The organism is Pseudomonas sp. CDFA 610 (genome assembly GCF_021147865.1).
Classification (GTDB): Bacteria; Pseudomonadota; Gammaproteobacteria; order Pseudomonadales; family Pseudomonadaceae; genus Aquipseudomonas; species Aquipseudomonas alliivorans.
On sequence record NZ_JAGTPM010000011.1, the window covers coordinates 1 to 57535 of the forward strand.

General features: G+C 60.5%; 49 protein-coding genes (1 of these 49 cut by a window edge). 27 read left to right on the forward strand and 22 right to left on the reverse strand.

Going from position 1 to position 57535, the window contains the following annotated elements:
* Positions 1-186 precede the first annotated feature (186 nt).
* From recC to KDX39_RS20235, 6 genes are all read left to right on the forward strand, one after another.
* The gene (recC, locus tag KDX39_RS20210) at positions 187-3663 is read left to right on the forward strand and encodes an exodeoxyribonuclease V subunit gamma (RefSeq protein ID WP_231661586.1); all 3477 of its coding nucleotides are present in this window, start codon (positions 187-189) and stop codon (positions 3661-3663) included.
* A complete protein-coding gene (gene recB / locus KDX39_RS20215; RefSeq protein WP_231661587.1) occupies positions 3660-7352 on the forward strand; it encodes an exodeoxyribonuclease V subunit beta in 3693 nt (1230 codons plus the stop codon). The genes recC and recB overlap by 4 nt, the downstream gene beginning before the upstream one ends.
* Entirely contained in the window at positions 7349-9442 is a 2094-nt protein-coding gene (recD, locus tag KDX39_RS20220; RefSeq protein ID WP_231661588.1) for an exodeoxyribonuclease V subunit alpha, read from the forward strand. Before recB ends, recD begins: the two co-directional genes overlap by 4 nt.
* 151 nt (positions 9443-9593) lie before the next feature.
* Complete coding sequence (locus tag KDX39_RS20225; RefSeq protein WP_231661722.1) at positions 9594-10232, forward strand: cysteine hydrolase family protein; 639 nt, start codon at positions 9594-9596, stop codon at positions 10230-10232.
* A 226-nt stretch (positions 10233-10458) separates the two neighbouring features.
* The gene (locus KDX39_RS20230) at positions 10459-11472 is read left to right on the forward strand and encodes an isopenicillin N synthase family dioxygenase (protein ID WP_231661589.1); all 1014 of its coding nucleotides are present in this window, start codon (positions 10459-10461) and stop codon (positions 11470-11472) included.
* A gap of 1 nt (position 11473) precedes the next feature.
* A complete protein-coding gene (locus tag KDX39_RS20235) occupies positions 11474-11860 on the forward strand; it encodes a VOC family protein (protein WP_231661590.1) in 387 nt (128 codons plus the stop codon).
* Positions 11861-11893: 33 nt separating this feature from the next.
* Here the strand turns inward: KDX39_RS20235 and KDX39_RS20240 are convergent, their stop codons facing one another.
* The 3 genes from KDX39_RS20240 to KDX39_RS20250 all read right to left on the reverse strand — a co-directional run bounded on the left by KDX39_RS20240 (position 11894) and on the right by KDX39_RS20250 (position 14615).
* Complete coding sequence (locus KDX39_RS20240) at positions 11894-12313, reverse strand: hypothetical protein (protein ID WP_231661591.1); 420 nt, start codon at positions 12311-12313, stop codon at positions 11894-11896.
* Entirely contained in the window at positions 12300-13460 is a 1161-nt protein-coding gene (locus KDX39_RS20245; protein WP_231661592.1) for a polymorphic toxin type 44 domain-containing protein, read from the reverse strand. Before KDX39_RS20245 ends, KDX39_RS20240 begins: the two co-directional genes overlap by 14 nt.
* Positions 13461-13643: 183 nt before the next feature.
* On the reverse strand, positions 13644-14615 hold the full coding sequence (locus KDX39_RS20250) for a LysR family transcriptional regulator (RefSeq protein WP_099226456.1): 972 nt from the start codon (positions 14613-14615) through the stop codon (positions 13644-13646).
* A gap of 159 nt (positions 14616-14774) precedes the next feature.
* On the opposite strand from KDX39_RS20250, the gene KDX39_RS20255 reads away from it, so the two are divergent.
* The 3 genes from KDX39_RS20255 to KDX39_RS20265 all read left to right on the forward strand — a co-directional run bounded on the left by KDX39_RS20255 (position 14775) and on the right by KDX39_RS20265 (position 19268).
* Positions 14775-16301, forward strand: a complete 1527-nt coding sequence (locus KDX39_RS20255) for a CoA-acylating methylmalonate-semialdehyde dehydrogenase (RefSeq protein WP_231661593.1) — start codon at positions 14775-14777, stop codon at positions 16299-16301.
* 30 nt (positions 16302-16331) lie between these two features.
* Positions 16332-17219, forward strand: a complete 888-nt coding sequence (mmsB, locus tag KDX39_RS20260; protein WP_231661594.1) for a 3-hydroxyisobutyrate dehydrogenase — start codon at positions 16332-16334, stop codon at positions 17217-17219.
* A gap of 81 nt (positions 17220-17300) precedes the next feature.
* Positions 17301-19268, forward strand: coding sequence for a TonB-dependent receptor domain-containing protein (locus tag KDX39_RS20265; protein WP_231661595.1), 1968 nt, complete (start codon positions 17301-17303; stop codon positions 19266-19268).
* Positions 19269-19456: 188 nt separating this feature from the next.
* On the opposite strand, the gene KDX39_RS20270 is transcribed toward KDX39_RS20265, so the two are convergent.
* Together KDX39_RS20270 and KDX39_RS20275 are read right to left on the reverse strand one after the other, a co-directional pair.
* Entirely contained in the window at positions 19457-20791 is a 1335-nt protein-coding gene (locus tag KDX39_RS20270) for a sensor histidine kinase (RefSeq protein ID WP_231661723.1), read from the reverse strand.
* A 29-nt stretch (positions 20792-20820) separates the two neighbouring features.
* Positions 20821-21585 (reverse strand): response regulator transcription factor, encoded by a 765-nt coding sequence (locus KDX39_RS20275; RefSeq protein WP_231661596.1) that lies wholly within the window; start codon positions 21583-21585, stop codon positions 20821-20823.
* 261 nt (positions 21586-21846) lie between these two features.
* On the opposite strand from KDX39_RS20275, the gene ggt reads away from it, so the two are divergent.
* A complete protein-coding gene (gene ggt, locus KDX39_RS20280; protein ID WP_099226451.1) occupies positions 21847-23574 on the forward strand; it encodes a gamma-glutamyltransferase in 1728 nt (575 codons plus the stop codon).
* A 99-nt stretch (positions 23575-23673) separates the two neighbouring features.
* Here ggt and phnE read toward each other — a convergent pair whose 3' ends face one another.
* Genes phnE through KDX39_RS20300 form a run of 4 tightly spaced genes read right to left on the reverse strand, consistent with a single transcriptional unit; the run spans position 23674 to position 26907 of the window.
* Complete coding sequence (gene phnE, locus KDX39_RS20285) at positions 23674-24441, reverse strand: phosphonate ABC transporter, permease protein PhnE (RefSeq protein ID WP_231661597.1); 768 nt, start codon at positions 24439-24441, stop codon at positions 23674-23676.
* Positions 24438-25265 (reverse strand): PhnE/PtxC family ABC transporter permease, encoded by an 828-nt coding sequence (locus KDX39_RS20290; protein ID WP_231661598.1) that lies wholly within the window; start codon positions 25263-25265, stop codon positions 24438-24440. Before KDX39_RS20290 ends, phnE begins: the two co-directional genes overlap by 4 nt.
* Positions 25259-26059 carry a phosphonate ABC transporter ATP-binding protein gene (locus KDX39_RS20295; protein ID WP_231661599.1) on the reverse strand — a complete coding sequence of 267 codons (801 nt, stop codon included), beginning with the start codon at positions 26057-26059 and terminating at the stop codon, positions 25259-25261. Before KDX39_RS20295 ends, KDX39_RS20290 begins: the two co-directional genes overlap by 7 nt.
* Positions 26056-26907 carry a putative selenate ABC transporter substrate-binding protein gene (locus KDX39_RS20300; RefSeq protein WP_043305147.1) on the reverse strand — a complete coding sequence of 284 codons (852 nt, stop codon included), beginning with the start codon at positions 26905-26907 and terminating at the stop codon, positions 26056-26058. Before KDX39_RS20300 ends, KDX39_RS20295 begins: the two co-directional genes overlap by 4 nt.
* 235 nt (positions 26908-27142) lie before the next feature.
* Between KDX39_RS20300 and selD the strand changes: the two genes are divergently transcribed.
* Positions 27143-28177, forward strand: coding sequence for a selenide, water dikinase SelD (gene selD / locus KDX39_RS20305; protein WP_231661600.1), 1035 nt, complete (start codon positions 27143-27145; stop codon positions 28175-28177).
* Positions 28177-29283 carry a tRNA 2-selenouridine(34) synthase MnmH gene (gene mnmH / locus KDX39_RS20310; protein ID WP_231661601.1) on the forward strand — a complete coding sequence of 369 codons (1107 nt, stop codon included), beginning with the start codon at positions 28177-28179 and terminating at the stop codon, positions 29281-29283. The genes selD and mnmH overlap by 1 nt, the downstream gene beginning before the upstream one ends.
* 40 nt (positions 29284-29323) lie before the next feature.
* Here mnmH and KDX39_RS20315 read toward each other — a convergent pair whose 3' ends face one another.
* A complete protein-coding gene (locus KDX39_RS20315; RefSeq protein WP_231661602.1) occupies positions 29324-30211 on the reverse strand; it encodes a LysR substrate-binding domain-containing protein in 888 nt (295 codons plus the stop codon).
* Positions 30212-30310: 99 nt separating this feature from the next.
* Here KDX39_RS20315 and KDX39_RS20320 point away from each other — a divergent pair, with 99 nt between their 5' ends.
* Complete coding sequence (locus tag KDX39_RS20320) at positions 30311-31075, forward strand: sulfite exporter TauE/SafE family protein (protein ID WP_231661603.1); 765 nt, start codon at positions 30311-30313, stop codon at positions 31073-31075.
* Here KDX39_RS20320 and KDX39_RS20325 read toward each other — a convergent pair.
* Positions 31029-31364 carry a putative quinol monooxygenase gene (locus KDX39_RS20325; RefSeq protein ID WP_231661604.1) on the reverse strand — a complete coding sequence of 112 codons (336 nt, stop codon included), beginning with the start codon at positions 31362-31364 and terminating at the stop codon, positions 31029-31031. The two genes, KDX39_RS20320 and KDX39_RS20325, sit on opposite strands and share 47 nt — an antisense overlap.
* A 190-nt stretch (positions 31365-31554) precedes the next feature.
* Here KDX39_RS20325 and KDX39_RS20330 point away from each other — a divergent pair, with 190 nt between their 5' ends.
* On the forward strand, positions 31555-32136 hold the full coding sequence (locus KDX39_RS20330) for an NAD(P)H-dependent oxidoreductase (protein ID WP_231661605.1): 582 nt from the start codon (positions 31555-31557) through the stop codon (positions 32134-32136).
* Positions 32137-32177: 41 nt separating this feature from the next.
* Entirely contained in the window at positions 32178-33074 is an 897-nt protein-coding gene (locus tag KDX39_RS20335; protein ID WP_231661606.1) for a LysR family transcriptional regulator, read from the forward strand.
* A 49-nt stretch (positions 33075-33123) separates the two neighbouring features.
* Here KDX39_RS20335 and KDX39_RS20340 read toward each other — a convergent pair whose 3' ends face one another.
* Both KDX39_RS20340 and KDX39_RS20345 read right to left on the reverse strand, forming a co-directional pair.
* Positions 33124-34365 (reverse strand): TIGR03862 family flavoprotein, encoded by a 1242-nt coding sequence (locus KDX39_RS20340; protein ID WP_231661607.1) that lies wholly within the window; start codon positions 34363-34365, stop codon positions 33124-33126.
* 63 nt (positions 34366-34428) lie between these two features.
* Complete coding sequence (locus KDX39_RS20345; RefSeq protein ID WP_231661608.1) at positions 34429-35346, reverse strand: histone deacetylase family protein; 918 nt, start codon at positions 35344-35346, stop codon at positions 34429-34431.
* Positions 35347-35464: 118 nt separating this feature from the next.
* On the opposite strand from KDX39_RS20345, the gene KDX39_RS20350 reads away from it, so the two are divergent.
* The 3 genes from KDX39_RS20350 to KDX39_RS20360 all read left to right on the forward strand — a co-directional run bounded on the left by KDX39_RS20350 (position 35465) and on the right by KDX39_RS20360 (position 37614).
* The gene (locus tag KDX39_RS20350; RefSeq protein WP_231661609.1) at positions 35465-36034 is read left to right on the forward strand and encodes a GNAT family N-acetyltransferase; all 570 of its coding nucleotides are present in this window, start codon (positions 35465-35467) and stop codon (positions 36032-36034) included.
* Positions 36035-36157: 123 nt separating this feature from the next.
* On the forward strand, positions 36158-37027 hold the full coding sequence (gene tesB / locus KDX39_RS20355) for an acyl-CoA thioesterase II (protein ID WP_099226438.1): 870 nt from the start codon (positions 36158-36160) through the stop codon (positions 37025-37027).
* On the forward strand, positions 37024-37614 hold the full coding sequence (locus KDX39_RS20360) for an HAD family hydrolase (RefSeq protein ID WP_231661610.1): 591 nt from the start codon (positions 37024-37026) through the stop codon (positions 37612-37614). The genes tesB and KDX39_RS20360 overlap by 4 nt, the downstream gene beginning before the upstream one ends.
* 175 nt (positions 37615-37789) lie before the next feature.
* On the opposite strand, the gene KDX39_RS20365 is transcribed toward KDX39_RS20360, so the two are convergent.
* The 5 genes from KDX39_RS20365 to KDX39_RS20385 all read right to left on the reverse strand — a co-directional run bounded on the left by KDX39_RS20365 (position 37790) and on the right by KDX39_RS20385 (position 43863).
* Positions 37790-38779: an alpha/beta hydrolase gene (locus tag KDX39_RS20365; RefSeq protein ID WP_184321389.1), complete on the reverse strand. Its 990-nt coding sequence runs from the start codon at positions 38777-38779 to the stop codon at positions 37790-37792.
* A gap of 4 nt (positions 38780-38783) precedes the next feature.
* The gene (gene ypfJ, locus KDX39_RS20370) at positions 38784-39674 is read right to left on the reverse strand and encodes a KPN_02809 family neutral zinc metallopeptidase (RefSeq protein WP_099226436.1); all 891 of its coding nucleotides are present in this window, start codon (positions 39672-39674) and stop codon (positions 38784-38786) included.
* 192 nt (positions 39675-39866) lie between these two features.
* On the reverse strand, positions 39867-41153 hold the full coding sequence (locus KDX39_RS20375; protein WP_231661611.1) for an MFS transporter: 1287 nt from the start codon (positions 41151-41153) through the stop codon (positions 39867-39869).
* A 332-nt stretch (positions 41154-41485) separates the two neighbouring features.
* Complete coding sequence (gene trmA, locus KDX39_RS20380; protein ID WP_231661612.1) at positions 41486-42571, reverse strand: tRNA (uridine(54)-C5)-methyltransferase TrmA; 1086 nt, start codon at positions 42569-42571, stop codon at positions 41486-41488.
* Entirely contained in the window at positions 42568-43863 is a 1296-nt protein-coding gene (locus KDX39_RS20385) for an NCS2 family permease (RefSeq protein WP_231661613.1), read from the reverse strand. The genes trmA and KDX39_RS20385 overlap by 4 nt, the downstream gene beginning before the upstream one ends.
* Before the next feature lie 276 nt (positions 43864-44139).
* Between KDX39_RS20385 and KDX39_RS20390 the strand changes: the two genes are divergently transcribed.
* From KDX39_RS20390 to KDX39_RS20415, 6 genes are all read left to right on the forward strand, one after another.
* Positions 44140-44682, forward strand: a complete 543-nt coding sequence (locus KDX39_RS20390) for a (2Fe-2S)-binding protein (protein ID WP_231661614.1) — start codon at positions 44140-44142, stop codon at positions 44680-44682.
* The gene (locus KDX39_RS20395) at positions 44679-45668 is read left to right on the forward strand and encodes an FAD binding domain-containing protein (protein WP_231661615.1); all 990 of its coding nucleotides are present in this window, start codon (positions 44679-44681) and stop codon (positions 45666-45668) included. The genes KDX39_RS20390 and KDX39_RS20395 overlap by 4 nt, the downstream gene beginning before the upstream one ends.
* Complete coding sequence (locus KDX39_RS20400; RefSeq protein WP_231661616.1) at positions 45665-47866, forward strand: xanthine dehydrogenase family protein molybdopterin-binding subunit; 2202 nt, start codon at positions 45665-45667, stop codon at positions 47864-47866. The genes KDX39_RS20395 and KDX39_RS20400 overlap by 4 nt, the downstream gene beginning before the upstream one ends.
* 368 nt (positions 47867-48234) lie before the next feature.
* Positions 48235-49674 carry a cytochrome ubiquinol oxidase subunit I gene (locus KDX39_RS20405; protein ID WP_099226429.1) on the forward strand — a complete coding sequence of 480 codons (1440 nt, stop codon included), beginning with the start codon at positions 48235-48237 and terminating at the stop codon, positions 49672-49674.
* A 3-nt stretch (positions 49675-49677) separates the two neighbouring features.
* Positions 49678-50685 carry a cytochrome d ubiquinol oxidase subunit II gene (gene cydB, locus KDX39_RS20410; RefSeq protein ID WP_231661617.1) on the forward strand — a complete coding sequence of 336 codons (1008 nt, stop codon included), beginning with the start codon at positions 49678-49680 and terminating at the stop codon, positions 50683-50685.
* Positions 50686-50706: 21 nt separating this feature from the next.
* Positions 50707-50874, forward strand: a complete 168-nt coding sequence (locus tag KDX39_RS20415; protein WP_073168748.1) for a DUF2474 domain-containing protein — start codon at positions 50707-50709, stop codon at positions 50872-50874.
* 95 nt (positions 50875-50969) lie between these two features.
* On the opposite strand, the gene KDX39_RS20420 is transcribed toward KDX39_RS20415, so the two are convergent.
* On the reverse strand, positions 50970-52094 hold the full coding sequence (locus KDX39_RS20420) for a methyltransferase (protein ID WP_231661618.1): 1125 nt from the start codon (positions 52092-52094) through the stop codon (positions 50970-50972).
* Between the two features lie 132 nt (positions 52095-52226).
* Entirely contained in the window at positions 52227-52460 is a 234-nt protein-coding gene (locus KDX39_RS20425; RefSeq protein WP_099226496.1) for a helix-turn-helix domain-containing protein, read from the reverse strand.
* A 341-nt stretch (positions 52461-52801) separates the two neighbouring features.
* On the opposite strand from KDX39_RS20425, the gene KDX39_RS20430 reads away from it, so the two are divergent.
* Positions 52802-53578, forward strand: coding sequence for a ferredoxin--NADP reductase (locus KDX39_RS20430; protein WP_231661619.1), 777 nt, complete (start codon positions 52802-52804; stop codon positions 53576-53578).
* A 188-nt stretch (positions 53579-53766) separates the two neighbouring features.
* Here the strand turns inward: KDX39_RS20430 and mscL are convergent, their stop codons facing one another.
* Positions 53767-54213 (reverse strand): large-conductance mechanosensitive channel protein MscL, encoded by a 447-nt coding sequence (gene mscL, locus KDX39_RS20435; protein WP_231661620.1) that lies wholly within the window; start codon positions 54211-54213, stop codon positions 53767-53769.
* 191 nt (positions 54214-54404) lie between these two features.
* On the opposite strand from mscL, the gene radA reads away from it, so the two are divergent.
* Positions 54405-55772, forward strand: a complete 1368-nt coding sequence (gene radA, locus KDX39_RS20440; protein ID WP_073168752.1) for a DNA repair protein RadA — start codon at positions 54405-54407, stop codon at positions 55770-55772.
* Between the two features lie 165 nt (positions 55773-55937).
* Here the strand turns inward: radA and KDX39_RS20445 are convergent, their stop codons facing one another.
* Positions 55938-56306 (reverse strand): PilZ domain-containing protein, encoded by a 369-nt coding sequence (locus tag KDX39_RS20445; protein ID WP_231661621.1) that lies wholly within the window; start codon positions 56304-56306, stop codon positions 55938-55940.
* Between the two features lie 282 nt (positions 56307-56588).
* Between KDX39_RS20445 and KDX39_RS20450 the strand changes: the two genes are divergently transcribed.
* Positions 56589-57535: the 5' portion of a carbon starvation CstA family protein gene (locus KDX39_RS20450; RefSeq protein ID WP_099226423.1), read on the forward strand. It continues 1129 nt past the right edge of the window; the window shows 947 of its 2076 coding nt (coding positions 1-947); the start codon lies at positions 56589-56591; the stop codon falls past the right edge of the window.

The window sequence follows — 57535 nt, forward strand, 5'->3', positions numbered from 1 at the left end:
CGCGATGAGGGGTTTTGTCTGTGTGGCGTCTACAAAAGCCCCCTAACTCTTGCCAGTGATCCAGCGTCCAACCTGCTTCCGGCGATCAGGTTGCATACCCTGCCTTCAACTTGTGAGTGGCAATCCCCGGCGCTTGCCCTTATGGTTTGGCCTCAGGTTTCACTCGTTAACGTCAAGGAAGCAAGCATGCCCGTTACAACCTCGCTGAGCGCTGGCTTCATGGTGGTTCATGGCAACCGCCCGGATGAGCTGCGCAGTCTGGTTGTTTCCTGGATGCGGCGTTATCCCTTGGCCCCGCTGGAGAACGAGATTGCGTTGGTGCAGAGCAATGGCATCGCCCAATGGCTGAAGCTGGCTCTGGCCGAGGATGCTCAGGATGAGGACCTTGGTGGATGCGGTATCGCTGCCGCCATCGACGTTCAGTTGCCCGGCAGTTTCATGTGGAAGCTCTACCGGACAGTCCTGGGTCGAGACGAAATCCCCGAAACCTCTCTGCTCGACAAAGGCCCGCTGACCTGGCGACTCATGCGTCTGTTACCGGAGCTCATCCACCAGCCTCATTTCGAACCGCTGCAACGTTTCCTCACGGCAGACACCGATCTGCGCAAGCGCTATCAATTGTCGGAGCGTCTGTCGGATCTGTTCGACCAATATCAGGTATACCGCGCTGACTGGCTGGAAGACTGGGCAGCCGGGCGTCATCAACTGCGTAACGTAAGAGGTGAGCCCAAGCCGCTGACCGCTTCCAACTGCTGGCAGGCAGAGCTATGGCGAGCGCTATTGCACGATGTCGGTGCCGAAGGTATGGCCCAGAGTCGTGCAGGCGTGCATCAGCGTTTCATCGAGCGCATCAGTATGCTGACTGAAGCGCCTGCCGGACTGCCTGCGCGTGTCATCGTATTCGGCATTTCATCACTGCCTGCGCAGGCGCTCGAAGCGCTCGCCGGGTTAGCCCGATTCAGTCAGGTTTTGCTCTGCGTCCATAATCCATGCCGTCATCACTGGGCCGACATCGTTGCCGACAAAGACTTGCTGCGCCATCAGTACAAGCGTCAGGCACGCAAGACCGGCATGCCACTGGTGCTCGACCCCGAGGCTCTGCACCAGCACGCGCATCCCTTGCTCGCTGCATGGGGCAAGCAGGGTCGTGACTACATCAATCTGCTCGACAGTCATGACGACCCGCGCAGCTATCGTGCTTCGTTCAAGGACGAGCGCATCGACCTGTTCAGCGAAAGCGAACCCAGGAACATTCTGAATCAACTGCAGGACGACATCCTTGAGCTGCGTCCTCTGGATGAAACGCGGGAGCTATGGCCAGCCGTAGACGCTCTCAAAGACCGCTCCATTCGCTTTCACGTTGCTCACAGCGCGCAACGGGAAGTCGAAGTGCTGCATGACCAGCTCTTGGCCCGTTTCAGTCGTGATCCCGAATTGCGTCCGCGTGATGTGATCGTCATGGTCCCGGACATCGACAGTTACGCGCCGCACATCCGCGCCGTTTTCGGCCAGATAGAACGCGATGATCGCCGCTTCATCCCTTTCACGCTGGCTGACCAGGGGCAGCGTGGCCGCGAGCCTTTGCTGATCGCCGTCGAGCACCTGCTGAAACTGCCCGACAGCCGCTTCCCGGTCAGCGAGATTCTCGACCTGCTCGACGTCCCCGCGCTACGCGTACGCTTCCGGATTCAGGAGCGTGACCTGCCGACCCTGCATCGCTGGATCGAAGGCGCAGGCATCCGTTGGGGCCTGAATGCACCTCAACGTGCGGGGCTGGGTTTGCCGGATGCACTGGAGCAGAACAGCTGGCACTTCGGCCTGCGCCGCATGCTGCTCGGCTATGCCGTCGGTGCCGGTGCTGCTTACGAAGGGATCGAACCCTATGATGAAATCGGTGGGCTGGACGCCGCGTTGATCGGCCCGCTGGTGGCCCTGATTGACGCGTTGGAGGCCGCTCATGGCGAACTTTCGAAACCGGCCACCCCGACGCAATGGGGCGCTCGTCTGCAAGCTGTCCTGCAACTCTTCTTCGCTGCCGACAGTGAGCACGACGATTACCTGCTCGCCCAGCTCGAAACCCTGCGCGAAAGCTGGCTGGAGACCTGCGAAACCGTCGGTCTCATTGATGAACTGCCGTTGACAGTCGTTCGTGAAGCCTGGCTGGCCGGACTGGATCAGGGGCGGCTGTCCCAGCGCTTTCTGGCAGGTTCGGTCAACTTCTGCACGCTGATGCCCATGCGGGCAATTCCCTTCAAAGTGGTCTGTCTGCTGGGCATGAACGACGGTGATTACCCACGTGCCCAACCGCCGCTGGACTTCGACCTGATGGGCAGTGACTACCGTCCCGGCGATCGTTCGCGACGTGAAGACGACCGCTATCTTCTGCTGGAAGCACTGCTATCCGCCCGGGACCAGCTTTACATCAGTTGGGTCGGCCGCAGCATTCGTGACAACAGTGATCGGCCTGCATCGGTGCTGATCGGTCAGTTGCGGGATCATCTGGCCAGCGGCTGGAAGCTGGCCGGTGAGGCAGATGCAACCGGCAAGCTCGATGAGGGAGAAAGGCTGCTGAAAGCGTTGACGCTGGAACATCCATTGCAGCCGTTCAGCGCCCATTATTTTCATGAAGGCACCGGCTATTTCAGTTTCGCCCGCGAATGGCGACTCCTGCATGAAACCGATGCCGTAGTGCCCGTTCAGGCTGTACTGCCAGCACACGAACAGGACGAGCCGCTGACCATCGCCCAATTGCAGGACTTTCTGCGCAACCCCGTTAAGCACTTTTTCAGCCAACGTCTGAAAATCTACTTTGAAGTTGCCGAAGCCCCGCTGGCCGATGAAGAACCCTTCGTGCTCGACGCGCTTGAGCGTTATGGCCTAAGCGACAGTCTGCTCAATGCCGCCATGGCCCAGCCGGACAATATCGATAGTGCGCTGCAGGCCCAGGCGCTCAAACTGCAGGCCAGCGGCCTGCTTCCGCTGGCAGGTTTCGGTACGTGTATGCAGCAGGAACTGATCAAGCCGCTGCCCGATGTGCTCAGGCGTTATCAGGACCTGTTGACGCTCTGGCCCGAGCCGCTGAGCAGCGCGCTGCCGATCAGTTTCAGCCATAACGGCGTGAGCATCGATGGCTGGCTGGGCGGTCTGCATCGCAACGGCCAAGGCGAGTTGCTGCTGATCACCGCGATTCCCAACAGCATTGGCTCGAAGAAGATCCGCAAGTGGCACAAGCTGATCCGGCCCTGGGTGAATCATCTGGTCGCCTGCGCCTGTGGATTGCCGCTGAGTACGGCGCTGGTGGCCAGTGATGAAACCCTGATGCTGGCTCCACTGGAAAAAGACGCCGCGGTCACGACTCTCAATCATTTGTTGATGGCCTGGCTGCGCGGCATGCAACAGCCTTTGCCGGTTGCCGTGAAAACCGCATTCGCCTGGCTGGGACAGCCTTTGGACAAAGCCGAAGCCGCCGCCCGCAAAGCCTATGAAGGCGACGGCCAGACCACTGACGGTGAGCGTCGGGAAAGCACGGCGCTGGCCCGCCAATACCCGGATTTTGACGCCCTGATGGACAGCGAAGAATTTGCCGGCTGGTGCGACACACTCTACAAGCCGATCTACGATGCGCCCTGGCAATCGCTTGCCAGCGCGGAGGCCGGTGCATGAACGACATGACGCTCCCATTGGCGCTGCGCTTTCCGTTGCGCGGCAGTCAGCTGATCGAAGCCAGCGCCGGTACCGGCAAAACCTTCACCATCTCGGCGCTGTATTTGCGCCTGGTGTTGGGGCACGGTGATGAATCATCAGGCTTCGGCCGCGAATTGCTGCCGCCACAAATACTGGTGGTGACCTTTACCGACGCCGCGACCAAAGAACTGCGCGACCGGATTCGTACCCGCCTCGCCGAGGCGGCGCGATTCTTTCGTGATGAAATCGATGCGCCCGATGACCTGATTGCCGAGTTACGCGAGCAATTCAGCGCCGAACTCTGGCCAAGCTGTGCCAATCGGCTGGACATCGCGGCGCAGTGGATGGACGAGGCTGCGGTGTCCACGATCCACAGTTGGTGTCAGCGCATGTTGCGCGAGCACGCCTTCGACAGTGGCAGTCTGTTCACCCAGACCCTGGAAACCGATCACAGCGATCTGCTGGGCGAAGTGCTGCGCGATTACTGGCGTCGATTCTGTTATCCCATGAGCGGCGATGCGCTGAACTGGGTACGTGAACACTGGAGCGGTCCAGCGGCCCTGTTACCCCGCGTGCGGGGGCTTTTCGGACGTGAGCGCACTCTCGGCACTCAAGAGCCCGCCGAGTTGATCGCCGCGTCCCTTTTGGAGCGTCGTAAGGCACTGGCCGCGCTGAAAGCACCCTGGACCGTCTGGACCGCTGAACTGCAAGCGATCTGCATGGACGGCGTGGCCCGCAAGATTGTCGATGGCCGCAAGATGCAGGAGCGCTATTTCAAGCCCTGGTTCGAGAAGCTTGCCGCTTGGGCAGCCGACGAAACGGTTGAGGCGCTGGACCTGGGCACCGGTTTTACCCGACTGACACCCGAAGGCATTGCCGAAGCGTGGAAAAGCGACCCGCCTTCGCACCCGGCCTTCGACGCAATGCAAGCGCTCAAGGCCGCGCTTGATGGTTTGCCGAAGCCCGATGCCGCAGTGTTGCAACATGCTGCGCAGTGGGTCAGCGCGCGTTTTGAAGAGGAGAAGCGTCGCCGTGCGGAAATGGGCTTCGACGACATGTTGCTGCGGCTCGACAGCGCCTTGCACGGTGCCGGCGGTGAGCGACTGGCGACCCTGATCCGCGAACAGTTTCCCGTCGCATTGATCGACGAATTTCAGGACACCGATCCTGTGCAATACCGCATCTTCGAGAGCATCTATCGCCTTGAAGACAACGATGAACAGACCGGCCTGTTTCTGATCGGCGACCCCAAACAGGCGATCTACGCGTTCCGTGGTGCAGACATCTACACTTACCTGCGCGCCCGTCAGGCCACCTCGGGTCGCTGGCACACGCTGGACACCAACTACCGCTCCAGCCATGCGATGGTCGCGTCGGTCAACCATGTGTTCGAACGCGCCGAGTTGCGTCCGGAAGGGCGCGGCGCGTTTCTGTTCCGGGAAGGCGAACACAATCCCGTGCCATTTTCCAAAGCGCTGGCTCAAGGGCGCAAGGAGACGCTACAGGTTGATGGCGCAGCGCTCGCGGCATTGACGGTCTGGCGTCTGGAAAGCGATCAACCGGTATCCGGCGTTGCTTATCGTCAACAACTGGCGGCCAGTTGCGCGAGTGAAATCGTGCGACTGCTCAATGCAGGTCAGCAAGGTCTCGCCGGGTTTGCCGCGCCAGACAAGGCGCTGCGTGGCCTGCGTCCCGCCGACATCGCCATTCTGGTGCGTGACGGCAAGGAAGCCCAGGCTGTGCGCAACGAGCTTTCGGCGCGCGGCGTGCGCAGCGTCTATCTGTCGGACAAGGACTCCGTGTTCGCCGCACAGGAAGCGCACGATCTGCTGTCGTGGCTCAAGGCCTGTGCCGAACCCGATTCGGAGCGCACGCTGCGGGCCGCGCTGGCCTGCATCACCCTGGACCTGCCGCTGGCCGAGCTGGAGCGCCTGAATCAGGACGAACTGGCCTGGGAACGGCGCGTCATGCAGTTCCGTGGCTATCGCGCCATCTGGCGCACTCAGGGCGTGCTGCCGATGCTGCGTCGTCTGCTGCATGACTTCGCCTTGCCACAGACACTCATGACCCGCACCGATGGCGAGCGCGTGCTGACCAATCTGTTGCACCTGTCCGAACTGCTGCAACAGGCCGCGGCCGAACTCGATGGCGAACAGGCCCTGATTCGTCACCTCGGTGATCATCTGGCGCTGTCCGGCCAGGCGGGCGAAGAGCAGATCCTGCGGCTGGAAAGCGACGAGCAACTGGTCAAGGTCGTGACCATTCACAAGTCCAAAGGGTTGCAATATCCGCTGGTGTTCCTGCCGTTCATCTGCTCTTCGAAACCTGTGGACGGCAGTCGCCTGCCGTTGCAGTTTCACGATGCCGACGGTCATGCGCAGATCAGTCTGCAGCCCACCGAAGCGTTGATTCAGCAGTCGGACGACGAGCGTCTGGCCGAAGATCTGCGACTGCTCTACGTCGCCCTGACCCGCTCGGAACACGCCTGCTGGCTGGGCGTCGCAGACCTCAAGCGCGGCAACGCCAACAGCTCGATGCTGCACCGTTCGGCGCTGGGTTACCTGCTGGGTGGAGGTGCGGTGCTTGGTGAATCGGCTGATCTGAACGTCTGGCTGCGTGATCTGCATGCGGGCTGCGAGGCCATTGCGCTGCAGCCTGTGCCCGAACCGACCGGCGAAACTTTCAGCGCGCCGCGTAACGAAGCCTCTCTGCTCAAGCCGCTGGTCCCCAAACGGCGTGCTGCCGAAAACTGGTGGATCGCCTCGTACAGTGCGCTGCGCATCGGCGACACGATCACCGCCGGTGCCGACCAGTCTCCGGACAGCCCGCAGGCGCAGAAACTGTTCGATGACGAACGCCTTGACCCGCAAGCGCCTCGCGACGTGCCGGCCAGTGGCGGCGATATCCATCGCTTCCCGCGGGGTCCGAACCCCGGCACCTTTCTGCACGGTCTGCTGGAATGGGCGGGCAACGATGGCTTTGCGCAGGCCGCCAGTGACCCCGAACGTCTTGAGGATGCGGTCGCCAGGCGCTGCAACCGCCGCGGCTGGAAAGGCTGGATCAATACCCTGTGCGACTGGCTGCAGCATGTGTTGAACATGCCGCTGCGTCTGTCACCGGATACCGCGCCGGTTGCGCTGGGCGAGCTGGATCAACCCAATCAATATCGCGTCGAAATGGAATTCTGGTTCGCCAGTAATCAGGTCGACGTCAGGCAGATGGACGCCCTCGTGCGCCGTTTTACCCACGACAACGCGCCACGCGCTGCCACTGAAACTGTCTCGCTCAACGGCATGTTCAAAGGCTTCATCGACCTGACGTTCGAACACCAGGGGCGTTATTACGTTGCCGACTACAAGTCCAACTGGCTGGGTCCGGATGAGACCGCCTATACGGAGCTGGCGATGGAGGCCTCGATTCTCGACAACCGCTATGACCTGCAATACGTGCTCTATCTGCTGGCCTTGCACCGACAGCTCAAGGCGCGGCTGGCCGATTACGACTATGACCAGCATATGGGCGGCGCGCTGTACCTGTTCCTGCGCGGCGCCCATGCGTCCACTCAAGGCGCGTATTTCACCCGGCCGCCGCGTGAGCTGATCGAAAGCCTGGACCTGCTCTTTCAGGGCAAACCCGTACCGCAGGCATTGTCAGGAGCCTTCGCATGACTCGCTCGTTCGAAGAGCTGTTGCCTACCGCGCTGAATGACGTCAGCCTCACAGACCTGAGCCCGCTGCACCGCGTTCAGGATTTGCTGATCCTTCTGGAACGCTGGGTCGAGCGAGGCTGGTTGCGCGCACTGGACCGTGCTTTCGTGGCTTTTCTCAGTGACCTCGATCCGCAGGCCGATCCGCTGGTGCTGGTCGCCGCCGCGCTGACCAGCCATCAATTGGGACACGGCCATGTGTGTCTCGACCTTTACGAAACACTGAAAGAACCTGATTTCGCCCTGTCTTTGCCGCCGGAAGGCGATTTGCAAAGCGGGCCGATGCTGTTGCCTTCGCAGCTGCTGGCGGCACTGGACGGTGCTGCATGGTGTCAGGCACTGGCGGACAGCATTCTAGTGGCGCGTGCAGGAGACTCCAGCGTCGAGGCGCTGCAGAAGCCCTTGGTGCTGTCGGATCGACGCCTTTACCTGCGCCGCTATTGGACCTACGAGCGGCGCATCGCGGCGGCGTTGCGTCAGCGGCTGGCGCAGGACGAAGCGCCGCCGACAGAGCTGGCGCAGCGTCTCGAGGCCTTGTTCGGCGCGGCCAACCCAGCGCCGGACGCCATCATCGACTGGCAGAAACTGGCCTGCGCACTGGCTACGCGTCGAGCTTTCAGCATCATCACTGGCGGACCCGGCACCGGCAAGACCACCACCGTGGTGCGCTTGCTGGCGTTGCTGCAAGCGCCTGCCGTGCAGAGCGGCAAGCCTTTACGCATCCGTCTGGCAGCGCCGACCGGCAAGGCGGCGGCGCGATTGACCGAGTCCATCAGTCAGCAGGTGCAGAGTCTGGATGTCAGCACCGAGGTGCGGCAGAGGATTCCTGCCGAAGTCACCACGGTTCACCGCTTGCTGGGCAGTCGTCCCGGCACGCGGCACTTCCGTCATCACGCAGGCAACCCGCTGCCGCTGGACGTGCTGGTGGTCGATGAAGCATCGATGATCGACCTGGAAATGATGGCCAACCTGCTGGACGCATTGCCCGCCCATGCACGAATGGTGCTGCTGGGCGACAAGGATCAGTTAGCCTCCGTCGAAGCAGGCGCTGTACTCGGCGACCTGTGTCGCGACGCTGAAGAAGGCTTTTACAGCCCCGAAACCCAAGCCTGGCTGGAAGCCGTCAGCGGCGAGCAACTGGACAAGGGCGGTCTGCGTCAGGGCGATGCGCAACAGCATCCATTGGCGCAACAAGTGGTGATGTTGCGTCACTCGCGCCGTTTCGGGCAGGGCAGCGGTATCGGACAACTGGCGCGACTGGTCAACCAGCAACAGGACCAACAGGCGCGTGCGTTGCTGGCGGCAGGCAGTCACAGTGACCTTTTCGCACTGGCGCTCAAAGGCGACCAAGACCTCAAGTTCGAACGCCTTGTACTCGACGGCCTCGGCAAAGGTGAGCAGGGACCGCAAGGCTATCGGCACTACCTGAACGTGTTGGCCGACGAACGCCCTGGACAAGGCTCGACGCTCGATGACCAATGCTGGATTGTGTGGGCACGCTCCGTGCTGGAGGCCTTCGATTCGTTTCAACTGCTCTGCGCCGTCCGCAAAGGTCCTTGGGGCGTGGAGGGCCTGAACCAGCGCATCACCCACGCGTTGTTCACTGCCAACCTGATCGAAAGCGAGCAACAGTGGTACGAGGGCCGCCCTGTACTCATGACTCACAACGACTACGGCCTGGGCCTGATGAACGGCGACATCGGCATCACCCTGCGTCTGCCGGAACGGGAAGGCGAGCACACGCAGGTCCTGCGCGTGGCGTTCCCACGTAACGATGGCAGCGGCGGCGTGCGCTTCGTCCTGCCCAGCCGACTCAACGAAGTTGAAACCGTCTACGCCATGACCGTCCACAAATCCCAGGGCTCCGAATTCGCTCACACCGCTCTGATCCTCCCTGAAGCCCTGAACCCGGTGCTGACCAAGGAACTGATCTACACCGGCATCACTCGCGCCAAACATTGGTTCAGCCTGATCGAGCCCCGCCAGGGCGTGTTCGAAGAAGCGCTGCGGCGCAAGGTGAAACGATTGAGTGGGTTGATGTTGGGGCTTTGAAGGCCTGCTCACCGTGCAGCGTCGATACTTTTTTGGGGGGCTGCCAGGATTGGCGGTCACCCGATATATCGGTCGTCACGGCATATGCCGACAGCACGGTTATTGCTTGGCAAGTCTCTCCAGCCTGTCAGGCTCAACCGAGATGAATCCCATGAGCAAGCCCCTCGTCCAGTGGTCGATCAACCTGCGCAGAACTGCGGTCATCGTCGTGGATATGCAAAAAGTCTTCTGCGAGCCCACAGGTGCGTTGTACGTAAAAAATACCGCTGATATTGTCCGGCCCATTCAAGGGCTGCTGAACGCCGCACGCGCGGGTGGGGTGATGGTGGTTTATCTGCGTCACATTGTGCGCGGTGATGGTTCGGATACCGGGCGCATGCGCGATTTATACCCCAACGTGGACCAGATCCTCGCGCGGCATGACCCGGACGTCGAGGTTATCGAAGCGCTCGCGCCTGAGCCAGGTGACGTAATTATCGACAAGCTGTTCTACAGCGGTTTCCATAACACGGACCTGGACACTGTGTTGCGTGCGCGGGATGTCGATACCATCATCGTCTGCGGCACGGTCACCAACGTGTGTTGCGAAACCACGATCAGGGACGGCGTGCACCGCGAGTACAAGGTCATCGCCCTGAGCGATGCCAATGCGGCAATGGACTACCCGGATGTCGGATTCGGTGCTGTATCCGCCGAGGACGTTCAGCGCATATCGATGACGACGATTGCTTATGAGTTCGGTGAAGTCACCACGACTGCCGACGTCATTCAGCGTATTGAAACTGCCTAGAAACAGTGGACGAGCGTGTGCGCAGTTGTGGCCCGTTTTTCGTCACTGCGCCTTCAAACCATGCACTCCGTTTCAGACCATTTGATCCGGTCCGAGGGCACGGAAAGCTAACGTTTTGTATGCGTTATGAATTTCTCCAGTGGCATGGTTTCTGCTCACGCCTCGATGACCTTCACCCTTGGAGGCCAGCCTTTTCCGAATCCTGTCAGCGAGAGGAATCAGCCGTATGACTCTGCAATATGTGCCCATCGTTAACCTGGCCCCGTATTTTTCAGGAGAACCGGACGGCAAGGCAGCCGTGGCGCAGGCGGTCAATCAGGCGTGCAAGGACATCGGTTTTCTGGTGATCACCGAACACCGGATTCCCAAGGAGCTTATAGACAGGGTGTCGCGTCTGACCCGGCAGTTCTTTGATTTACCCTTGGCTGAAAAGCGCAAGGTTGACCGACCCAGCCCGGAGATGGTGCGTGGTTACAGCGCGATAGCCGAAGAGAGCCTGTCGTATTCGCTGGAGGAAAGTGCGCCGGGGGACCTCAAAGAGTCCTTCTCCATCGGGCCGAGCAACGTGCCGGATGAAGACTACTACCACAACGCCGAAGCGGGTTCGCACTTCGCCCCCAATGTCTGGCCTTCGCAAGCATTGCTGCCTGGATTCAAAGAGGCGTATCAAGCCTACTTCGACGCCATGAGCGAACTGGCCCAGTCGCTGATGCGCCTGTTTGCCCTGGCGCTGGAGCTGGACGAGCATTTTTTCGACGACCGGATTGACCGGCATATCAGCATGTTTCGCAGCCTCAGCTATCCGGACATCAAGACCGAAGTCGAGGCGGGGCAGTTACGGGCCAGTGCGCATACCGACTACGGCAGCCTGACCATCGTGCGTCCCGACAACGCGCTGGGCGGTCTGCAAGTGCGCAATCAGCAAGGCGAGTGGGTCGATGTGCCGTATGTCGAGAATGGTTTTGTCGTCAACATCGGCGACCTGATGATGCAGTGGACCAACGACCAGTGGATTTCCACGTTACATCGCGTCGTCAACCCGCCGATGACCAGTGAGCAGGACAACCGTCGTCAGTCGCTGGTGTTCTTCCATCAGCCCAACTACGACACCTTGATCGAGTGTCTGCCAGGCTGCCTGCCGGATGGCGCCACGCCTCGGCATGCGCCGGTCACTTCGGGCGATCACTTGCTGTCCAAGTTCGTCAAACAGACTACCTTCGGCGGCAGCAAGGTGGCCTGACATGAACTCACTGTCTTACGTCAACGTGTTCGCCCAGGACATCGTTCGCCTGAGCACCTTCTATTCGGAGCTGTTCGGCTTCCCCGAAATCGAAGCAATCAGATCGCCGATCTTTCGCGGGCTGGACACAGGCCAATCCAGCATCGGTTTCAATGCGCTCGACGCCTATGAGTTGCTGGGCCTCAACGAGTTCGCGGGCAGCAGCGGGTGCAAGTTCCTGCTCAACATCGACGTCTCGGAACAAGCCGAAGTGGATCGACTTGTGCCGGTCGCGGTAGAGCAGGGCGCGACGCTGATCAAGGCACCGTACCTGACCTATTACAACTGGTATCAGGCCGTGCTGCTGGACCCTGAGCGGAATGTTTTCAGGATCAACTTTATGCTTTGAAACGGCGTTGCTTTCATGTGTGCTGACAGTGCCTTATGGCCGGAAAGGGTCTGGTCTCCCCGGACACTGTTTCAGACGAGAAATTACGTCAGGCACTGTTTTGGCAGTGTCGATCCTGCCGAGATCATCAAGATAGATGTCTATCGTACCTCCCCATTCAGGCGTGATGTCGATGCAGCGTTTGAAACCCTTATCAGTCCACCAATCGAACATCATGAAGAACGCCTCATCAGGGAATATGGGGCTGAACTCAACGGCTGAACCGCCGTGCCTGATATCACCCCTATGGATTCTGTCCTGAGTGTTCCAAACGTATCGAAACTCCTCCTTGCTATTCGGAGAGAGGTTGACCGCTACGATCGGGGAAGCAAAATACCAAAAAGCGACAGTAAGGATGATGAGCAGAAGAATGATCCAGCGGCCATACCGGATCTTGAGTTTATTGACAGACATGTATTTGGACGCCTTTACCCCACGCCTGGGGCGGGACTGCAAGCACTTCGTCCATGATAATTTTGGCCGTGATGCCTCCGTTGGGGTGTTGTTGATAGAGCTTTACTCCAATGCTAATGGATATTCGGTCGGGAGCATCATCCCAGGCCCTCAGGCCCTCTACATCACCGGAGCGGTTCGGACCGGGGAGCTCCCATTGGGCCTTGGGCTTTGTAAATACCTCCTCAACCTTCCGTCCGGCGTCTGAAATTATCTGCTCGGCTCCAGCACCATCCAACAGGACGCTTTCGGAAAGCCCTCCGGCCATACCTACATATCCGTAATGGACGTTGGACCAGATGTCATAAAAATAATCGTACTCACCTTGTTTGTGCCAAACACCACCAATTGTTCGACGAATGATCGGCTTGTGATCCCACGGGCGATTTTGACCAACACGTTCTGTCCAGATGGCAAAAGCCTTTGCTTGCATGCCTGCCGCCATGCTGTAAAAATCCGGGCCGGGCCCAAGGCGCAAGTAAAATGAGAGCGCCTCGTACTCCTTCATTTTTGCAGCCGCATCGAAGCTATTGAGCTCTCTCATCTGCCGAACTTCCGGGCTGTTGATGTTGGTGTTCATCTCGTCAGCAATGTAGGTCGCCAGCTCTTCCATCCTGTCTGGATCTTTGCAGACGGCGTGTTCCACTTTTGGCTCAGTTTTCGTCTCTGGCTCCTTACCGGCTGCTTCAGGATCTACCAAAGCATCCGCTGCCAGAGCTTTTTCCTTGAGCTTCGGATCAGCCAACAAGGTCGCCATCTTTTCATCGTCTACAGAGCCGTCTGGCCGGAAGGCTCCAAGCGCCATGAAGTTAACGATCATTGCGCCGCCGGCGTCCTCCATGACGAATCCACCACCGACGTCGCCTGAGCCCGTGATGATTGTCCCGCCGTGACTGGTAGGGCTTCCCAAATGAGCCATAGGACGACCATTCACCAGAATGGAAGGAAACCCGGTAGTCAGTACCGCGCCGCACCCGCAGGTATCACCAACACGGGCGGAGCCCATAAAATTGATATTGACGTCACTTGATGCCGAGGCAATAGGTGTTATGCCGTGACCAGGCATGGGGCAGAGGTGTTTGTCACCCAGCCGGGCAGAGGAAATCATGAATCATCCTTGCGTCTTTCGTTTCTTGGGACATAAAGCCAAGCTTCAGCTGGCTCGCGGCAGGTTGCCGCAAACGAATGGATGAGTCAGTAGGACGAGTCCTAATCATGATTGGCATGTACATTGAGTGGCGTACTGAAAATCTGATACTCCCAAAGTCAGGTGCACTCGCTTCGTCCTACCTTATTTGTTGCTGCTTTTAGAGGCTTGATCTGCAAACCGGAGCCCCTGTGTTTTGCCCAATAACACGTCCCGGTTCATCTCCGTCACCTCCCTCACGTAATCCCACAACACCGTAATCCGCTTCAACTTCCTCAAGTCCTCCCGGCAGTACATCCAGAACTGCCGAATGATCTCCACTTCATCTCTCAGCACCGGCACCAGTCGCGGATCCTGCGATGCCAGAAAGCACGGCAGGATTGCCAGTGCGCGGCCCTGCAGGGCGGCGGTGTATTGGGCGATGACGCTGGTGCTGCGCAGTTGCGCCTGGGCGTTGGGGAGCAGGTTGCCGAGGTAGAGCAGTTCGGAGCTGAAGGCCAGGTCGTCGACGTAGCTGATGAACGGGTGTTGGCTCAGGTCTTCCTTGCGCTGGATCGGCGGGTGGTTGTCCAGATAGTCCTGCGTGGCGTACAGGCGCAGGCTGTAGTCGCAGAGTTTGCAGCACACATACGACCCGTGTTCGGGGCGTTCGAGGGCGATGACGATGTCGGCTTCGCGTTTGGACAGGCTGATGAAGTGTGGCAGCGGCAGGATGTCGACCGAGATGCTGGGGTAGGCGTCGAGGAAGTGGCTCAGTTGCGGCGTGATGAAGAAGCTGCCGAAACCTTCGGTGCAGCCTATGCGGATGTGCCCGGACAGCGCCACGCTTGAGCCGGAGACCTGTTCGCAGGCCAGGTGCAGCGTGCTTTCGATGGACTCGGCGTAACCCAGCAGGCGCTGACCTTCAGCGGTCATGATGAAGCCATTGTTGCGGGACTTTTCGAACAGCAATGTGCCGAGCGAGTTTTCCAGCGAGGTGATGCGTCGCGACACGGTGGTGTAGTCCACCGCCAGACGCTTGGCGGCGCTGCTGACTTTTCGGGTGCGTGCCACTTCAAGGAAAAACTTCAGGTCATCCCAGTTCAACAGCCCCAGGGATGTGATGTTTTTTTGCATGTTGAGCCTGCTTTTATGTGCGTTCTTGTTAGAAGTTTGCACATCTATACTCCAAAGCACGCCCTCTGACCATCCAACAACAACGCTGTCAGGGAGACCGTGACGGCCGCGCCTCGAGTGCCTGGTGAGTCCGGTGTGCCTGAAGGGAGAACGGTTGAAATGAACGCCTCATTGAACAAGAACAACACGGCCGTGGCTCGCGTGAAACTGCTGATCGACGGCGAATGGGTCGACTCGCAAAGCAACGAGTGGCAGGACATCGTTAACCCGGCGACGCAGGAAGTGCTCGCGCAAGTGCCATTTGCCACGCCGGACGAATTGAACGCGGCAGTGGCTGCCGCGCAAAAGGCGTATCGCACCTGGCGGGAAACACCCATTGGTGCGCGCATGCGCATCATGCTCAAGCTGCAGGCGCTGATTCGAGAACACTCCAAACGTATCGCAGCAGTGCTCAGTGCCGAGCAGGGCAAGACGCTCGCCGATGCCGAGGGCGATATCTTTCGTGGACTGGAAGTGGTTGAGCATGCCTGTTCAGTCGGCACGTTGCAGATGGGCGAATTTGCCGAGAACGTAGCCAGTGGTGTCGACACTTACACGCTGCGCCAGCCCATCGGCGTATGCGCCGGGATCACGCCGTTCAACTTTCCCGCGATGATCCCGCTGTGGATGTTTCCGATGGCTATCGCCTGTGGCAACACCTTTGTGCTCAAGCCTTCCGAACAGGACCCACTGTCGACCATGCTGCTCGTCGAACTGGCGGTCGAGGCGGGCATTCCGGCCGGCGTGCTCAATGTGGTGCACGGCGGCAAAGAGGTCGTTGACGCGATCTGCACGCATCAGGACATCAAGGCCATTTCCTTCGTCGGCTCGACGGCCGTTGGCACCCATGTGTATGACCTGGCGGGGCAGCACGGCAAGCGTGTACAGGCGATGATGGGCGCGAAGAACCACGCGGTGGTGCTGCCTGACGCCAACCGCGAGCAAACCCTTAACGCACTGGTGGGCGCAGGTTTTGGTGCGGCCGGGCAGCGCTGCATGGCGACCTCGGTGGTGGTGCTGGTCGGCGCATCCAGGCAGTGGCTGCCGGACCTCAAGGCACTGGCGCAGAAGCTCAAGGTCAATGCCGGTCATGAGCCGGGTACCGACATCGGTCCCGTTATTTCACGACGCGCCCGACAGCGCATCGTCGATCTGATTGAAAGCGGCGTACGTGAAGGCGCGACGCTGGAGTTGGACGGCCGGGACATTTCAGTGCCGGGCTACGAGGGTGGCAATTTCGTCGGGCCGACACTGTTTTCGGGCGTCACCACCGACATGCAGATCTACACCCAGGAAATCTTCGGCCCAGTGCTGGTGGTGATCGAGGTGAATACGCTGGATGACGCCATCGCGCTGGTGAACGCCAACCCCTTCGGCAACGGCACCGGACTGTTCACGCAGAGCGGTGCGGCAGCGCGCAAGTTTCAGAATGAAATCGACGTCGGCCAAGTGGGTATCAATATTCCGATTCCGGTCCCGGTGCCGTTTTTCAGCTTCACCGGTTCGCGGGGTTCCAAGCTGGGCGATCTGGGGCCATACGGCAAACAGGTGGTGCAGTTCTACACTCAGACCAAGACCGTTACCAGTCGCTGGTTCGATGATGACAGCGTGAATGACGGCGTGAATACCACGATCAATCTGCGCTGAGCCCAAGCAGTTCCGCGAAGGAGAATAACAATGAACATTGCATTCATCGGCCTGGGCAACATGGGCGCGCCCATGGCTCGCAATCTGATCAAGGCCGGGCACTCGTTACACGTGTTTGATCTGAACACGACTGTACTGGCCGAGTTCGCCGAACTGGGCTCGCAGATCAGCGATTCGCCCAGGCAGGCAGCGCATGGCAGCTCACTGGTCATCACCATGCTGCCCGCAGCAGCTCATGTGCGCAGTGTGTATCTGAATGATGACGGCGTGCTGAAAGGCATCGCTCCCGGTACGCCTGCGGTTGATTGCAGCACCATCGATCCACAGACCATTCGTGACATTGCCGCTGTGGCTGCGCAGCAAGGCGTGGTGTTGGGTGACGCGCCGGTCTCGGGCGGCACTGGCGGCGCGCAGGCGGGCACCTTGACGTTCATGGTGGGCGGTTCACCTGAGCATTTCGCAACGCTCAAACCTGTGCTGGAACAGATGGGCCGTAACATCGTGCACTGTGGCGAAGTCGGCACAGGTCAGATCGCCAAGATCTGCAACAACATGCTGTTGGCGATCTCCATGATCGGCGTGTCGGAATCGATGGCGCTGGGCAATGCGCTGGGCATCGATACGCAAGTCCTGGCCAATATCATCAACACCTCGACCGGTCGCTGCTGGAGTTCTGAAGCCTACAACCCGTGGCCGGGCGTGGTTGAAACTGCTCCTGCATCGCGAGGGTACACCGGCGGTTTCGGGGCCGAACTGATGCTCAAGGACCTGGGGCTGGCAACCGAGGCGGCAAGGTCAGTGCAGCAGCCGGTGATTCTGGGGGCTGTCGCGCATCAGCTGTATCAGGCCATGAGCTTGCGTGGCGAGGGTGGGAAAGATTTTTCGGCGATCGTTGAGGGGTATCGCAGGAAGAGCTGAGGTTCTTGTCACATCTTGTCCAACCTTTATGAATGCAGATGCATACGATTCTCTTTTACTTGTGAATCGTAAGGAAGCTTCATGCATTCTCCTCTTCGTTTGCGGCCTGTGGCTGTGATGGTCAATGTCGCTCTGGCCTGTCTGGCATCGGGACAGGTCTACGCGGTCGAGCCGGTCGAGTCGGCCAATGTGCTGTCCCTCGAAGACGTGGTGGTGACCGCCGCCGGTTTCGAGCAGAACCTGGAGGATGCACCGGCGTCGATGACGGTCATTACCGGTGACGAGTTGCGCAAGCGCTCGTTCCGTGACCTCACCGATGCGGTACGCGAGGTCGAGGGCGTTACCGTCAATGGCGGGGCGAATGAAACCGACATATCCATTCGCGGCATGCCAGCCGACTACACGCTGATTCTGGTCGACGGCAAACGCCAGAGCGCCCGTGAATCGCGGGTCAACGGCAACAGTGGCTACGAGCAGAGCTTTATCCCACCCGCCGAAGCCATCGAGCGCATCGAAGTCGTGCGTGGGCCAATGTCTTCGCTGTACGGCTCGGACGCGATTGGCGGGGTGATCAACATCATCACGCGCAAGGTTACGCCGGAGTGGGGCGGTTCGATCACTTATGACTACTCGGCGCGTCAGCACAGCGATCAGGGCAATGCGCGGCAGACACAATTCTTCCTTGGCGGTCCGCTCAAGACCGACCTGCTCGGCCTGCAGGTCTGGGGGCGTTATCTGGATCGTCAGGCAGACGATGACATCGAGCAGACCAATGGCTTCAGTAAGGCCGATCACCGCGACATGACCGCCCGGCTGTCGATCACGCCGACGGTTGATCACGACATCCTGCTGGAGGCCGGTGCGACACGCCTGAAGAACGGCGATGGCCTGAGCGCCAACTGGGCGACGCGAGAGCAGGAGAACAACCGCGATCACTGGTCGATTTCGCACCAGGGCCGCTGGGGCTGGGCAACATCGGATGTGTCGCTGGCGCACGAGAAATCCAGCCGGGAAGGCAAGGCCAGCGCAGCCCAGACGGATGTGCTGGGCCGCAAGCCGACGGTTGAAAACACCGTGCTGGACGCCAAGCTGGTGATGCCGACTGAACGCAATATCACCACCACTGGCCTGCAGTGGAACGACACGACGGTGACTGACTGGAATCAGGGCCTGGGCGACCGCAAGGATTATGAATTCTCGGTGGTGCAGAAAGCGCTGTTTGCCGAGAACGAATGGTCTATGACTGACACGTTCGCGCTGACTACCGGTCTGCGCATGGACCATCACGAAGAATACGGCGTGCACTTCAGCCCTCGCGTGTACGGCGTGTGGCGCGCGACTGACGACTGGACGTTCAAGGGCGGCGTGGCCCGTGGTTTCAAGGCACCTGAAGTGCGCGCCGTGGTGCCGGGCTACTCGTACCTGCGACGCAATACCTTCGTGATGTTCGGCAACCCCGACCTCAAACCCGAGACCAGCACCAACTACGAGCTGTCGGCGTTGTGGTCCAACCGCAATGACCTGTCGGCTGGCGCGACAGTGTTCTACAACGACTTTCAGGACAAGCTCTCGACCGTCACCACAACGGAGCGCTGGAACGGCTTCATCGTGATGGACCGCGTCAACGTCGACAAGGCGGTGATCAAGGGCATCGAGCTGAACGGTCGTTGGGACATCACCCCGGACGTGGCGCTCAAGGGCAACTACACCTACACCGATTCGGAACAGAAAAGCGGCGCCAACGCCGGTGCGCCGCTGGCCCTGACACCTGAACGCAAGGCCAACCTGCGTGCCGAGTGGACCCTTAACGACCGCACGCAATTGTGGGCCGCGACCAACTACTACGGGAAGGAATACGGCAACACCGTCAACGACGAACCGTCGCCCGCGTACACGACTGCGGATCTGGGGGGATCGTATGAACTGACTAAAAACGTGTCGTTCAATGCCGCGCTGTACAACCTCACCGATAAGCGTCTGGATGACGAAACGTACGGTACGGTGAATTACGGTCGCACGCTGTGGGCGAGTACGACCGTGCGGTTCTGATTCAACCGCCGTGTTGCCTGACGCGCGGGCGTGGAATCACTGGGTAAATGCAAAACCTGTGGGAGGCAGCTTGCTGGCGATACGTTTTTTCAGGCGAACTGTGAGTGGCTGGAATGACGCCTTCGCTGGAAAGCCGCCTTCCACGGCATGTGCGCTCAGTCAGTCGCCGTTGTTTACGTCCTTTGTCGTCAGGCGCCGGGCAGTCGCACTATGGCGCACAGTCCGGCGGGCGGGCGGTTTTCCAGGGTGAGTTCGCCGCCATGGGCCTGGACGCAGGAGCGGGCGATGGCCAGTCCCAGGCCCAGTCCGCCGCCCTGTTTAGTGTCTGCGCCGCTCTGACTCAACTGTACGAACGGCTCGAACACGTGCGTCAGCCAGGCCTGCTCGATACCCGGTCCATGATCCAGAACCTCCAGACGAATAGGCCCGTCGGGCTCGGTCCACACACTGACGCTGGCATCGCCCGCATGTTTGAGAGCATTGTCGATCAGGTTGGTCAGGGCACGCTTGAGGGCCAGCGGTCTGCAACGACACCTAATCTCATCCTGACCGTCCCAGCCAATTGGCTGACCCATACTGCTGTAACGTCTGGCCAGGTCATCCAGAAGGCCGGTCAGCGAGATGTCGACCATCGCTTCCTGTACCGCATCACCGCGCACGAAATTCAGGGTTTCGCGCACCATCGCCCGCAGCTCGTCGAGACTTTCCAGCATGTCGTCGCGCTCTGGCCCGTCCTCAAGCAATTCCAAGTGCAGACGCAGTTCGGTGAGCGGTGTGTTCAAGTCGTGACTGATGGCCGCGAGCATCCGTGTACGGCCTTCGACATGCCGGGCAATGCGCTCCTGCATCACGTTGAATGCGGTGGTCAGGTCGCGGGCTTCCTGTGGGCCGGTCATGGGCAACGGCGGTATCCATTCGCCCCGGCTGACACGTTCGGTCGCCTGCGCCAGGTTTTGGATGGGCTGCACGATCCGTCGCATGAAAAACACCACGATCAACAGCACCGGAATGGTCGTCACCGGCAAGGTGTAGGCGAGCATGCGCCCCCATTCATAACCTCCGGCCGGATGCTGGATGGCGTTCAACTGCGAGCCGTTGAGCAGGTCGATGCTGGTGCGCAACCGCAAGGGCGCCCAACCGGCTGCGACGAACACATGCTCGCGGGCCGGTCCGCCGCTGATGCGTTCAAGCTGCATGCCGATGGTGGTTTCGTCGGGCAGGGTCAGACGCTTTCTCAGGTCGGCGACCAGCCGGTGTTCTTCGGCGCGCATGTCCAGCGTGTTGGCGATGGGGTCTTTGGACACCCACAGTTCCGAGTCGGGCGTCTGCATGGCACTCAACAGATGCGACGCATCGTCCGCTGAAAGACCCTGCGCAGCATGGTAGGCGGTGATCAGCCGTTCAATGGCCAGCGTGCGTGACAACGGGTGAATCAATGCACCGGTGCGTTGCAGGTACAGCATGGCGACGCCATTGGAAGCCAGCAGTGCGAGCAGCAACAGCAAGCCCAGTTGCTGGGTCATGCGTTTCGGCCACAGACATTTCAGCCACTTCATGCGTCGAGCACGGTGACGTCAGCCGCCAGCAGATAACCGTCGCCCCAGATGGTGCGCAGTAGCGCGGGTTCGAGCGGGTTGTCGTCAAGCTTGCGGCGCAGGCGGCTGATTTGCCGGTCGATGGCGCGGTCGTAGACGTCGTTGCCGGGCCGCGCGGTCAGGTCGATCAGGCGTTGGCGACCAAGAATACTATTGGGGTGATTGAGCAGCACACCCAGCAACCGGCTTTCCACGGTACTGAGTCTGACTGTTGAGCCGTCGCGTCGTACCAGCGTGCCGGTGCGGGCGGCAAAGCTCATGCCTGCGAACGCGTAGTGACGATGCTGCGTAGCGGTTTCGCCGGGTGTCACGACTGTGGTTTCAGGTCGCGTCGGACTGCATCTGCGCAGTACGCTGTTGATCCGTGCGACCAGCTCGCGAGGTTCGAAGGGCTTGGTGATGTAGTCGTCTGCACCGATGTCGAGGCCGCGCACCCTGTCGGCCGCCGTGTCGCGGGCCGTGAGCAGGATCACCGGAATGTTCTCGCGCCGGTGCAGGCGGTTGCACAGTTCGAAGCCATCGCCGTCCGGCAGCATCACGTCCAGCACCACCACGTCAAAGCGCTGCTGCTTGAGCAGTTGCCACATGCCCGCCGCGTCTTCGGCCGTGCGCACCTCGAACAGATGACGTCGCAGGTACACCGCAAGCGGGTCGCGGATCTTGCGATGATCATCCACCACCAGAACGCGTGGGGTCGGGCGAGGTGAAGTTAACGCGCACATCATGATGGTCCTGCGGCACGGGCTGGAGAAGCTGTGGATGATTCTCATTGGTGGGCGCGATCTTATCCCATTCACGCTCCGGGTGCTGGATGACGTGTGTTTGGTGTTTTGCGCTAGGTAAACGCTTCAGGACCCGCTACTTTGGTCAGGTTCGACCACCGCAAGGATGCAGGTACACCTTGGGGAGGTAGTGCAGCGCCACTGCCCTTCACGCGGGCAGTGGGTATCAAACGTCCCGGATTCAGGAAGAAGAGACTGCTCATGAAGTTCGAACCCCTCGCCAGATCGCTGATTGCGACGGCACTGATTGTTGCGTATTCCCCCACTTTCGCCGCTTCCCAGGCGCCGGTCGCCGCAGAGAACGGCATGGTCGTGACGGCCCAGCACCTGGCCACCCACGTTGGCGTCGATGTACTCAAGGACGGCGGCAACGCCGTCGATGCTGCGGTTGCAGTCGGTTACGCGTTGGCGGTGGTTTATCCCGCAGCCGGTAACCTGGGCGGCGGCGGTTTCATGACCGTCCAGTTGGCCGATGGCCGCAAGACCTTTATCGACTTCCGCGAAAAGGCTCCGCTGGCCGCTACCGCCAACATGTACCTGGACAAGGAAGGCAATGTCATACCGGACCTGAGCGCCAAAGGCCATCTGGCCGTCGGCGTGCCCGGCACCGTTTCAGGCATGGAGCTGGCGCTGAGCAAATACGGTACTCGCAAGCGCGAAGATGTGATTGCCCCTGCGATCAAACTGGCTGAAGACGGGTTCATCCTGCGCCAGGGCGATATCGACATGCTGCACACCGCGACCGACGTGTTCAAGGCGGACATGGCCGATTCCGGTTCGATCTTCCTCAACAAGGGCGAGCCGCTGCAGGTCGGCCAGAAACTGGTGCAGAAAGACCTGGCCAAGACCTTGCGTGAAGTGTCCGAGAAGGGCAGCGACGGTTTCTACAAAGGTTGGGTCGCCAAGGCGCTGGTCGACTCCAGTCAGGCGGGCAAGGGCATCATCACCCAGGCCGACCTCGATCATTACAAAACCCGTGAACTGGCGCCTATCGAATGCGACTACCGTGGTTATCACGTGGTGTCGGCACCACCACCGAGCTCCGGCGGCGTGGTCATCTGCCAGATCCTGAATATCCTGCAGGGCTACCCGATGAAAGAGCTGGGCTTCCGTTCGGCGCAGGGCACGCACTATCAGATCGAAGCCATGCGCCACGCGTATGTGGATCGCAACAGCTATCTGGGCGACCCGGATTTCGTCAAGAATCCTATCGAGCACCTGCTCGATCCTGCCTATGCCGACAAACTGCGTGCTGCAATCGATCCGCAAAAGGCCGGTGATTCGAACAGGATCAAGCCGGGTGTTGCGCCACATGAAGGTAGCAACACCACGCACTACTCGATTGTCGACAAGTGGGGCAACGCGGTCTCGGTGACCTACACGCTGAACAACTGGTTCGGTGCAGGCGTCATGGCCAGCAAGACCGGCGTCATCCTCAACGACGAGATGGACGACTTCACCGTCAAGCCTGGCGTGCCCAACATGTACGGTCTGGTCCAGGGCGAAGCCAATGCCATCGCGCCGGGCAAGACGCCGCTGTCATCAATGAGCCCGACCATCGTTACCAAGGATGGCAAGACCGTGATGGTCGTCGGTACGCCAGGCGGCAGCCGCATCATCACCGCGACCCTGCTGACCATGCTCAACGTCATCGACTACGGCATGAACATCCAGGAAGCGGTCGATGCGCCACGTTTCCACCAGCAATGGCAGCCGGATACGACCAACCTGGACACCTTCGCGGTCAGCCCGGATACGCTGAAGATCCTCGAAAGCTGGGGCCACAAGTTTGCAGGTCCGCAGCCCATGAACCATGTGGCAGCAATTCTGGTGGGTGCGCCGTCGCTGGACGGCAAGCCGGTCGGCAACAACCGCTTTTACGGCGCCAATGACCCGCGTCGCAATACCGGGTTGTCGTTGGGGTATTGAGTCCAGAGGTATCGCGGCGAGCAAGGGGTTGTGTCTGTATGTCTGACACACCGCTTGCTCGCCGCACACACCGCACTGTGGGAGGCGTATCTCTGGTAATCAGTTACGCACCCACCGTTGACGGCTCCAGCCGCTCAGCGCATCCACGGCAAATACCAGTACCAGCATCGCAAGGATGACGGTACTGGCCTGGGCTTCCTGAAACAGGCTGAGGCTGACATAGAGCATCTGTCCCAGACCGCCCGCGCCGACGAACCCTAGAATGCTTGCCATGCGTATGTTGTTCTCCCAGCGATACAGGGTGTACGCCAGCAGTTGCGGCCAGAGGTTGGGCAGCGTGCCGTAGGAGAACGCCTGCCATGCGCTGCCACCTTGCAGACGAATCGCAGCGGCGGGTTCCGGTGCAGTGTTTTCCAGCGCTTCGGCGAACAAGCGACCCAGCACGCCCGTGGTGTGCAACGCCAGTGCCAGCGTGCCTGCGTTGGGGCCAAGCCCTGCGGCCAGCACCATCAGCACGGCCCACACCAGCTCTGGAATGGCCCGCAACGCATTGAGCAGCAAACGGCTCAGACTGCGCATCGGCCAGCCCAGGCGACCTGCGGCGGGCAGGGCCAGCAATAATCCGCCGATCACCGACAGCAGCGTGCCGAGTGCCGACATCGCCAGAGTTTCCAGTGCGCCCTTGCCGATGGCCTGCAAGTGACCGGCGCTCAGGTCCGGACTCATGAAGCGCAGGGCATAACGGCCCATCTGCGTCAGGCCTTCAGGGCTGCTCAGGCTGAACAGGTCCATGCCCAGATAAATGAACGAGCCAACCACCGCCGCAATGATCGCGATCAATAACAGCCAGTTGCCAGCCCGTCTCATGTGAATCTCCCGCGCAGCAGGCGGCTCAACTGATCGGCCAACAGCACCAGTACCAGAAAGGTCAGCAGCATGCTCGCCACTTCGGCTCCGGCGAACATGCGCATCGACAGGTCGATCTGTTGACCCAGACCACCCGCGCCGACGAAGCCCATCACCACCGACGCGCGGACTGCGCATTCCCAGCGATACACCGTGTACGAGGTCAGTTCTGCCGCGGCATTGGGCAGGATGCCGTACGCCAGCGCGGCAAATCGTCCGCTGCCCGCCTGCATCAGGGCATGGGCCGGGCGTTGATCAACGGACTCGAAAATTTCGGCGTAAACCTTGCCCAGCATGCCCGCGTAGGTAATGGCGATAGCCAGCACACCTGCCGTGGGACCCAGCCCGACGGCACGCACGAACAGCAGCGCCCAGACGATTTCCGGCACGCTGCGCAGGAAGATCAGCAGGCCGCGCACCGGCCAGCGCAGGCATTGACCGAGCCAGCCGGGCTGGCCCGCACGTGACGCCGCAGATAACGACAGCGCCGAACTGGCCAGCAGGCTTGCCGGTATGGCCAAAACCAGCGCCAGAGCCATGCCCGCTGTGGCAATCGCCAGCGTCTGCAAGGTGGCGTCGATCAACAACGAAAGAAACTCGGGGTTGTGGGCGGGCGGCCAGAAGCCGGCCACAAAACCGCCCATGGTCCGGGCGTTTTCCGGTTGCAGCAAAACAGTGGGATCGAGTTCAGCCAGACGGATGCCCGGCCACAGCAGTGCGACAGCCAGCAGCGCCAACAACAGGCGCGGTATGGCGGCCGGGTCGCGTCGATCACGACTCAGCATCGTGGCGTCCAGGGCGCAGTGGCAGGTGTTTCGGTGGTGGCCGGTGTGCTCAGCTGTTCGTTGGCGTAAAGCGTATCGAGGTGTTCCCGGCTGACTTCGCTGGCGTTCAGGTCGAAATGAATCTGCCCGTCCCGCACGCCGATGATGCGCGGAAAATGCGCCAGGGCCAGCTCAACGGCATGCAGGCTGGCGACCAGCGTCACGCCGTGTTCAATGGCGTGCTGACACAGCAGCGCCAGCGTGTGGTCCGCCAGGCGGGGGTCCATTGCCGACACCGGCTCGTCCGCCAGCATCACTTCCGGGGCCTGATACAGGGCGCGGGCGATACCGACCCGTTGCAGTTGCCCACCGGACAACTGCTGGCAGCGCACGAACAGCTTGTCCGCCAGATCCAGACGCGCGAGCACGTTGCGCGCGCCTGGCACGTCGAGTGGGTGCAACAGGTTGAGCAACGACTTGCCCAACCTCCACTCACCGAGTTTGCCGGCCAGCACCGCTGTCACCACGCGCTGGCGCGGCGGCAGAGGCGGGGCCTGATGGATCAGCGCAATACGACGGCGCAATTGCTGACGCTGCCGACTGGAAAGCTGCCAGGGACTGCTCCCCAGTATTTCCACTTGCCCTGCGCTGGGCCGCAGAGCGCCGGCCAGCAGGTTGAGCAGCGTGGTCTTGCCCGCCCCGGACGGACCGATCACCGCCACCCGCTCGCCCTGCGCGATGCTCAGTTCCAGGCCCCTCAGCGCGAGCGTACCGTTACTGTGGCGCAGGTCTGTCCCGGACAGGCGCAGCGTCATTTCAGCAGGTCGGCAGCGCGGGCAGCCTCTTCGATGCCCTTGTAGTTTTCCGGTCTGGTCTCGATGAAGCGGCTGGCTGCCTGCAGATCAAGAATCGCTTTCTGCTCCGGGTTGGCCGGGTCCAGGTCCAGGAACGCCTGCTTGATCTTCGCCGCCAGGCCCTTGTCCAGCGTGCCGCGCACGGTCCAGTTGTAATCGAAGTAGGTCGGCGTGGTGGCGAAGACGCGCACCTTGCTGGTATCGACCTTGCCGTTGGCGACCAGCTTGTCCCACACACTGGCATTCAGCACGCCAGCATCGACCTTGCCCGCCTGAACCCAGGCCGCAGTGGCGTCATGCGCGCCCGAATAAGCAACGCGGCTGAAGAAGGTTTCCGGCTTGATGTCTTCCTTGAGCATGAAGTAGCGCGGCATCAGGCTGCCGGACGTGGACGACACGGAGCCAAACGCGAAGGTCTTGCCTTTCAGGTCCGCCAGGCTTTTCACGTTCGGATCGGAGGTAATGAATTTGCTGGTGAACTGCGCGTCCTGCTCACGCTGTACCAAGGGCACGGCATTGCCGGTCTTGAGGTTGACCTGCACGAAGGTGAAGCCGCCCAGCCAGGCCATGTCGAGACGGTCGGTGGCCAGCGCTTCGACCACCGCCGGGTAGTCGGCGACCGGAACGAACTCGACCTTCATGCCCAGTCGCTGCTCCAGATAGGCACCCAGCGGCTTGAACTTGCGTAGCAGTTCGGTCGGTGCTTCGTCGGGAATGGCCGACACGCGCAGCACATCGGCCGCGTGGCTGGTCAGTGCGGTAAAGGACAGGGCAAGGCCGGCGGCCAGCGCCAGGGTACGCTTGAGCATGAAAGTTCTCCGGTTCAATAGCGGAAAAAACGACAAGGCAAAGCGACTCTGGCCAGGCAGGCACGCTTCGATGGATTCGGTACTGGAGCGCGGGATTATAAGAGGCGCGGCGAGAAAGGCCAGTTCGTCAGGCGTATCGTTTTGATGGCATGACCGAACGGCGACGCCGTTTGCGCTCAAACCGCAACAGACCCTAGACTCCGCAGCCTGTTTCCCCGTTACCGAGAGTGTTGCGATGAGTGAGCCAATCCGCCTGACCCAGTACAGTCACGGAGCTGGGTGTGGCTGCAAGATTTCCCCCAAGGTGCTGGACGTGATCCTGGCCGGCAGCGGCGCGCAGAACCTGGACCCGAACCTGTGGGTCGGCAACGCCTCGCGTGACGATGCCGCTGTCTATGCGCTGGACGATGAACGCGGCGTGGTGTCGACCACCGACTTTTTCATGCCCATCGTCGACGATCCCTTCGATTTCGGCCGCATCGCCGCAACCAACGCAATCAGCGACATCTATGCGATGGGCGGTGATCCGCTGATGGCCATCGCCATCCTCGGCTGGCCGGTCAATGTGCTGCCGCCTGAAGTGGCCCGCGAGGTGATTCGCGGCGGCCGTGCGGTCTGCGATGCAGCGGGTATTCCGCTGGCGGGCGGACACTCCATCGATGCGCCCGAGCCGATTTTCGGCCTGGCCGTGACCGGCGTCGTGCAGAAGAAACATATGAAGCGCAACGACACGGCGCTGGCGGGCTGCATGCTGTACCTGACCAAACCCTTGGGCATCGGCATTCTCACCACCGCCGAGAAGAAGGCGAAACTGCGCGAGCAGGACGTCGGTCTGGCGCGTGACTGGATGTGTACCCTGAACAAGCCCGGCAGCCGCTTCGGCAAACTGGCCGGCGTGATGGCGATGACTGACGTCACCGGTTTCGGTCTGTTGGGCCATCTGGTCGAAATGGCCGATGGCGCAGGGCTGACGGCACGTCTGGATTACGCCGCCGTGCCGCGTTTGCCGGGTGTCGAGCATTACATCGCCGAAGGCTGCGTGCCGGGCGGAACGTTGCGCAACTTCGAAAGCTACGGCGACAAGATCGCATCGCTCAGTGATGCGCAGCGCGACCTGCTATGCGATCCGCAGACCAGCGGTGGTTTGCTGGTGGCGGTCACCCTGCAAGGCGAAGCGGAGTTTCTGGCAGCGGCTGCCGAGTCGGGCCTGCAATTGAAGCCTGTCGGCACACTGCTTGAGCGACAGACCCATGCCGTCGAGGTGTTCTGATGGCCGACAACAGCAGTGATTACCGCGCTCTATTTCTCAACGATGTGCCGATGATGGATGCCCGGGCGCCGGTGGAGTTTTCCAAGGGCGCGTTTCCGGGCGTGATCAACCTGCCGCTGATGACTGACATCGAACGGCAAAAGGTCGGCACCTGCTACAAGCAACATGGGCAGGAGGCGGCAATCAGGCTGGGCCATCAACTGGTCTGCGGGCCGGTCAAGGATGAGCGCGTCGAGGCTTGGCTGGCGTTCGCCAAAGCCAACCCGAATGGTTACCTGTATTGCTTTCGTGGCGGGCTGCGCTCGCAGACCGTGCAGCGCTGGCTGCAGGAGGCGGGGGTCGATTATCCGCGCATCATCGGCGGCTACAAGGCGATGCGGACCTTCCTGCTCGACACCCTGCACGACGCGGTGACCGAGTGCGATTTCGTGGTGCTCGGCGGCATGACCGGCACCGGCAAGACCGAGGTCCTGCCTCAGCTCGCCAACAGCCTTGATCTGGAAGGCATCGCCAACCACCGTGGTTCCAGCTTCGGCAAACGGGCGACCGGCCAGCCAGCGCAGATCGATTTCGAGAACCGTCTGGCCATCGACCTGCTCAAAAAGCGCGCCGCCGGTATCGAGCAGTTCGTGCTGGAAGACGAAAGCCGTCTGGTGGGCAGCTGCAACGTGCCGCTGGAATTGCACCAGACCATGCAGGACTGCTCGATGGTCTGGCTGGAGGACAGTTTCGAAAACCGGGTCGAGCGTATTCTTCGCGATTACGTGACCGACCTGTGCGCCGAGTTCGTCAGCCTGCACGGCGAAGACACCGGTTTCGACCTGTTTGCCGAGCGCTTGCTGCAAAGCCTGAAAAACATCCACAAGCGCCTTGGCGGCGAGCGTTTGCAGCGACTGCAAGCCATCATGCAGGACGCGCTGGACGAACAGCGCCGCAGCGGCAAGGTCGATCTGCATCGTGGCTGGATCGAAGGTCTGCTCGGTGAGTACTACGACCCCATGTACGCCTACCAACGCGAGCACAAGTCCTCACGTATCGAGTTCGCCGGGACCCAGAGCGAAGTGGTTGCATACCTGCGCGAGCGCAAGGCAAAAGCGCGGTCGTGATCGTTCCCCGCGCATCTGCGGGTGATGTGACTCGGATCAATCAGTGTCGCTGCTCCAACGCATCCAGCAGCGCCCTGGCGTAACCGGGCAGGGCGTTGAAATCAGCGGCGCAGAGCAGCAGTTTGCGGTCGGCCCAAAGATCGCTCAATCGCACTGCGACAAAGCGCAGTGGACGGGTCGCACGGTCCACTGCGGCCTGCGGCACGATACCCAGTCCGGCGCCGTGGGCGACCATGCGCAAGACGCCATCAAACCCTTCGGCACGCACCCGGATGCGCATGCGCTTGCCCATGTGCAACGCCTGTTCTTCAATATGAATGCCCAACGCGCTGTTGACCGACAGGCCGACAAACTCCTCATCCAGTGCCTGTGCAAAGCTGACACGGGTCAGCTCGCCCAACGGATGGTCAGGCGGCATGACCAGCGTCAGCGGATCATCCCGGAAGGGCAGGGTTTGCAGATCGCTGGCGTCTACGGCGTCGGAAATGATCCCGACATCCGCCGTCCCATGACGCAGCGCGTGCAGGATGCGCAGGCTGGTCTGTTCCTGAATGTCGACATCAATGTTGGGATACGCCACCAGAAAATCCGCCAATCGTTCCGGCAGGTGCTCGCTCAGCGTTGAGGTGTTGCACAGCAGCCGCACCTGGCCTTTGAAACCCTTCGCGTAATCCGCCAGATCGAACTGCATTCGCTCGACCTGTTGCAGGATCACCCGTGCATGCTGCGCCAGCGCCTTGCCCGCAGGCGTCGGCGTCACGCCACGTCGGCCTCGTTCAAGCAATGGCGCCTGCAATGACGCTTCCATCGCCCGAACACGTGCGCTGGCCGATGCCAGTGACAGGTGACTGCGCGTTGCGGCGGCAGTGATGCTGCCGGTCTCGACCACGTGCTGAAAAAGACGCAGGTCGGTGAGGTCTAAGTGCATGTAAAGACAATCCCTGGCTGATCAGCCTCTGTCCATGCCAGAGGCTGGCTGAGTATAAGCCAGATTTTCAACAGGCTCCTGAAGACCCAGAATCGCGTCATGAATACACTCTTCGATACGTATCAAACGCTGGGTACCGGCCTGATCGCCTTGGTCTTCGGCACCTTTCTGCTCGCAGGCACCGTCAAAGGCGTGATTGGCCTCGGCCTGCCGACTGTGTCCATGGGCTTGCTGGGGCTGGCTATGCTCCCGGCGCAGGCTGCCGCCTTGCTGATCATTCCGTCCATCGTGACCAACTTCTGGCAACTTGCGACAGGCGGGCACCTCGGCGGGCTTATCCGGCGTCTCTGGCCGATGCTGGCGATGGTGTTCGCAGGCACCTTGGCCGGTTCGTTCTGGCTGGGCATGAACGGCGATCATTCTATGACGCAGGCATTGGGCGGGGCGCTGCTGCTGTATGCGCTGAGCGGTTTGTTCCTGCCGATGCTCAAGGTGGCTGCGACGACCGAGCGCTGGCTGGGTCCACTGTGCGGCCTGCTGACCGGCGTCATCACCTCGGCGACGGGTGTCTTCGTGATTCCTGCCGTGCCGTATCTGCAGGCACTGGGCCTGGAACGTCATCAACTGGTGCAGGCTCTGGGGCTGTCGTTCACGGTTTCGACGCTGGCGCTGGCCATCGGTCTGTCCTCGAACAACGCACTCGGCGGCAGTGAACTCGGTGCTTCATTGTTGGCGCTGATCCCGGCCCTGCTGGGTATGCTGATCGGTCAATGGTTGCGGCAGCGGATCAGCGCCGCCGTGTTCAAGCGCACCTTCTTTATCGGGATGGCGCTGCTGGGGCTGCACTTGCTGATGAAGGGCTGAGCATGTCGATGCGGCGAATCTGGAAGTCGCTGACCAGATACTCAAAACGCTTCTCGTACAACGCGGTCATGTGCGGCTGCGCGGAGTGAACGTCCAGGTCCTTTTTCGACGCCCAGACCTCGAAAAAGATGAACAGCGTCGGATCCTGCTGATCGCGCAGCATGTGGTATTCGATGCAGCCCGGCTCGCTGCGGCTCTGTGCAACGTAAGAACTGAACAGCGCTTCGAACTCGGCTGACTTTTCCGGGCGGGTATGGGCGTGCAGGATGAAGCCGTAAGGTGTGGGCATCGAAGCATTCCTCTGCTGAAGTGCTCGCATTCTAAGTCAACAATGGCGTCATTATTCGTGACTTCTGAGCAAAAGTGATTTGCCTTTCCTCGGCTTATTCATAAGCCGCTCCGTCTTTATTCTTCTCCCCATCGATTAATGACGGGTTCCGCCAATTCATAGGGCAGGGCCGAGCATCCAGAGGTCTGGCATGAAAAAAGTATTGTTTCTCAACGGCGGTAAACAGTTTGCTCACTCGGACGGCCGCTATAACGCGACCCTGCACGACGCTGGCGTGGCATTCATGGACCGCGCTGGTTACGACGTGAAGGAAACCTTCATCGACGGTGGTTATGACGTGGCTGAGGAAGTGCAGAAGTTTCTGTGGGCCGATGTCATCGTCTGGCAAATGCCAGGCTGGTGGATGGGCGCGCCGTGGACGGTCAAAAAGTATATCGACGAAGTGTTCACCGAAGGGCACGGCAGTCTGTACGCCAACGACGGTCGCACACGTTCCGATGCCTCGCAGAAATACGGCAGCGGCGGCTTGCTGCATGGCAAGCAATACATGATTTCAGCCACCTGGAACGCGCCGCAACAAGCCTTCGACGACGCTTGCTACTTCTTTGAAGCCAAAGGCGTCGATGCTGTGTACTTCCCGTTTCATAAGGCCAACCAGTTCCTTGGCATGACCGGCCTGCCGACGTTCCTTGCGGTGGATGTGATGAAAGTGCCGAACATCGAAGCTGATGTGAAACGCTATGAAGCGCATCTGGCCAAGGTATTTGCTTGAACTGCGGTTAATATCCCCGGACTCTTGAGCGGGGAACAACAGTGAAAGCCAGGTCCGATGAGTTGCAGGTGTTCGTCTCGGTGATCGAAAGTGGCTCCATTTCCGCCGCAGCCGAGAAGATGGGGCAGACGCCGTCGGGGATCAGCCGTACCTTGTCGAGGCTTGAGGCCAAGCTTGAGACCACATTGATCAACCGCACCACGCGGCGCATGGACCTGACCGAGGAGGGCAAGTTCTTCCTGACTCGAGCGCGTTTGATCCTCGAGCAGATGGAAAGTCTGGAAGAGCACCTGATGTCTTCAAGGCAGATACCGGCCGGACGTCTGCGCATCAACGCCGCGTCGCCTTTCATGTTGCATTCGGTGGTGCCGCATGTGGCGGAGTTCAGGCAGCGTTATCCGGATATCCAGCTGGAACTGAACAGCGATGACTGGTTCATCGACCTGCTGGAGCAGAACACCGACATCGCAATCCGCATTGGCGCACTGCCCGATTCGACCCTGCATGCCCGCGCACTGGGCAGTTGCCTGCTGAACATCGTCGCCAGCCCTGCGTACCTGGAACGCCACGGCACGCCACAAACAGTCGAAGAGCTCTCCCGGCACACTCTGCTGGGATTCAATCAGGTGGAGGTGCTCAATCACTGGCCGCTGCGCCATGCCGGGGGTGATCGCTACCCGATCAAACCTGGTGTTGCTGCATCCAGTGGCGACACCTTGCGTCATCTGGCGCTGGAGGGGATCGGGATTGCCTGTCTGTCCGACTTCATGACCCATGAAGACCTGCGAGACGGAAGGCTGCTCGGCATTCTGCAAGACGCCGACAGCGGCTATCGTCAGCCGATCAACGCGGTGTACTACCGCAACTCGCAGTTGGCGCTGAGGATCCAGTGTTTTCTGGATTTCATGCAGGAGAAATTGAAAGACTACGCACAGTGAGTGTGTTTGGAACAACGAGCGTACGCGTTCCGCAGCGGCGCAAAACCGATCAGCGCCTGTCGCGCAACCACTCCACCATGCCCAGCCCGGCAGCCCGCCCGCTGGCGAAGCAGGCCGTCAGGAGATAGCCGCCGGTCGGTGCTTCCCAGTCGATCATTTCGCCGGCGCAGAACACGCCGGGCAGTTGCCTGAGCATCAAGCGCTCGTCCATGGATTCAAACGTCACGCCACCTGCGGTGCTGATGGCTTCGTCGATAGGCCGTGGTCTGATCAGTCGCAGGGGCAGTGCCTTGATTGCCTGGCTCAGCAGCGTCGGATCATCGAAGGCTTCGCGTGGCGCCAGTTCTCGCAGCAACGAGGCCTTGGCACCGTCGAGACCCAACTGACTGTGCAGGTGCCTGGACATCGAGCGCGAGCCGCGAGGTTTGCTCAGGGCCTTGTGTACATCGCCCAGGGACTTTCCGGGCAGCAAATCAATCTGCACGCTCGCCGAGCCGCTGAGGTTGATCTGTTGCCGAATCTGCGCCGACAGCGCGTACACCAGACTGCCTTCCACGCCCGTTTCGGTCAGCACGCACTCGCCCAGACGCAGCGGTTGCCCCTGCAAACCCATGGCGATGTTCTTCAGCGGGGCACCGGCAAACTTGCTGCGCAGCAACTCGCTCCAGGCTGAGACCTCAAAGCCGCAATTGGCGGCCTGCAAAGGCGCGACATTCACCTGCTGCGCTTCAAGCCAGGGCACCCAGGCGCCATTGGAGCCCAACCTCGCCCAACTGGCGCCTCCGAGTGCCAACAGCGTGGCAGCCGGTTGGAGCGTCAACTCACCTTCGGGATGGGCGATGCGCAGGTGGCCATCGGCGTTCCAGCCCAGCCAGCGATGCCGGGTGTGGATGATCACGCCAGCGTCCCGCAGGCGTTTCAGCCAGACGCGCAGCAAGGGCGCGGCTTTCATGTCCGTCGGGAACACTCTGCCCGAGCTGCCGATAAAGGTGTCGACACCCAGATCATGAATCCACGCGCACAAGGCGTCCGCATCGAACTGGCGAAGAAGCGGCGCGATCATCGGCGAGCGTTCGAAATAGCGTGACAGAAAATCAGAGTAGGGCTCGGAGTGAGTGATATTCATGCCGCCCACCCCGGCCAGCAGAAACTTGCGCCCGACCGACGGCATGCCGTCATACAGGTCGACCCGAAACCCGGCCTGGCTCAGCACTTCTGCCGCCATCAGGCCAGCAGGTCCACCTCCGATAACGGCAACGGATTGAGGTTCGGAGGCAGTGAGGTCGGTCATGATCAGCTGAATATCGATGGCGGGAAAGTGCGGCATTCTACCCGAGATTTGCTGCCCGGCCTGTCACAGGCCCAGATCCTGCCAGACCCGTTGCGCGCTGTGATGCAGGATGCCGTGCCGCCGGGCCAGCGCCTGGCGGTCCTTGCTGTAACCGCCACCAATCACGCCCATGACGGGGATATCGCGACCCAGGCAATGACGCAGTACAGCCTCGTCGCGATCTGCCAGACCCTGATCGGTGAGTTGCAGATAACCCAGCGCGTCATCCTTGTGGACGTCCACGCCTGCGTCGTACAGCACCAGATCCGGCTTGTAGATGGGCAGCAGGTAGTTGAGCAGGTCATCGACGACGTTCAGATAATCGCTGTCGCCCATGCCCATCGGCAGCGGAATATCCCAGTCGCTCCGGGCCTTGCGGGCCGGGAAGTTCTTTTCGCAGTGCAGCGAGACGGTGATGGCGTCTTCTGTTTCGGCCAGAATACGCGCCGTGCCGTCGCCCTGGTGCACGTCGCAGTCGAAGATCAGCACCTTGTCCACACGCCCGCTCTGCAGCAGGTACTGGCTGATCACCGCCAGGTCGTTGAAGATGCAGAAACCCGCCGGATAGTCATAGTGCGCATGGTGGGTGCCTCCCGCCAGATGGCAGGCCAGACCGTGTTCAAGCGCCTGATCGGCCGTCAGCAGCGAGCCACCCACGGCCCGGATGGTGCGGCGCGCCAGTGCCTCGCTCCACGGCAGGCCGAGACGGCGCTGATCCTCGCGTGACAGGTCGCCGCTCAGATAACGGCTGATGTAAGAGGGATCGTGTGCGAGGGCCAGAATATCGGCCGGACACAGCTCTGGACGTAATAATTGAACGTCGCGGGTCAGGCCGCTGTCGATCAAGTGATCGCGCAGCAGACGGAACTTGTCCATGGGAAACCGATGGTCAGCCGGAAATTCCGGGCTGTAGTCGTCGTGATAGATCAGTGGCAGGGACATTTTGCGTCCGGTCAAAGGTCGAAGCTCGATAGTGCCAGTTATGCGCCTTGTCGCACAGTTGGCTGCAACTTCAACAGATTACACTTGCGCCCGAAGATGACGGTTACGGGGGAGATCGATGGAACCGATACTCAAGCTGGACAGCGCCCGATTGCTGATGCGGCAGTGGCGCGACGACGATTTGCCTGCGTTTGCCGCCATGTGCGCCGACCCGCAGGTCATGCGATATTTTCCCGAGCCCCTCAGTCGTCTCGAAAGCGCCGCCATGATCGGGCGGATGCGCGGGCATTTTGCCGAGCTGGGTTTCGGTCTGTGGGCACTTGAACGCAAGGATAGCGGTGCATTCATCGGTTTTACCGGGCTGGGCGTGGTGGGGTTCGACGCGCACTTCACGCCCGCCGTCGAGATCGGCTGGAGGCTGGCACGCGAGCACTGGGGACTGGGCTTCGCCAGCGAAGCGGCCTGGACCGCGCTCGGTTGCGGTTTCGAGCGCTTGAAGCTTGATCAGATCGTGTCATTTACGGCCATGAGCAATGAATCCTCGCAAAAGGTGATGCAGGCGATCGGCATGCTGCGCGATCCTTCCGACGATTTCGAGCATCCGAACGTGCAGGACGGGAACCCGCTCAAGCCGCACGTGCTTTATCGCATCAATCGCGAACAGTGGCTCAATACCCTGAAACCCTGACTGAGCCCGCCGCCTTATTTCTGTATCATTTCACTTTAATAGCGCAGGCCTTGCGGGCCTGCCGCGAACACACCGACCGTCGCTGCCGGGCGAGTGCGGGTACGTTTTGTGCGAGGAATGAACATGAGCCAAGTGCTGGATGATCTGGTTGAGCTGCTGACGCTGGAACCTATTGAAGAAAACCTGTTTCGCGGTCGTAGCCAGGATCTGGGCTTTCGCCAGCTGTTCGGCGGTCAGGTGCTGGGGCAATCGCTGTCTGCCGCCAGCCAGACGGTCGAAGAGGACCGCCACGTTCACTCACTGCACGGCTATTTTCTGCGACCTGGCGATGCCGGGCTGCCGGTGGTCTACCAAGTGGACCGTGTGCGTGACGGCGGCAGTTTCAGCACCCGTCGCGTCACGGCGATCCAGAAGGGCAAGCCGATCTTCACCTGCAGCGCATCGTTCCAGTACGACGAAGAAGGCTTCGAGCATCAGGCGGCGATGCCGCAGATCGTCGGGCCGGAAAACCTGCCTTCCGAACTTGAACTGATGCAACAGCGTGCACACCTGATCCCCGAAGCGGTGCATGACAAGTTTCTGCGCCCCAAACCCATCGAGTTTCGTCCGGTGACTGCTGAAGACCCCTACAACCCGCAACCCGGTGAGCCGGTGAAGTATGTGTGGTTCAGGGCCGATGGCACTCTCAATGACGCGCCTGCGCTGCACAAGTACATGCTGGCCTACGCCTCGGACTTCAACTTGCTGACGACCTCGCTCAAACCGCACGCCAAGACTGTCTGGCAGCGCGACATGCAAGTGGCCAGCCTCGATCACTCATTGTGGTTCCACAACGACCTGCGTGCTGACGACTGGCTGCTGTATGCCATGGACAGCCCGTGGGCAGGCAACTCCCGCGGTTTCTCGCGCGGCAGCATCTTCAATCGCGCCGGGCAACTGGTTGCTTCGGTCAGTCAGGAAGGGCTGATCCGCCATCGAAAGGATTGGGCATGACGCTGCATGACATTCGCCACTGGGTGTTCGACATGGACGGCACGCTGACCGTCCCCGTACACGATTTCCCGGCCATCAAGCGCGAACTGGGCATCCCGCAGGACGCCGATATTCTCGGTCACCTCGCGGCATTGCCTGCGGCCGAGTCCGCCGCCAAGCACGCCTGGCTGCTGGAGCACGAGCGTGAGCTGGCCTTGGGTTCGCTGCCTGCCGACGGTGCTGTCGAACTGGTCCGTGAGCTGGCGGCTCGTGGTTATCGCCTGGGCATCCTGACGCGCAACGCGCGCGAGCTGGCGCACATCACGCTGCAAGCCATCGGCCTTGCCGACTGCTTTGCGGTAGACGACGTACTGGGACGCGACGAAGCGACACCCAAGCCCCATCCGGCCGGCCTGTTGAAACTGGCCAGTGCGTGGGACGTGGAACCGAAGAGGATGGTGATGATCGGCGATTATCGCCACGATCTGGATTGCGGCCGGGCAGCGGGTGCGAAGACTGTTTTGGTAAACCTGCCGGAGAATCCATGGCCTGAGCTGGCGGACTGGCATGCCGTGGACTGCGTGGCATTGCGCGGTATGTTGAACTGACAGGCGGCCTCATCGTCCGCGTTAAGCACACGCGTTTATCTGAATGAATGCAGAACCCGTGGGAGGCGGCAAGCAGCCTCCCGCAGTCCGGTATTTGCTGCGCGACAGCGCCCCGTCGAAGATGTGGTGGCGCCTCCCACCGTTTGAGTTGAGTTCACTTCGGGTGTGCTTCCCATCAAAACGGCTTGAACAGCACCGCCTGCCCTTCAGGTGACGTAAACATCCCGTCGCCGTTATGGCCGACCTTGGGCACGACCACGAGACGCTGATTCAGGCCTTCCGGGTGGCGTTTCTGCAGGTAGCTGAAGTAGTTCTGGCCGCGTATCAGGCGATAGGCGCCCTGGGCTTCAGCCGCGCAGGTCTTGTCCAGTGCCGGATGGTTGCGATCGGTGTCCAGTTCGCCAAGCAGGTAGGTGACGTCACGCTTTACGTAACCTTTTTCGATATCCGCCGGTTTTTCCTTGCCTGAATAGAACGGCATCTTGTTGAGGCCGTATTTCCAGTCATTGAAGTTCGGGCAAGCCTGTGCCGTCACAGACTCAGGCCGCTCGGCATCGAAATAGGCATAGGACGACGGGTTGGCAATCACGTAGCGCAGCTTCACGCCTTCGCGGGTCAGCAGGGCGTCTTCCTTGCCGCCGATCATCGCGTAGCGCTGCACCACCTGCGCGCCGCCGGAATGGCCGGCGATCACGATTTCCTTGAGGTTGGGAAACAGTTTGCTGTCACTCAGGCGCTTGAGGATGTGGTCCAGCACCAGAAACGAGCTGATGGGCTTGGGATCGCTCGCGGTCGCGCCTTCCATCCAGCTGTTCTGGCGCCAGCGCAGGATGTTGTCGGACAGGTGATGAGCGACGACGTCCTTCTCATCCAGAAACTGCGGCGCAATCAGCAGCGTCTTGCTGCGTTCCTTCGACTGGTTGGCGGCGCGCTCGATGCTGCGCAAGTAAGTCTGTGCATTGCGCAGGCGGCCGTGCAGCACGATCACCACACGCTCGATTTTCGGTTTTGGGTGAACCCATTCCTGGCTGAGCCCCAGTGTTGCCTCGGCGCCATTGATGGCCAGACGGTCCGGGCTGATCGATTTAACCGCTTGATCCTCGGCATGAGCCCCGAGGCTCACGAAGGCAGTGCTTAACAACAGGACCAGAAGCGGTTTAATCATGTGCTTAGAGACTCTTGGCGGCGAAAGTATCGCATTGGGTGATTTGGCCTTGCGCAAAGCCGGTCTTGAACCAGCGTACTCGCTGGGCCGAAGTGCCGTGGGTAAAGGAGTCCGGTACGACTCGACCACTGCTTTGCTGCTGAAGACGATCATCGCCGATGGCGTTGGCTGCGTTCAACGCTTCTTCAATATCACCCGGCTCAAGCCAGTTCAAACGATTTTGTGCGTTGTAGGCCCAAACACCTGCGAAACAGTCAGCCTGAAGCTCCTGACGGACCAATAAACCGGTGCTGCCCTCCATGCGCTGCCCAGACTTGCGGGCGGCATCGACCTTGGCGGAAATACCGAGCTGGGTCTGTACGTGGTGGCCGACTTCGTGGGCGATCACATACGCCTGAGCGAAGTCGCCGGCAGCTGAGAAGCGTTGCGACATCTCGCGGAAGAAGTCCAGATCCAGATAGACCTGCTGGTCGGCGGGGCAGTAGAACGGACCCGTCGCGGAGGTTGCGAAACCGCAGGCAGAGTTCACCTGGCCGCTGAACAACACCAGTGTCGGGTCCTTGTACTGACGACCGTTCTGGGCAAAGACTGCGCGCCAGGTGTCTTCGGTGTCGCCCAGAATGCTGCGCACGAACTCGGCCTGTTGATCATTGGCCGGTGGTGCCTGACGTGTCTGCGAACTGGTCGGAGCGCTTTGCTCGGTCATCTGGCCGGTGAGTTGTCCGAGAATCTGCATCGGGTCCTGACCGGTCAGTAATCCGATGGCGACGACGATCACGATACCGCCCAGGCTCAATCCCTTGCCACCGATGCGCATGCCACCGCCACCGCCGCCGCTACTTTCACCACGTGCATCAACCACGTTGTCGCTGCGTCGGCCTTTTTTCCAGAGCATGTCGGATCCCTCTTCTTGTCGTGCAATGAGTGTCGCTGGTGAAACCAATACGCGCCAACCGGTCCCCTGCCAAGTGAAACACGGGCGGCGCAATGCATGATGCGAGGTATAGAGGGTAGGGGAGACCGATTGGTTCTAAGAAGCGGCGCCGCGATACCGGTTTTCTGAATCCGGGCGGCGCTGCTCTGGTACTCAATGTGCTTTTGCGAGCGTGCTCTCCGGCACTTCTGCAGGGGTAGCGTCGGCAAAGCGGTCCACCTGCCGCAGCGTTTTGAAGCCGGTCATCCATGCGCCGACCACGCCCAGCGTGCAGACACCGCCCATGATCGCGGCTGGAATCGCACCGATCAGCGAGGCGCTGGTGCCTGCGCGGAATTCGCCAAGCTCGTTGGAGGAGCCGATGAACAGCATGTTCACCGCGTTGACCCGGCCACGCATGTTGTCCGGTGTCGAGAACTGTACCAGTGCCGAGCGTATGTAGACGCTGACCATGTCCGCAGCCCCCGCGATCAAAAGCGCCAGGCACGACAGCCAGAACAAGGTGGACAAGGCAAATACCAGATTCGCCACCCCGAACAACCCCACTGCCATGAACATGGTCATGCCGACATTGCGATCCAGTGGACGCATGCTCAGGTACACCCCGGTCGCCAGCTCACCCAGACTCATCGACGCGCGAAGCATGCCGAGCCCTTGCGGGCCAAGGTTAAGCACTTCGTGGGCATAGATCGGCAGCAGCGCCACCACGCCGCCCAGCAACACGGCGAACAGGTCCAGGGATATGGTGCCCAGAATGATCGGGCGTGAGCGGATGAAGGCGATTCCGGCCGTGAATCGACCCCAGGCGCTGTCGCTCAGGTCCACCAGTTTGCCTGCGTAAGGCGTCGCGACCCTGACCAGCAGCAGGATCCCGGCAATGAACGCTGCCACGCACACTGAATAGGTCAGCTCTGCGCCGCCCAGCCAATACAGGTAGCCGCCAATCAGCGGACCGCCGACCGTCGAGCAGCGCATGATCACGCTGTTGGTGGCAATTGCCGAGGCGAGCTGTTCGCGCGGTACGATCTGCGGCAACAGGCTTTGCAGGGCGGGACCGGTGAACGCGCGGGCGCAGCCGTAAAGCATCAGCGCGCCGTAGATCAGCCGCAGGTCCTGCAGATTCATGGCCGAGAAAACCAGCAGAATCAGGCCGCATACTGCTTGAACGCCCCAACTGATCATCAGGATGACCTTGCGGTTGTAGCGATCGATCAGATCGCCCGCAGGCATCAGCAACAGCAGCATGGGGATGAACTGGGCCAGGCCGACATAGGCCAGCGCCATTGGCTCGCGGGTCATGTCATAGACCTGCCAGGCGACCACCACTGCCTGAATCTGCATGGCGAAGACCGCCATCAGGCGCGACAGGATGAAACTGATGAAGCCGGGCTGGCTGGACAGTTTGACGGATGTTGAAGCAGCGGGGGATTCAGAGCTCAAGACAGACTTCCATCGAAGCAGTGTGTTCGCGTTACGGGTTATACCTCAGCTTATAGATAGGATGCTAACGAAAAGTTGACAGTTTTTCTGGCCTGGATGTGCATATAGAGCGTTTCCACGCCCGGCGCTCAGCGTCACACGTAAGTCCGGAATAGCCGCCAGGCGGGACTAAAACCCGAGTCGCTGACTCAACGCATAACCTGTGGAAGGCGGCTTGCCGGCGAAGCGATTTTTCAAGCGCCGCATCAGTGACTGGACGGGCCTCATCGCCGGCAAGCCGCCTCCCACAATCCGGTGCCTGCTGCGAGACTCATGGGCACCGGTCTTCAGTCTCAGCGCCTGACCAGCAATACCCCCGACTCCATGTGGTGGGTGTACGGGAACTGGTCAAACAGTGCACAGCGCTCGACCCGGTGGGTGTCGTGCAACTGGGCGATGTTGGCCGCCAGGGTTTCCGGGTTGCACGAGATGTACAGAATGCGCTCGAAGCGGCGGGTCAGCTCGCAGGTGTCTGCGTCCATACCTGCACGCGGCGGATCGACAAACACACTGCCGAATTCGTAGCGCTTGAGGTCCACACCCTGCAGGCGACGGAACGGACGAACCTCGTTCAGCGCCTGGGTCAACTCTTCGGCAGACAGACGCACCAGCGTGACGTTGTCGACCGCGTTGTCTTCCAGATTGCTCAGCGCAGCATTGACCGAGGTCTTGCTGATTTCGGTCGCCAGCACCTTGCGCACCCGGGTGGCCAGCGGCAGGGTGAAGTTGCCGTTGCCGCAATACAGCTCCAGCAGATCGTCATTGCGCTCGCCCAGCGCGTCATACGCCCAATTGAGCATCTTCTGGTTTACCGTGCCGTTGGGCTGCGTGAACGCGCCTTCCGGCTGGCGATAGCTGAACGTGCGTCCGGCAACGTCGAGCTTTTCGGTTACATAGTCACGCCCGATGACCAGACGCTGGCCCTTTGAGCGCCCGATCAGGCTGACGTCGAGCTCGGCTGCGAGTTGTTCGGCTTCGGCCTGCCAGGCGTCATCCAGCGGGCGGTGATAACACAAAGTGATCATCGCATCGCCTGCCAGAGTGGTCAGAAAGTCCACCTGGAACAGCTTGTGGTTCAGGTTCGGGCTGGCTTCCCACCGCTCGCGCAGTACCGGCATCAGCGCATTGATACGCTCGCTGGCAATCGGCAGGCCGTCGAGCAGGATCGGGGTCTTATTGTCACCCGGCGCGAACATCGCGTAGTAACGCTTCTGGTCCTCGCGCCACAGGCGGAACTCGGCCCGCAGGCGGTAGTGCTCGCGTGGCGAGTCGAATACCTGAGGTTCAGGCGCATCGAAGGGTGCCAGCAATTCGCGAAGGCGTACGGTCTTTTCTGCAAGCTGACTTTCGTAGCCTGCGGGGTCGAAAGGAACACTCATGCGTTGAACCAGCCCAGCTTGATCACGAACAGGATCGACAGGATCACCAGCGCGGCATTCAGCTCGCGCCCGCGACCCGACAGCAGTTTGATCGCCGTCCAGGAAATGAAACCAAAGGCGATGCCGTTGGCGATGGAATAGGTGAAAGGCATCGCCAGCGTTGTAATCACTACAGGCGCGGCGACGGTAATGTCGTCCCAGTCGATTTCAGCCATGCCCGAGGCCATCAGCACCGCGACGAACAGCAGGGCAGGTGCTGTCGCATAGATCGGCACGCTGCTGGCCAGTGGCGCGAAGAACAGCGCCAGCAGAAACAGGATGGCCACCACAATGGCCGTCAGGCCGGTACGGCCACCGGCGCTCACGCCAGCCGCGGATTCGATGTAGCTGGTGGTGGTCGAGGTGCCGAGCAAGGAACCGGCCATTGCCGCCGTACTATCGGCGATCAGGGCACGGCCCATTTTCGGCATGTGGCCGTCCTTGCCCATCAGCCCGGCGCGCTTGGCCACGCCGATCAGGGTGCCGGAGTTGTCGAAGATGTCCACGAACAGGAAGGCGAAGATGATGCTGACCAGACCGACGTCCAGTGCACCCATGATGTCCAGTTGCAGGAAGGTCGGCGCCAGCGAGGGCGGCATCGACATGATCCCGCCGAATTCACTGAAGCCCAGCGTAATCGAAGCAATGGTGACCGCCAGGATGCCGATCAGCACTGCGCCTTTGACCTTGAGCTGGTCCAGTGCAACGATCAGAAAGAAGCCCAGCGTCGCCAGAATCGGTGCGGGCTGCTTGAGATCGCCCATGCTGAGCATGGTGACCGGGTGGCTGGCCACGATACCGGCGTTTTGCAAGGCAATCAGCGCCAGAAACAGACCGATACCGGCCGCAATGGCCGAGCGCAGGGGCAGGGGAATGCTGTTGATGATCCATTCGCGGATACGGAAGATCGACAACAGAAAGAACATCACCGCAGACAGGAACACCGCACCCAGCGCCACCTGCCACGTATGGCCCATGTGCAGAACCACGGTATAGGTGAAGAAGGCGTTCAGGCCCATGCCCGGTGCCAGGGCAATCGGATAATTGGCGATCAGACCCATCACGGCCGAACCGATGGCGGCGGCCAGGCAGGTCGCCACGAACAGCGCGCCCTTGTCCATGCCAGTCTGTCCGAGGATGCTCGGGTTGACGAACAGGATGTAAGCCATCGCCAGGAACGTCGTGACGCCCGCGAGGATTTCAGTCCTCACGTTGGTGTTATGTGCCTTGAGTTGAAACAGCCTTTCCAGCATGTCTGGCTCCCCGTGACGCGGCCTGCGTCGTGAATGATTCAACTCCAACAGCAAAGCACAGGCCGCCTGGGCAGCCCGCAAATTGATGCGGGTCGGAAAAAGCCGCGCATCATACCAGCAGCCAAACACGATGGGTGCGCGTGGATAACGGCTTTTGGATGATCTGCACGCCTGTCCATCGCTGTCGAGAAACCCTGAACGTTGCAAATCATGCGAAGTCGTACCCCCTAAGACGCATAAAAAGTGCGCTGTACGAATACCTACCGTGAGGTTTCCATGAATGCTCCGAACCCGATTCCCAAGGATGTCGCAGGTCATGCGATCTCGCTGACCCTCAATGGGCAACTGCGTCAACTCGATGTACAGCCCTGGACCACCCTGCTTGACCTGTTGCGCGACCGGCTTGATCTGGTCGGCACCAAGAAAGGCTGCGACCACGGTCAATGCGGTGCTTGCACCGTACTGCGCGACGGTAAGCGGATCAATGCCTGCCTGACGCTGGCGATCATGTGCGATGGCGCCGAACTGACCACCATCGAAGGCTTGGCGGATGGCGACACGCTGCATCCGATGCAGCAGGCATTCATCAAACATGACGCTTTCCAGTGCGGCTACTGCACGCCCGGGCAGATCTGCTCGGCGGTCGGCCTTGCCAATGAAGGGCGTGCCACCAACCGCGCCGAGATCCAGGAACTGATGAGCGGTAACCTGTGCCGCTGCGGCGCCTACAGCAACATCCTTGCTGCTGTGGAAGACGCCTTGCCGCAGTTTCACGACGCCACCCAGACTCAGGCTCAAGAGCAGAAGGTGAGCGCATGAATCCGTTCACCTACAGCAAGCCTGCCGACATCCGTTCCGCCATCGACCTGAGCGGTCCTGCCACGCGATTCATCGCGGGCGGTACCAACCTGCTCGACCTGATGAAGGAAAACGTCGCTCGCCCAGAGCACCTGATCGACATCAACGACCTGCCGCTCAAGGACGTGACTGAAACCGCCTCGGGCGGCTTGATGATCGGCGCGTTGGTCAGTAATGCCGACCTGGCCTGGCATCCTCTGGTCGAGCAGCGGTATCCGCTGTTGAGCCAAGCGCTGCTGGCTGGCGCATCGCCGCAGCTGCGCAACATGGCCAGTACCGGTGGCAATCTGTTGCAGCGCACTCGCTGTTACTACTTCTACGACGCCAGCGTGCCGTGCAACAAGCGCGAGCCGGGCAGTGGTTGTCCTGCAAAAGACGGCCTCAATCGCATTCACGCGATCTTCGGCGCCAGTGATGACTGCGTTGCGACGCATCCGTCTGACATGTGTGTGGCCATGGCTGCGCTGGAAGCTGTGGTGCATGTAGAAGGCCGTGCCGGCCGCCGCACCATTGAGTTCGCAGATTTTCATCGTCTGCCGGGCGATGCGCCACAGCGTGACAACCAGTTGGCCGACGATGAACTGATTACTGCCATCGAACTGCCCGCGCCACGCTTTACGGGTCACAGCGCTTACCTGAAGGTTCGTGACCGTGCGTCCTATGCGTTTGCGCTGGTATCGGTCGCGGCGGCACTGGAACTGGATGGCGATGTGGTGAGCGATGCACGTCTGGCGCTTGGCGGTGTGGCCCACAAACCGTGGCGCGATAAGCAAGTCGAGCGTTTGCTGATCGGCAAACCCGCCACTCGCGAATCTTTTGCTGCTGCCGCAGACGCCATGCTGGCTGACGCGCAGCCGCTCGAGCACAACGCGTTCAAGGTCAGGCTGGCGCGCCGGGCGATCATCCGCGCCCTGAGCGACGCAGCACTGGGAGGTACTGCCCAATGAATGTTCCCTTCTCCCCGATGGGCAAGCCCGTAGACCGAGTCGACGGCAAACTGAAAGTCACCGGCGGCGCACGTTACGCTGGAGAGTATCCCGAGGACGGACTGCTGTTTGGCAGTGTCGTCTCCAGCACCATCGCCAATGGCCGTGTGCTGAGCATCGATACCTCCGAGGCCCTTAAAGTGCCGGGCGTGGTTGCAATTCTGGACCATACCAACCGTCCATCGCTGGCCAGCTATGACAAGAACTACGAGGACGCTGATTCTGCAGACGGTTCTCCGTTTCGGCCTCTTTATAACGACAACGTGCTGTACAGCGGTCAGCCGCTGGCGCTGGTGGTGGCCGAGTCGCTGGAAATGGCCCGGCACGCAGGCTCGCTGATTCGGATCACCTACGAGCAGCAGGCACACCAGACCGACCTGCAGGCCGAGTTGGCACAGGCTCACGACGTATCGTCCAGCCTGCCCAAGCCACGTGGCAACTTCGAGGCCGAACTGGCCAGCTCGGCATTGAGTGTCGACGTGACCTACAACACGCCCAGCGAGTACCACAACCCGATGGAACCGCATGCGTCGACCGTTCTGTATCAGGCCGACGGCAGCCTGCAGATCCACGACAAGACCCAGGGCACGCAGAACTGTCAGGATTACCTGCACAAGGTCTTCGGCCTGGAAAAAGACCGGATTCGTGTGTTGGCCGCCTTTGTCGGTGGTGCATTCGGCTCGGGCCTGCGCCCGCAGTATCAATTGCCACTGGCCGTGATGGCTGCCTTGCATCTGAAACGTTCGGTGCGAGTAACCCTGACACGTCAGCAGATGTTCACCTTCGGCTACCGCCCGCGCACTGTGCAGCGTTTGCGCCTTGGCGCGGCGGCCAATGGGCGTTTGCTGGCCATCGGGCACGAAGCCATCGGCCAGACCTCGCGCTTCGAAGACTTCACCGAGCACGTCGTGGAATGGAGCGGCATGCTCTATCAGTGCGACAACGTGCAGTTGACCTACAAGCTGGTGCCGCTGGACGTGTTCACGCCGCTGGACATGCGTGCGCCGGGTGCCGCGTTGGGCATGATCGGGCTGGAATGCGCGATGGATGAACTGGCGTGTGCGCTGGCCATTGATCCTGTACGCCTGCGTCTGACCAATTTCGCCGAGCGCAATGGTAACGAAGACAAACCGTATTCCAGCAAAGAGCTGCGCGAATGTTATGCGCAGGGTGCCGAGCGCTTTGGCTGGGAACGTCGCAACCCTGAACCTCGCAGCATGCGCGAAGGCCGCCAACTGGTGGGCTGGGGCATGGCGGGGGGCGTCTGGGAGGCGATGCAGATGAAAGCCAGCGCAAAAGCGCGTCTCGGTTCGGATGGCAAGCTGGTGGTCAGCAGTGCCACCACTGATATCGGCACCGGCACTTACACGGTCATGACCCAGATTGCCGCCGAAACACTGGGACTGGCGGTGGAAGACGTGACTTTCCTGTTGGGCGATTCTTCGTTGCCAACCGCGCCGCTGCAAGGTGGCTCGTTCACGGTGTCGTCGGTCGGTACAGCGGTGCAGCAAGCGTGTCAGGCTTTGCAGCGTCAGTTGCTGGAAGTCGCGAAGGGCATGTACCCGCAATACGCCTCGGCTACACCGGATGAGGTGCGGTTTGAGTCGGGCAGCCTGTATCTGGGCGATCAAGCCGTCTCAATGGCTGAACTGGCGGCGGCTCAAGCCAGTGGCGTAATCGAAGTTCAGGTTGATGCCGAGCCTGACAAGAAGCGCGAGGCCTATGCGGCGGCCACCCATTCGGCAGTGTTCGTCGAAGTGCTGGTGGACGAGGATCTGGGCACCATCAAGGTCAATCGTGTGGTCAGCGCCATCGCGGCGGGACGCGTGGTCAATCCCAAGATGGCGCGCAGCCAGATCCTTGGCGGTGTGGTCTGGGGCATGGGCATGGCCTTGCAGGAAGAGGCCATGGTCGATCACGGTCTGGGGCGTCCGATGAATCACAGCCTCGCCGAGTACCACATTCCGGTAAACGCGGATATCGGCGACATTGACGTGCTTTTCGTCGAAGAAAATGACGAGATCGTCAATGCGCTGGGTTCCAAGGGCGTCGGTGAAATCGGTATCGTGGGTGTTCCTGCTGCGATTGCCAATGCCATCTACCACGCTACCGGCAAACGGGTCCGCGAGTTTCCGATCACGCTGGACAAGCTGTTGTAGTCCTTTCCCGGCAAACCGCATGCAGGAGACGATCGTCCCCGCTCCTGCATGATAATGCTCTGCGTCCGCCGTTGATGTGACGCAGAGCGCCACGAGCTGCATGCCCACGATCAGCGTCTCCAGGCCCGCTGCCCGGGTGAGTCATCCCGCCACGCGACAAAAGACCACACGGCTCAAGTGGCTGAATGGGACTACTCTTTACGTGTCGGTTGACCTGTGTCATTGCGCAATGACCGCTGACGTGAGCCAACCCCCCAATCCCTGCGTACGTCATCAGAACAAATAGAAAGACAAGCACTCCATAAACGTGGGGGCAGTCACTGTTGGCTTTCTGCCAACAGCCGGTTTCACCTGAGAGAGGAACACTTATGTTCGGTTTGGAGGCTATCGATCTCGCCCGAATTCAGTTCGCATTCACGATTTCGTTCCACATCCTGTTTCCTGCCATCACCATCGGTCTGGCAAGTTATCTGGCTGTGCTCGAAGGCCTGTGGCTGAAGACCCGCGAAGATGTGTATCGCGACCTGTACCACTTCTGGTCCAAGATCTTTGCTGTCAACTTCGGCATGGGTGTGGTTTCCGGACTGGTCATGGCCTATCAATTCGGCACCAACTGGAGCCGCTTCTCTGACTTTGCAGGCGCTGTCACGGGACCGTTGCTGACGTACGAAGTGTTGACGGCGTTCTTCCTCGAGGCCGGCTTCCTCGGCGTGATGCTGTTCGGCTGGAACCGTGTCGGGCGCAACCTGCACTTCTTCTCCACGATCATGGTCGCCATCGGCACGCTGATTTCCACGTTCTGGATTCTGTCGTCCAACAGTTGGATGCAGACCCCGCAAGGCTTCGAAATCATTGACGGTCGCGTGATCCCGACCGACTGGTTCGCGGTGGTCTTCAACCCGTCGTTCCCGTACCGCCTGACGCACATGGCGATTGCCGCCTTTGTCGCGACGGCGTTCTTTGTCGGCTCCTCGGCTGCCTGGCACCTGTTGCGTGGCCGCGACACGCCAGCGGTGCGCAAGATGCTCTCGATGGCCATGTGGATGGCGCTGATTGTTGCGCCGATTCAGGCTGTCGTAGGTGACTTCCACGGTCTGAATACGCTCAAGCATCAGCCAGCCAAGATTGCCGCGATTGAAGGCCACTGGGAAAACGTCGGTGATGAACCGACCCCGCTGATCCTGTTCGGCATTCCGGACATGAAGGAAGAACGCACCAAGTACGCGGTGGAAATTCCTTATCTGGGCAGCCTTATCCTGACCCACAGCCTGGACAAGCAGGTTCCGGCGTTGAAGGAATTCAAACCTGAAGACCGTCCGAATTCGACCATCGTGTTCTGGTCGTTCCGGGTCATGGTTGCGCTGGGCATGCTGATGATCCTGACCGGTCTGTGGAGCCTGTGGCTGCGCAAGCGCGGCACGCTCTATCAGTCTCGTCCGTTCCTGTACCTGGCGTTGTGGATGGGGCCTTCCGGTCTGGTTGCAATCCTGGCGGGCTGGTTCACCACCGAGATCGGCCGGCAGCCTTGGGTCGTCTACGGTCTGATGCGCACCGCCGATGCGTCGTCCGGGCACAGCGTCGCTCAGATGAGCATTACTCTGGTGCTGTTCGTGGTCGTCTACTTCGTGCTGTTCGGCGCGGGTCTGGGCTACATGATGCGTCTGGTACGCAAAGGTCCGAAGGCTTACGTCGAGCATGTACCGCACGGTGGCCCCGGTCAGAAACGTACACCGGCCCGTCCGCTCTCTGCCGCCGTTGAAAGCGCAGAAGATGGCGACAACGTTGACGCGCTCGGCAAGGGGAATTAAGCCATGTGTATCGATCTTCCGCTGATCTGGGCCGTTATCATCATCTTCGGCATCATGATGTACGTTGTCATGGACGGCTTCGACCTGGGTATCGGGATTCTCTTCCCGTTCATGAAAGACAGTTCCGACCGCGACGTGATGATGAACACCGTCGCACCGGTCTGGGACGGCAATGAAACCTGGCTGGTATTGGGCGGCGCCGCGTTGTTCGGCGCGTTCCCGCTGGCTTACTCGGTGGTGCTGTCGGCGCTGTACCTGCCGTTGATGTTCATGCTGATGGGCCTGATCTTCCGTGGCGTTGCGTTCGAGTTCCGCTTCAAGGCGACCGACGAGAAACGTCACCTGTGGGACAAGGCGTTCATCGGCGGCTCGTTGGCAGCAACATTCTTTCAGGGCGTGGCGCTGGGCGCATTCATCGAGGGCATTCCGGTGGTGAACCGCCAGTTTGCAGGCGGCTCACTCGACTGGCTGGCGCCGTTCCCGATGTTCTGCGGCCTGGCGCTGATCGTGGCTTACGCACTGCTGGGCTGCACTTGGCTGATCATGAAAACCGAAGGGCCTCTGCAGAAAGCGATGCATGATCTGGCGCGTCCTCTGGCGGTGGCTGTGCTGGTGGTAATGGGTGTGGTCAGCCTGTGGACGCCACTGGCCCATGCTGACATCGCACACCGCTGGTTCAGCATGCCAAACCTTGTCTGGTTCATGCCGGTGCCGATCCTGGTGCTGGTGACCATGTACGGGTTGTTCAAGGCCGTGGCGCGCAACGCGCATTACACGCCGTTCCTGCTGACCCTGCTGCTGATCTTTCTGGGCTACAGCGGTTTGGGCATCAGCCTGTGGCCGAACATCATCCCGCCGTCCGTTTCAATCTGGGAAGCCGCTGCGCCGCCGCAAAGCCAGGGCTTCATGCTGGTCGGTACGCTGTTCATCATCCCGTTCATCCTCGGATACACCTTCTGGAGCTACTACGTGTTCCGCGGCAAAGTCACCGCAGAAGACGGTTATCACTAGTCCGAACAGAGGAGATTGATCATGTCTGGCAAGAACTCCATGCACGACCCGGATCCGGCGCTGAGCAAGCCGCTCTGGCAACGACTGGCCTGGCTGGTTGGCATCTGGGCGGGCAGTGTGTTTGCGCTGTTTATCGTCGCCAGCCTGATGCGGATGTTCATGAACGCAGCGGGCCTGACGACGCACTGATCGTCACTGAAAGCATTCCCACACCGTGTCCACGGACACGTTTTACAAACCCTCCGGTTTCGGAGGGTTTTTTTTTGCTGCGAAAACGAGGGAGATTATTTGCGGGCTTTCAGTATCACGAACTTGGGCGTTGCCGCGACCTGCTCGACGCCCCGGAACAGCCGGGACAGCTTGGTGTGATAGCCCAAATGGCGATTGCCGACGATGTACAGCGCGCCGCCCGTGACAAGCGCGGCGCGGGCCTGCTGGAACATCCGCCAGGCCAGAAAATCACCCACTACCTGTTGCTGGTGGAAGGGCGGGTTGCACAGCACCACGTCCAGCGAGTCAGTCTCCTGTCCCGCCAGCCCGTCGGCGGCACGGATAACCACCTCCCGGTCGCCCAGACTGGCCTGCCAGTTTTCAGCAGCGGACTGCACAGCCATGTATGACTCGTCGACCAGGGTGTAATGCGCCTGCGGGTTTTCCAGTGCGTTGGCAATCGCCAGCACGCCGTTGCCGCAGCCCAGGTCGGCAACGCGCGCTGAACCGAGGTTTTTCGGCAGATAAGGCAGGAATGCACGCGTGCCGATATCCAGACCTTCCCGACAGAACACATTGGCATGGTTGAGCAGTTCGATGGCTGGCTCGTCGAGTGTGTAGCGCGTGGGGTAGGGCGACGTCCGGAGTTCCCTGATCTGTGGCGTGGCGAACAGCAGGCGGGCTTTCTTGACCGCGAGCGAGGCTTGAAGCGGCCCTACGTACTCTTCAAGCAGGTCACCGGCCGAGCGCGGCAGGTGCTTGATCATTGCTGCCGCTATCACACGTGCGCCGGGTGCCAGTTGGCCTTGCAGACGAATGAGTTGCTCTTCGAGCAGCGCCAGCGTCTTGGGAACCCGGATCAGCACCCAGTCGAAAGGACCGGTCAATGGCTCGCTGGCAGGAATCAGCGACACACTGTCGTAGGCCATACCGTTACGGGTCAGGTTTTTCTCGAGGCCCTGGGCGGCGAGAAACGAGTCGGTGCTGCTTACAACGGCGGCATGAGGGGCAAGGCTGGCCGCCAGCGCGCCAAAACTGTCATTGAGCACCAGGACCCGGCTCTGCAGAGTCAGCCCGATTTGCGCCACGTGGTTGAGCAGGTACTCATCAGCGGCATCGAATGCCTGAAGCGGCTCATCTTGGTGTTCGGGCTGGCGAATAAGATCAAGTTGAGCGAAAGGGCTGATGAGCAAGGGCATTGGCAGGAAAACTCTGTGCAGGCGTGCGTGTATCACGTAAGTCCGTCTGCTGACGGGCTCGCTGGGAGCGGTGATTTTACGTGCTTTTTGCGTTTTGACACCTGCCCATTTTGGTGCCGCTCGCCCGCTTTTTCAGAACATGCCGAGCAAGGCTGCCTGAACAACTGCCGCAGTCTTGTTACACACCCCCAGCTTCTGGACTGCGCTGGCCACGTGAAAATGGATGGTGCGTTCCTTCAAGCATAGAATCAGGGCTATATCACCTGCTGTCTTGCCTTTGGCAGACCACTTGAGGACTTCTATCTCTCGCTCCGTCAGACCATTGGGATTCGATGGATTTGATGAGTTGATTTCCATGTTCTTCATGATCGCCTCCATACCCTTTGATGGCGAGATTTTGCTGTGCTTTTATCCAGTCTAGGAAAAATGGCAAGGCAATTTTGCTGATGGAAAAATATCCGGACGGATGGGGTGATGGCTTTTATGTGTTCAAAAAAGCGTATTGCGGCTGGAACACCCGTCGTAGCGCGGTTTGCATTAAGCCGGTTAGGCACAGGTCGGTAACATGTGTACGCAGGCAAGAACCAAATGCTCTAAACGTTTCAAGCGCTGTCACGTACAAGCCACTACAAACAGCCGGTGTTTATCTGGCGCACTTTGCGGGACACTGAAGGCCAATGTTCATATTCGGGAGCCCGAGGCACACCATGACTGTCAGCGAAGACAAGTTCACCCGGCAGACGCTTCAGCGTGTCGTACCGTTGACCCCCAGTCTGTTTACGTTGCGCACCACGCGCGATCCCGGCTTTCGCTTTCGGGCAGGACAGTTCGCGCGTCTGGGCGTGACCAAGGCAGATGGCACCACCGTGTGGCGAGCCTATTCGATGGTGTCTTCGCCCCATGACGAGTTCCTCGAGTTCTTTTCCATCGTCGTGCCTGACGGCGAGTTCACCAGCGAACTGAGCCGCCTGCGTGAAGGTGACAGCCTGATGGTCGAAAAGCAGGCCTTCGGTTACCTGACTCTGGACCGCTTCATCGACGGTCGTGATCTATGGCTGTTATCCACAGGCACCGGCGTCGCACCGTTTCTGTCGATCCTGCAGGACTTCGAGGTGTGGGAGAAATTCGAGCGTGTGATTCTGGTGTACAGCGTGCGTGAGTCGAAGGAGCTGGCCTACCAGCAGCTGATTGGCGAACTGATGCAGCGTGAGTACCTGGCCGAGTACGCCGATAAATTCCGGTTTCTGCCTGTCGTCACTCGCGAGCAGTCCCCCGGTGCCTTGAATGAACGGATCACGCAACTGATTGAAAATGGCGATCTGGAGCGTGCGGCAGGCATTGCCATGACCCCGGAACATTCGCGTGTCATGCTGTGTGGCAACCCACAGATGATCGACGACACCCGCGCGGTACTCAAGCAGCGCGACATGCGCCTCAGCCTGTCACGCAAGCCGGGGCAAGTGGCGGTGGAGACGTATTGGTAGGGAAGAGCCCGACGTCACACACAAGCCGCCCTGATACTGGTCGTGCCCACTGCTCCACGTGGGCATGCCTCCCGTGACGCGCTCTGCGTCATATCAGAAGCGGACGCAGAGCGTCCCGAGAGGCATTATCCATACTGGAGCGTGGAAACCATCAACCCGGTTTGTCGCTGACAGCGAGCGCGTTACTCTCACAACGGACGGGCAGGGTCCACGGTGACTGGCGTCGCAGGCTTGTTCTGCTCTTTGAGCAGGTCGCGAATCTCGCCCAGCAGTATTTCTTCCTTGCTGGGTGTTGGCGGCAGGGTCGGGGCCTTTGCTTCTTCACGCTTCAGGCGGTTGATGGCTTTCACGCCCATGAAAATGGCGAATGCTACGATGATGAAGTCAATGACGGTCTGAATGAACTTGCCATAGGCCAGCAGCACGGCGGGAGTGGCTCCATCGGCAGCTCGCAGGGTAACGGCCAGGTCGCTGAAGTCCACGCCACCGATCAACAGGCCCAGCGGCGGCATGATGACATCGCCGACGAACGACGAAACGATCTTGCCGAATGCCGCGCCAATGATAATGCCGACGGCCATGTCGACCACGTTACCTTTGACCGCGAAGGCCTTGAACTCGCTTAGTACGCTCATGAGTGATTCCTTGTTACAGATAAATTGACCCGAATGAGTGTAATCCACTCGTGCAGGTGCCGCCCGATACACGTTCAATCGACCGGGCTGAGCCCTGGAAGTTTTACCCGTCTTGATCGCGATGGCGCGCCTACCGCCCAATCGGTGCTTCAACCTGCGTTATCATGTGTGTTTTTACGACTGGGGTTGTCATGGCCAAGGCCAAACGCTTGTACGGTTGCACCGAGTGCGGCGCGACGTTTCCCAAATGGGCGGGCCAGTGCAGCGATTGTGGTGCCTGGAACACACTTGTCGAAACGATGATTGAAAGTGGTGCTGCGGCGCCACCCAGTGGCCGTGCGGGTTGGACCGGCGCGCAGGCGCAGATCAAGACGCTGGCCGAAGTCAGTGTCGAAGAGATCCCGCGTTTCTCGACCAACTCTGCCGAGCTTGACCGCGTGCTGGGCGGCGGTCTGGTGGACGGCTCCGTTGTGCTGATCGGCGGCGACCCCGGTATCGGCAAGTCCACCATTCTGCTGCAGACCCTGTGCAACATTGCCCAGCGCATGCCCGCGCTATACGTCACCGGCGAGGAATCCCAGCAGCAGGTCGCCATGCGTGCCCGCCGTCTGGGTCTTCCGCAGGACAAGCTGCGAGTAATGACCGAGACCTGCATCGAGTCCATCATCGCCACGGCGCGCGTCGAGCAGCCCAAGGTGATGGTGATCGACTCCATCCAGACCATCTTCACCGAACAACTGCAATCGGCTCCCGGCGGTGTGGCCCAGGTGCGCGAAAGCGCGGCGCTGCTGGTGCGCTATGCCAAGCAGAGCGGCACGGCGATCTTTCTGGTCGGCCACGTGACCAAGGAAGGCGCGCTGGCAGGGCCGCGCGTGCTGGAGCACATGGTCGATACCGTCCTGTACTTCGAAGGGGAATCCGATGGACGCCTGCGTTTGCTGCGGGCCGTGAAGAATCGCTTTGGCGCAGTGAACGAGCTGGGCGTTTTCGGTATGACCGACAAGGGCCTGAAAGAGGTCTCCAACCCGTCGGCGATCTTCCTCACCCGCGCGCAGGAAGAAGTGCCGGGCAGTGTGGTCATGGCTACGTGGGAAGGCACTCGCCCCATGCTGGTGGAGGTTCAGGCGCTGGTGGACGACAGCCACATGTCCAACCCGCGTCGCGTGACGCTGGGTCTGGACCAGAACCGGCTGGCGATGCTGCTGGCGGTTCTGCACCGCCATGGCGGCATTCCTACCCACGACCAAGACGTGTTTCTCAACGTGGTCGGCGGTGTGAAAGTGCTGGAAACTGCGTCCGATCTGGCCTTGATGGCAGCGGTCATGTCCAGCCTGCGCAACCGGCCGCTGCCGCATGACCTGCTAGTCTTCGGTGAGGTGGGGCTGTCAGGTGAGGTCAGGCCGGTGCCCAGCGGGCAGGAGCGTCTCAAGGAAGCCTTCAAGCATGGCTTCAAGCGGGCCATCGTGCCCAAGGCCAATGCGCCGAAAGAAGCACCCCCAGGCTTTCAGATCATTGCCGTGACCCGTCTGGAGCAGGCACTGGACGCGCTGTTCGAGTAACGCGCGCTAGGCTCTGTACGAAAAGTGGCTGCGCTCGGTGATGCTGCGTTAAAAACAGGCTCGTGCGCGAGTCCGATCGGAATGCTCATTTACAACACGTAGACTCCGCTTCCTCGCCTGTTTTTGCCTTGCCTGACCTTCGCTCGCCGACTTTTCGTACAAAACCTAGAGCTCGATCAGCGCCGCCAGTTCGCGATCCAGTTCTTCCTCATCGCCCAGGTTCAGTTCGATCAGCCGCTTCAAGTGGCTGATCGACTGCAGGCCGATGTGCCGACAGACGAAGCCCAGCTGCCGATTGTTGTCGTGGGTCAGATGCACATCCATTTTCACGTAGACGTCCGGGCTCAGGTGGATATCCACCAGGAAGTCCTGTGCCGCGTCGCCCGTCCAGTGCTCGGGCCGCTCCACCAGCAGGCCTTTGAGCGACAGGTCGACCAACTGCACTTTCCAGCGTTTGTCGCCTTGCGTCAGGTCTGTCTTCGCATCGAAGGCAATGCGTTTGAAGCGTCGGCGATCTGCGTGTGAGTCGGTCATCGAAAGAGCTCTCTTGTTGCGGTATTGCATGGGCCAGAGGCAAGACGTTTGGCTGTTCAATAAGGCTGTTCATGCACGATAGACCGGAAAGAGGTTACCGGACAGATGGCGACCGCAGATTTCTTGCCTACCTGCCGACAAGCCCGCCTGCGGCGCTCTATGCCGGGTATCTGCCTTAATTGATCAAATTCCGGTCTAGACCATCGTGGGGGGTGGCCTTTCGCTGTGACAGCGCTAAACTCGCATTGCTTGCCTTCTAGTCAACTCTGCTGGAATAAAAAAATGAAAAATAATAATAGTCTGATGCGCCATGTTCCCTGGCTCATCGTCGCAATTGTTGGAGCATGTGCTCTGGGGGTCGTGGCCTTGCGCCGCGGTGAGGCGATCAACGCCTTGTGGATAGTGGTTGCAGCGGTTGCCATCTATCTGGTTGCTTATCGTTACTACAGTCTTTTCATCGCCAATCACGTCATGCAACTCGACCCGCTGCGCGCAACGCCTGCCGTGGTCAACAACGACGGTCTGGACTATGTGCCGACCAACAAACACATTCTTTTCGGTCACCACTTTGCGGCCATCGCGGGCGCAGGTCCGCTGGTCGGTCCGGTGCTGGCGGCGCAGATGGGGTATCTGCCCGGTACGCTGTGGCTGATTGCCGGTGTGGTGCTGGCTGGTGCGGTGCAGGACTTCATGATCCTGTTCCTCTCCACGCGCCGTAACGGTCGCTCGCTGGGCGACATGGTTCGAGAGGAAATGGGCCGTATTCCGGGCACCATCGCCTTGTTCGGCTGCTTCCTGATCATGATCATCATTCTCGCGGTGCTTGCGCTGATCGTGGTCAAGGCCCTGGCCGAGAGCCCGTGGGGCATGTTTACCGTCATGGCGACCATCCCGATCGCGATGTTCATGGGCGTTTACATGCGCTACATCCGCCCGGGCCGCATTGGTGAAATCTCCATCATCGGCGTGATCCTGCTGCTGGCCTCGATCTGGATCGGCGGCGCGGTTGCAGCCGACCCGACCTGGGGGCCTGCGTTCACCTTCACCGGCGTGCAGATCACCTGGATGCTGGTGGGTTACGGTTTCGTGGCGGCCATGCTGCCGGTCTGGCTGCTGCTGGCCCCGCGTGACTACCTGTCGACCTTCCTGAAAATCGGCACCATCGTGGCGCTGGCTATCGGCATTCTGATCCTAGCGCCCGAGCTGAAAATGCCGGCTCTGACCCAGTT

What these genes read in the sequence shown, in the direction of transcription:
- recC (WP_231661586.1), top strand. Translation starts at nt 187, where the DNA reads ATGCCCGTTACAACCTCGCTGAGCGCTGGCTTCATGGTGGTTCATGGC.
- recB (WP_231661587.1), top strand. Translation starts at nt 3,660, where the DNA reads ATGAACGACATGACGCTCCCATTGGCGCTGCGCTTTCCGTTGCGCGGC.
- recD (WP_231661588.1), top strand. Translation starts at nt 7,349, where the DNA reads ATGACTCGCTCGTTCGAAGAGCTGTTGCCTACCGCGCTGAATGACGTC.
- KDX39_RS20225 (WP_231661722.1), top strand. Translation starts at nt 9,594, where the DNA reads ATGAGCAAGCCCCTCGTCCAGTGGTCGATCAACCTGCGCAGAACTGCG.
- KDX39_RS20230 (WP_231661589.1), top strand. Translation starts at nt 10,459, where the DNA reads ATGACTCTGCAATATGTGCCCATCGTTAACCTGGCCCCGTATTTTTCA.
- KDX39_RS20235 (WP_231661590.1), top strand. Translation starts at nt 11,474, where the DNA reads ATGAACTCACTGTCTTACGTCAACGTGTTCGCCCAGGACATCGTTCGC.
- KDX39_RS20240 (WP_231661591.1), bottom strand. Translation starts at nt 12,313, where the DNA reads ATGTCTGTCAATAAACTCAAGATCCGGTATGGCCGCTGGATCATTCTT.
- KDX39_RS20245 (WP_231661592.1), bottom strand. Translation starts at nt 13,460, where the DNA reads ATGATTTCCTCTGCCCGGCTGGGTGACAAACACCTCTGCCCCATGCCT.
- KDX39_RS20250 (WP_099226456.1), bottom strand. Translation starts at nt 14,615, where the DNA reads ATGCAAAAAAACATCACATCCCTGGGGCTGTTGAACTGGGATGACCTG.
- KDX39_RS20255 (WP_231661593.1), top strand. Translation starts at nt 14,775, where the DNA reads ATGAACGCCTCATTGAACAAGAACAACACGGCCGTGGCTCGCGTGAAA.
- mmsB (WP_231661594.1), top strand. Translation starts at nt 16,332, where the DNA reads ATGAACATTGCATTCATCGGCCTGGGCAACATGGGCGCGCCCATGGCT.
- KDX39_RS20265 (WP_231661595.1), top strand. Translation starts at nt 17,301, where the DNA reads ATGCATTCTCCTCTTCGTTTGCGGCCTGTGGCTGTGATGGTCAATGTC.
- KDX39_RS20270 (WP_231661723.1), bottom strand. Translation starts at nt 20,791, where the DNA reads ATGACCCAGCAACTGGGCTTGCTGTTGCTGCTCGCACTGCTGGCTTCC.
- KDX39_RS20275 (WP_231661596.1), bottom strand. Translation starts at nt 21,585, where the DNA reads ATGTGCGCGTTAACTTCACCTCGCCCGACCCCACGCGTTCTGGTGGTG.
- ggt (WP_099226451.1), top strand. Translation starts at nt 21,847, where the DNA reads ATGAAGTTCGAACCCCTCGCCAGATCGCTGATTGCGACGGCACTGATT.
- phnE (WP_231661597.1), bottom strand. Translation starts at nt 24,441, where the DNA reads ATGAGACGGGCTGGCAACTGGCTGTTATTGATCGCGATCATTGCGGCG.
- KDX39_RS20290 (WP_231661598.1), bottom strand. Translation starts at nt 25,265, where the DNA reads ATGCTGAGTCGTGATCGACGCGACCCGGCCGCCATACCGCGCCTGTTG.
- KDX39_RS20295 (WP_231661599.1), bottom strand. Translation starts at nt 26,059, where the DNA reads ATGACGCTGCGCCTGTCCGGGACAGACCTGCGCCACAGTAACGGTACG.
- KDX39_RS20300 (WP_043305147.1), bottom strand. Translation starts at nt 26,907, where the DNA reads ATGCTCAAGCGTACCCTGGCGCTGGCCGCCGGCCTTGCCCTGTCCTTT.
- selD (WP_231661600.1), top strand. Translation starts at nt 27,143, where the DNA reads ATGAGTGAGCCAATCCGCCTGACCCAGTACAGTCACGGAGCTGGGTGT.
- mnmH (WP_231661601.1), top strand. Translation starts at nt 28,177, where the DNA reads ATGGCCGACAACAGCAGTGATTACCGCGCTCTATTTCTCAACGATGTG.
- KDX39_RS20315 (WP_231661602.1), bottom strand. Translation starts at nt 30,211, where the DNA reads ATGCACTTAGACCTCACCGACCTGCGTCTTTTTCAGCACGTGGTCGAG.
- KDX39_RS20320 (WP_231661603.1), top strand. Translation starts at nt 30,311, where the DNA reads ATGAATACACTCTTCGATACGTATCAAACGCTGGGTACCGGCCTGATC.
- KDX39_RS20325 (WP_231661604.1), bottom strand. Translation starts at nt 31,364, where the DNA reads ATGCCCACACCTTACGGCTTCATCCTGCACGCCCATACCCGCCCGGAA.
- KDX39_RS20330 (WP_231661605.1), top strand. Translation starts at nt 31,555, where the DNA reads ATGAAAAAAGTATTGTTTCTCAACGGCGGTAAACAGTTTGCTCACTCG.
- KDX39_RS20340 (WP_231661607.1), bottom strand. Translation starts at nt 34,365, where the DNA reads ATGACCGACCTCACTGCCTCCGAACCTCAATCCGTTGCCGTTATCGGA.
- KDX39_RS20345 (WP_231661608.1), bottom strand. Translation starts at nt 35,346, where the DNA reads ATGTCCCTGCCACTGATCTATCACGACGACTACAGCCCGGAATTTCCG.
- KDX39_RS20350 (WP_231661609.1), top strand. Translation starts at nt 35,465, where the DNA reads ATGGAACCGATACTCAAGCTGGACAGCGCCCGATTGCTGATGCGGCAG.
- tesB (WP_099226438.1), top strand. Translation starts at nt 36,158, where the DNA reads ATGAGCCAAGTGCTGGATGATCTGGTTGAGCTGCTGACGCTGGAACCT.
- KDX39_RS20360 (WP_231661610.1), top strand. Translation starts at nt 37,024, where the DNA reads ATGACGCTGCATGACATTCGCCACTGGGTGTTCGACATGGACGGCACG.
- KDX39_RS20365 (WP_184321389.1), bottom strand. Translation starts at nt 38,779, where the DNA reads ATGATTAAACCGCTTCTGGTCCTGTTGTTAAGCACTGCCTTCGTGAGC.
- ypfJ (WP_099226436.1), bottom strand. Translation starts at nt 39,674, where the DNA reads ATGCTCTGGAAAAAAGGCCGACGCAGCGACAACGTGGTTGATGCACGT.
- trmA (WP_231661612.1), bottom strand. Translation starts at nt 42,571, where the DNA reads ATGAGTGTTCCTTTCGACCCCGCAGGCTACGAAAGTCAGCTTGCAGAA.
- KDX39_RS20385 (WP_231661613.1), bottom strand. Translation starts at nt 43,863, where the DNA reads ATGCTGGAAAGGCTGTTTCAACTCAAGGCACATAACACCAACGTGAGG.
- KDX39_RS20390 (WP_231661614.1), top strand. Translation starts at nt 44,140, where the DNA reads ATGAATGCTCCGAACCCGATTCCCAAGGATGTCGCAGGTCATGCGATC.
- KDX39_RS20395 (WP_231661615.1), top strand. Translation starts at nt 44,679, where the DNA reads ATGAATCCGTTCACCTACAGCAAGCCTGCCGACATCCGTTCCGCCATC.
- KDX39_RS20400 (WP_231661616.1), top strand. Translation starts at nt 45,665, where the DNA reads ATGAATGTTCCCTTCTCCCCGATGGGCAAGCCCGTAGACCGAGTCGAC.
- KDX39_RS20405 (WP_099226429.1), top strand. Translation starts at nt 48,235, where the DNA reads ATGTTCGGTTTGGAGGCTATCGATCTCGCCCGAATTCAGTTCGCATTC.
- cydB (WP_231661617.1), top strand. Translation starts at nt 49,678, where the DNA reads ATGTGTATCGATCTTCCGCTGATCTGGGCCGTTATCATCATCTTCGGC.
- KDX39_RS20415 (WP_073168748.1), top strand. Translation starts at nt 50,707, where the DNA reads ATGTCTGGCAAGAACTCCATGCACGACCCGGATCCGGCGCTGAGCAAG.
- KDX39_RS20420 (WP_231661618.1), bottom strand. Translation starts at nt 52,094, where the DNA reads ATGCCCTTGCTCATCAGCCCTTTCGCTCAACTTGATCTTATTCGCCAG.
- KDX39_RS20425 (WP_099226496.1), bottom strand. Translation starts at nt 52,460, where the DNA reads ATGAAGAACATGGAAATCAACTCATCAAATCCATCGAATCCCAATGGT.
- KDX39_RS20430 (WP_231661619.1), top strand. Translation starts at nt 52,802, where the DNA reads ATGACTGTCAGCGAAGACAAGTTCACCCGGCAGACGCTTCAGCGTGTC.
- mscL (WP_231661620.1), bottom strand. Translation starts at nt 54,213, where the DNA reads ATGAGCGTACTAAGCGAGTTCAAGGCCTTCGCGGTCAAAGGTAACGTG.
- radA (WP_073168752.1), top strand. Translation starts at nt 54,405, where the DNA reads ATGGCCAAGGCCAAACGCTTGTACGGTTGCACCGAGTGCGGCGCGACG.
- KDX39_RS20445 (WP_231661621.1), bottom strand. Translation starts at nt 56,306, where the DNA reads ATGACCGACTCACACGCAGATCGCCGACGCTTCAAACGCATTGCCTTC.